The 57,671-nt window shown below is 58.5% G+C and carries 45 protein-coding genes and 2 pseudogenes (2 of these 47 running past the window's edge); 23 read left to right on the plus strand and 24 right to left on the minus strand.

Translation table 11 applies throughout. From position 1 onward, the window contains the following. Positions 1-1,612, plus strand: the 3' portion of a protein-coding gene (locus tag H6X51_RS01110; protein ID WP_185265668.1) for an AAA family ATPase. It extends 1,067 nt beyond the left edge of the window; the window shows 1,612 of its 2,679 coding nt (coding positions 1,068-2,679); the start codon falls outside the window, past its left edge; its stop codon occupies positions 1,610-1,612. A gap of 384 nt (positions 1,613-1,996) precedes the next feature. Further along, a complete protein-coding gene (locus tag H6X51_RS01115; RefSeq protein ID WP_185265669.1) occupies positions 1,997-2,983 on the plus strand; it encodes a diaminopimelate dehydrogenase in 987 nt (328 codons plus the stop codon). Between the two features lie 353 nt (positions 2,984-3,336). On the opposite strand, the gene H6X51_RS01120 is transcribed toward H6X51_RS01115, so the two are convergent. Beyond that, positions 3,337-4,512, minus strand: a complete 1,176-nt coding sequence (locus H6X51_RS01120; RefSeq protein WP_185265670.1) for an NnrS family protein — start codon at positions 4,510-4,512, stop codon at positions 3,337-3,339. A 90-nt stretch (positions 4,513-4,602) separates the two neighbouring features. On the opposite strand from H6X51_RS01120, the gene H6X51_RS01125 reads away from it, so the two are divergent. Next, positions 4,603-5,037 carry a hypothetical protein gene (locus H6X51_RS01125; protein ID WP_185265671.1) on the plus strand — a complete coding sequence of 145 codons (435 nt, stop codon included), beginning with the start codon at positions 4,603-4,605 and terminating at the stop codon, positions 5,035-5,037. On the opposite strand, the gene H6X51_RS01130 is transcribed toward H6X51_RS01125, so the two are convergent. After that, positions 5,032-5,586, minus strand: coding sequence for a hemerythrin domain-containing protein (locus H6X51_RS01130; protein WP_185265672.1), 555 nt, complete (start codon positions 5,584-5,586; stop codon positions 5,032-5,034). The genes H6X51_RS01125 and H6X51_RS01130 overlap by 6 nt on opposite strands. 157 nt (positions 5,587-5,743) lie before the next feature. On the opposite strand from H6X51_RS01130, the gene norR (H6X51_RS01135) reads away from it, so the two are divergent. The 3 genes from norR (H6X51_RS01135) to H6X51_RS01145 all read left to right on the plus strand — a co-directional run bounded on the left by norR (H6X51_RS01135) (position 5,744) and on the right by H6X51_RS01145 (position 11,063). After that, a complete protein-coding gene (gene norR, locus H6X51_RS01135) occupies positions 5,744-7,270 on the plus strand; it encodes a nitric oxide reductase transcriptional regulator NorR (protein ID WP_185265673.1) in 1,527 nt (508 codons plus the stop codon). A gap of 422 nt (positions 7,271-7,692) precedes the next feature. Next, positions 7,693-8,952 (plus strand): alpha/beta hydrolase, encoded by a 1,260-nt coding sequence (locus tag H6X51_RS01140; RefSeq protein ID WP_221627147.1) that lies wholly within the window; start codon positions 7,693-7,695, stop codon positions 8,950-8,952. A gap of 113 nt (positions 8,953-9,065) precedes the next feature. Further along, complete coding sequence (locus H6X51_RS01145) at positions 9,066-11,063, plus strand: peptidase U32 family protein (protein ID WP_185265675.1); 1,998 nt, start codon at positions 9,066-9,068, stop codon at positions 11,061-11,063. Between the two features lie 308 nt (positions 11,064-11,371). Here H6X51_RS01145 and H6X51_RS01150 read toward each other — a convergent pair. The 6 genes and pseudogenes from H6X51_RS01150 to H6X51_RS01175 form a co-directional block, all read right to left on the minus strand. Beyond that, positions 11,372-12,171, minus strand: a pseudogene (locus H6X51_RS01150) (CHAD domain-containing protein). Positions 12,172-12,234: 63 nt separating this feature from the next. Then, positions 12,235-12,498 (minus strand): DUF2789 domain-containing protein, encoded by a 264-nt coding sequence (locus tag H6X51_RS01155; RefSeq protein WP_185265676.1) that lies wholly within the window; start codon positions 12,496-12,498, stop codon positions 12,235-12,237. A 457-nt stretch (positions 12,499-12,955) separates the two neighbouring features. Continuing rightward, positions 12,956-14,845, minus strand: a complete 1,890-nt coding sequence (locus tag H6X51_RS01160) for a methyl-accepting chemotaxis protein (protein WP_185265677.1) — start codon at positions 14,843-14,845, stop codon at positions 12,956-12,958. Between the two features lie 351 nt (positions 14,846-15,196). Next, positions 15,197-15,763 (minus strand): anaerobic ribonucleoside-triphosphate reductase activating protein, encoded by a 567-nt coding sequence (locus H6X51_RS01165; RefSeq protein WP_328795599.1) that lies wholly within the window; start codon positions 15,761-15,763, stop codon positions 15,197-15,199. Between the two features lie 22 nt (positions 15,764-15,785). Then, entirely contained in the window at positions 15,786-15,959 is a 174-nt protein-coding gene (gene nrdD / locus H6X51_RS20205) for an anaerobic ribonucleoside-triphosphate reductase (RefSeq protein ID WP_185265679.1), read from the minus strand. Then, positions 15,956-17,665, minus strand: a pseudogene (locus H6X51_RS01175) (ribonucleoside triphosphate reductase); the annotation flags it as partial. The gene nrdD and the pseudogene H6X51_RS01175, both read right to left, overlap by 4 nt. Before the next feature lie 272 nt (positions 17,666-17,937). Here H6X51_RS01175 and H6X51_RS01180 point away from each other — a divergent pair. Next, positions 17,938-19,983, plus strand: coding sequence for a TonB-dependent receptor (locus tag H6X51_RS01180; protein WP_185265680.1), 2,046 nt, complete (start codon positions 17,938-17,940; stop codon positions 19,981-19,983). A 319-nt stretch (positions 19,984-20,302) separates the two neighbouring features. On the opposite strand, the gene norR (H6X51_RS01185) is transcribed toward H6X51_RS01180, so the two are convergent. After that, positions 20,303-21,850, minus strand: a complete 1,548-nt coding sequence (gene norR, locus H6X51_RS01185; RefSeq protein ID WP_185265681.1) for a nitric oxide reductase transcriptional regulator NorR — start codon at positions 21,848-21,850, stop codon at positions 20,303-20,305. A 157-nt stretch (positions 21,851-22,007) separates the two neighbouring features. Between norR (H6X51_RS01185) and hmpA the strand changes: the two genes are divergently transcribed. Next, positions 22,008-23,183 (plus strand): NO-inducible flavohemoprotein, encoded by a 1,176-nt coding sequence (gene hmpA / locus H6X51_RS01190; RefSeq protein WP_185265682.1) that lies wholly within the window; start codon positions 22,008-22,010, stop codon positions 23,181-23,183. 7 nt (positions 23,184-23,190) lie between these two features. On the opposite strand, the gene H6X51_RS01195 is transcribed toward hmpA, so the two are convergent. From H6X51_RS01195 to H6X51_RS01215, 5 genes are all read right to left on the minus strand, one after another. Beyond that, on the minus strand, positions 23,191-23,979 hold the full coding sequence (locus H6X51_RS01195) for an SDR family NAD(P)-dependent oxidoreductase (protein WP_185265683.1): 789 nt from the start codon (positions 23,977-23,979) through the stop codon (positions 23,191-23,193). A 63-nt stretch (positions 23,980-24,042) separates the two neighbouring features. Beyond that, positions 24,043-24,879, minus strand: a complete 837-nt coding sequence (gene surE, locus H6X51_RS01200) for a 5'/3'-nucleotidase SurE (protein ID WP_185265684.1) — start codon at positions 24,877-24,879, stop codon at positions 24,043-24,045. A gap of 269 nt (positions 24,880-25,148) precedes the next feature. Continuing rightward, the gene (locus H6X51_RS01205) at positions 25,149-26,198 is read right to left on the minus strand and encodes a phosphotransferase (protein ID WP_185265685.1); all 1,050 of its coding nucleotides are present in this window, start codon (positions 26,196-26,198) and stop codon (positions 25,149-25,151) included. 106 nt (positions 26,199-26,304) lie between these two features. Further along, positions 26,305-27,069: an SDR family NAD(P)-dependent oxidoreductase gene (locus H6X51_RS01210; protein WP_185265686.1), complete on the minus strand. Its 765-nt coding sequence runs from the start codon at positions 27,067-27,069 to the stop codon at positions 26,305-26,307. A 287-nt stretch (positions 27,070-27,356) separates the two neighbouring features. Then, positions 27,357-28,553 carry an acyl-CoA dehydrogenase family protein gene (locus H6X51_RS01215; RefSeq protein WP_221627149.1) on the minus strand — a complete coding sequence of 399 codons (1,197 nt, stop codon included), beginning with the start codon at positions 28,551-28,553 and terminating at the stop codon, positions 27,357-27,359. Between the two features lie 178 nt (positions 28,554-28,731). Here H6X51_RS01215 and H6X51_RS01220 point away from each other — a divergent pair, with 178 nt between their 5' ends. After that, a complete protein-coding gene (locus H6X51_RS01220) occupies positions 28,732-29,571 on the plus strand; it encodes a class I SAM-dependent methyltransferase (protein ID WP_221627150.1) in 840 nt (279 codons plus the stop codon). Between the two features lie 323 nt (positions 29,572-29,894). Here H6X51_RS01220 and H6X51_RS01225 read toward each other — a convergent pair whose 3' ends face one another. Next, positions 29,895-30,935 carry a helix-turn-helix domain-containing protein gene (locus tag H6X51_RS01225; RefSeq protein WP_185265687.1) on the minus strand — a complete coding sequence of 347 codons (1,041 nt, stop codon included), beginning with the start codon at positions 30,933-30,935 and terminating at the stop codon, positions 29,895-29,897. Between the two features lie 482 nt (positions 30,936-31,417). On the opposite strand from H6X51_RS01225, the gene H6X51_RS01230 reads away from it, so the two are divergent. The 4 genes from H6X51_RS01230 (at position 31,418) to H6X51_RS01245 (ending at position 36,560) form a co-directional block, all read left to right on the plus strand. Continuing rightward, positions 31,418-33,223 (plus strand): DUF1302 domain-containing protein, encoded by a 1,806-nt coding sequence (locus tag H6X51_RS01230; RefSeq protein WP_185265688.1) that lies wholly within the window; start codon positions 31,418-31,420, stop codon positions 33,221-33,223. Positions 33,224-33,250: 27 nt separating this feature from the next. Beyond that, the gene (locus H6X51_RS01235) at positions 33,251-34,615 is read left to right on the plus strand and encodes a DUF1329 domain-containing protein (RefSeq protein WP_185265725.1); all 1,365 of its coding nucleotides are present in this window, start codon (positions 33,251-33,253) and stop codon (positions 34,613-34,615) included. Between the two features lie 171 nt (positions 34,616-34,786). After that, positions 34,787-35,716: a ZIP family metal transporter gene (locus H6X51_RS01240; RefSeq protein ID WP_185265689.1), complete on the plus strand. Its 930-nt coding sequence runs from the start codon at positions 34,787-34,789 to the stop codon at positions 35,714-35,716. A gap of 505 nt (positions 35,717-36,221) precedes the next feature. After that, on the plus strand, positions 36,222-36,560 hold the full coding sequence (locus H6X51_RS01245; RefSeq protein WP_185265690.1) for a helix-turn-helix transcriptional regulator: 339 nt from the start codon (positions 36,222-36,224) through the stop codon (positions 36,558-36,560). A 131-nt stretch (positions 36,561-36,691) separates the two neighbouring features. On the opposite strand, the gene H6X51_RS01250 is transcribed toward H6X51_RS01245, so the two are convergent. The 9 genes from H6X51_RS01250 to H6X51_RS01290 all read right to left on the minus strand — a co-directional run bounded on the left by H6X51_RS01250 (position 36,692) and on the right by H6X51_RS01290 (position 45,512). Next, positions 36,692-37,102 carry a PA2817 family protein gene (locus tag H6X51_RS01250; protein WP_185265691.1) on the minus strand — a complete coding sequence of 137 codons (411 nt, stop codon included), beginning with the start codon at positions 37,100-37,102 and terminating at the stop codon, positions 36,692-36,694. 66 nt (positions 37,103-37,168) lie between these two features. Continuing rightward, positions 37,169-37,552, minus strand: coding sequence for a VanZ family protein (locus tag H6X51_RS01255; protein WP_185265692.1), 384 nt, complete (start codon positions 37,550-37,552; stop codon positions 37,169-37,171). 163 nt (positions 37,553-37,715) lie between these two features. Beyond that, positions 37,716-39,848, minus strand: a complete 2,133-nt coding sequence (locus tag H6X51_RS01260) for a YjbH domain-containing protein (protein ID WP_185265693.1) — start codon at positions 39,846-39,848, stop codon at positions 37,716-37,718. Next, positions 39,838-40,620 (minus strand): capsule biosynthesis GfcC family protein, encoded by a 783-nt coding sequence (locus H6X51_RS01265; RefSeq protein WP_185265694.1) that lies wholly within the window; start codon positions 40,618-40,620, stop codon positions 39,838-39,840. Before H6X51_RS01265 ends, H6X51_RS01260 begins: the two co-directional genes overlap by 11 nt. Continuing rightward, the gene (locus tag H6X51_RS01270) at positions 40,617-41,270 is read right to left on the minus strand and encodes a YjbF family lipoprotein (protein WP_185265695.1); all 654 of its coding nucleotides are present in this window, start codon (positions 41,268-41,270) and stop codon (positions 40,617-40,619) included. The genes H6X51_RS01265 and H6X51_RS01270 overlap by 4 nt, the downstream gene beginning before the upstream one ends. An 11-nt stretch (positions 41,271-41,281) precedes the next feature. Continuing rightward, positions 41,282-42,394 (minus strand): polysaccharide biosynthesis/export family protein, encoded by a 1,113-nt coding sequence (locus tag H6X51_RS01275; RefSeq protein WP_185265696.1) that lies wholly within the window; start codon positions 42,392-42,394, stop codon positions 41,282-41,284. An 86-nt stretch (positions 42,395-42,480) separates the two neighbouring features. Then, the gene (locus H6X51_RS01280; RefSeq protein WP_185265697.1) at positions 42,481-42,732 is read right to left on the minus strand and encodes a hypothetical protein; all 252 of its coding nucleotides are present in this window, start codon (positions 42,730-42,732) and stop codon (positions 42,481-42,483) included. A gap of 95 nt (positions 42,733-42,827) precedes the next feature. After that, complete coding sequence (locus tag H6X51_RS01285) at positions 42,828-45,047, minus strand: polysaccharide biosynthesis tyrosine autokinase (RefSeq protein WP_185265698.1); 2,220 nt, start codon at positions 45,045-45,047, stop codon at positions 42,828-42,830. A 27-nt stretch (positions 45,048-45,074) separates the two neighbouring features. Further along, positions 45,075-45,512, minus strand: coding sequence for a low molecular weight protein-tyrosine-phosphatase (locus H6X51_RS01290; RefSeq protein WP_185265699.1), 438 nt, complete (start codon positions 45,510-45,512; stop codon positions 45,075-45,077). Between the two features lie 242 nt (positions 45,513-45,754). Here H6X51_RS01290 and H6X51_RS01295 point away from each other — a divergent pair, with 242 nt between their 5' ends. The 10 genes from H6X51_RS01295 to H6X51_RS01340 all read left to right on the plus strand — a co-directional run. Further along, positions 45,755-47,155 carry an MBL fold metallo-hydrolase RNA specificity domain-containing protein gene (locus tag H6X51_RS01295; protein ID WP_185265700.1) on the plus strand — a complete coding sequence of 467 codons (1,401 nt, stop codon included), beginning with the start codon at positions 45,755-45,757 and terminating at the stop codon, positions 47,153-47,155. Positions 47,156-47,389: 234 nt separating this feature from the next. After that, the gene (gene rfaH, locus H6X51_RS01300; protein ID WP_185265726.1) at positions 47,390-47,875 is read left to right on the plus strand and encodes a transcription/translation regulatory transformer protein RfaH; all 486 of its coding nucleotides are present in this window, start codon (positions 47,390-47,392) and stop codon (positions 47,873-47,875) included. A gap of 292 nt (positions 47,876-48,167) precedes the next feature. Then, positions 48,168-49,997, plus strand: coding sequence for a glutamine--fructose-6-phosphate transaminase (isomerizing) (gene glmS, locus H6X51_RS01305; RefSeq protein WP_185265701.1), 1,830 nt, complete (start codon positions 48,168-48,170; stop codon positions 49,995-49,997). A gap of 535 nt (positions 49,998-50,532) precedes the next feature. Next, positions 50,533-51,828, plus strand: a complete 1,296-nt coding sequence (locus tag H6X51_RS01310) for a lipopolysaccharide biosynthesis protein (protein WP_185265702.1) — start codon at positions 50,533-50,535, stop codon at positions 51,826-51,828. Positions 51,829-51,977: 149 nt separating this feature from the next. Then, positions 51,978-52,943, plus strand: a complete 966-nt coding sequence (locus H6X51_RS01315) for an ATP-grasp fold amidoligase family protein (protein WP_185265703.1) — start codon at positions 51,978-51,980, stop codon at positions 52,941-52,943. Beyond that, positions 52,897-54,204: a UDP-N-acetylglucosamine 1-carboxyvinyltransferase gene (locus H6X51_RS01320; protein ID WP_221627151.1), complete on the plus strand. Its 1,308-nt coding sequence runs from the start codon at positions 52,897-52,899 to the stop codon at positions 54,202-54,204. The genes H6X51_RS01315 and H6X51_RS01320 overlap by 47 nt, the downstream gene beginning before the upstream one ends. Continuing rightward, positions 54,197-55,189, plus strand: coding sequence for a UDP-N-acetylmuramate dehydrogenase (gene murB, locus H6X51_RS01325; protein WP_185265704.1), 993 nt, complete (start codon positions 54,197-54,199; stop codon positions 55,187-55,189). The genes H6X51_RS01320 and murB overlap by 8 nt, the downstream gene beginning before the upstream one ends. Further along, positions 55,189-56,082, plus strand: coding sequence for a glycosyltransferase family 2 protein (locus tag H6X51_RS01330; protein WP_185265705.1), 894 nt, complete (start codon positions 55,189-55,191; stop codon positions 56,080-56,082). The genes murB and H6X51_RS01330 overlap by 1 nt, the downstream gene beginning before the upstream one ends. 215 nt (positions 56,083-56,297) lie before the next feature. Then, the gene (locus H6X51_RS01335) at positions 56,298-57,605 is read left to right on the plus strand and encodes a hypothetical protein (RefSeq protein ID WP_185265706.1); all 1,308 of its coding nucleotides are present in this window, start codon (positions 56,298-56,300) and stop codon (positions 57,603-57,605) included. Then, on the plus strand, positions 57,602-57,671 hold part of the coding region annotated (locus tag H6X51_RS01340) for a glycosyltransferase family 4 protein (protein ID WP_185265707.1) (this coding region is incomplete at its 3' end). The annotated region continues 1,087 nt past the right edge of the window; 70 of 1,157 annotated nt are visible. The genes H6X51_RS01335 and H6X51_RS01340, both read left to right, overlap by 4 nt.

The following is a 57,671-nucleotide window of genomic DNA, read 5'->3' on the forward strand; positions in this document are numbered from 1 at the left end:
GCTTGAGCGGGAGCGGCAGCAACTGCTGAAACAGCAGCAGCAACTGCAGCTCAGCCTGGGACAGGCGCGTCAGTTGCAGAACGAACTGGTCGCCCAGCAGCAGGCATTGGCCGCCGTCCGCATCGACGACAGACAGCTGGCGCAGCTGGAGCAGGTGCACAACCAGCTGCGGGAGCTGGATATTCGCCAGCAGAGCAGCGCCACCCGGTTGCGTTATGAACTGCTGCCCGGCCAGCAGATCAACCTGGACCAGCAGCAGCTCAGCGGCAGCGATGACCTGCTGCTGCTGCAGGAAACCCAACTGGATATCGCCGGTCTCGGCAAACTGATCATCACCCCCGGCGGCCAGGACCTGGCCAGACTGGCCCGCGACAGCGAACGCGCCCGGGAGCAATGGCAGGCCCTGTGCGAGGAACTGGGCGTCAGTTCGCTGGACCAGGCGCGGCAACAGCTGCAGCAGGCCAAGGCGCAGAGCGCCGCCATCCAGGCCAACCGCAAGCTGCTGCTCAGCCACGCGCCGGCCGGTATCGAGGTGCTGGAGCAGGAACTGGCCGGTGCGGCTGCGCGCCTGGCCGAGCTGGACCAGGCGCTGGCCGGTCTGGAGCCGCAGTTGGGACAGGCGCCGGTCGATACCGCGGCGGTCGACACCGCGGTGGTGGGCACTGAGGCCGTTGATACAGCCTCGGTTGAGCGAGCATTGCAGCAGGCTGCCGAGAAACTACAGCAGAGCGAAGCCGCCAGCAGCCGTCACAACGAGCAGCTTATCGGCCTGCGCCAGAGCCTGGCCAGCGCCGAGGAAGAGTGCCGCCTGCTGCAGGCACGCCTGGATGATCCGCAGCGCCAGCAGCAACAGCACAAGCTCAACGACAACCTGCTGACCCTGCGCGCGGAAGAGGCGCGGCTGCAGCAACGCAGCGACCAGCGTGCCGCACGTATCGCCAGTGCCAGGCCGGATATCCTCGAACAGGACATCCAGCGCTACCGCAGCAGCGCCGCCCAGCTGGAGCACGGCTTCAACCAGCGCCGCGACGAACTGATCGCCCTGCAGGCGCGGTTGCAGGGGGAGGGCGCTGACGGGCTGGAGGAGCAACGCGCCTCGCTGGCCACCGAACTGGAAAGCGAGCAACGCCGCTACCGCCAGCTCGACCGTCGTGCCCGGGCGTTGACGCTGCTGCACGAACTGCTCAGCGAGAAACGCCAACAGCTGACCCGACGCTTGCAGGCACCGCTGCAGAAACACCTGGATCACTACCTGCAACTGCTGTTTCCCCAGGCGACTCTGGAGGTCGACGAGAACCTGATGCCCGGCCGGTTACTACGCCAGGGCCAGGACGCCGGCGAATTCGATGCCCTGAGTTTCGGAGCCCGGGAGCAGATGGGACTGATCAGCCGGCTGGCCTATGCCGACCTGCTGCGCGAGGCGGGCCGCCCGACCCTGATCATCCTCGACGATGCCCTGGTGCACAGCGATCAACCGCGGCTGGGGCAGATGAAACGCATCCTGTTCGACGCTGCCCAGCGGCACCAGGTGCTGCTGTTCAGTTGTCATCCGGACAAATGGCGGGACATGGGTGTGCCGGTGCGGGAGCTGGAGAGCCTGAAGGTGCAGTGATTCACAAACTCCGCGCTTTACGGGTTGTCGAGCCCCTGCTCGACGACGGCGGATCACCAGCAACACCAATGCTATCTGCCAGCCCGCAGGCGTAGCGCCCGAACGCGGACCGGGGCGCTACACCCCCAGGGGAGGCGCAGCCCGGGTGTCGGGTTGTTGAGCACCTCGGGCCGCGATCGGCTCGACGACAGCGGACCGCCAGTAACACCAATGCCGCATGCCAACCCACGGGCGTAGCGCCTGAACGCGGACCGGGGGGGTACATCCCTATTGAGGGCGCCGGCGCAGTCCCTGTTCGATAAAGCTGCATAACAGCCTGTATAATTTCACCTTTTCCGCCGCTCAACGGCGGCTATGGCACACAGACAAGGTACAGGTTTTCATATGCACCCGAGAATCAAGATTGGCATCGCAGGCTACGGCAACCTGGGCAGAGGCGTGGAAATGGCCATCGCCCAGAGCCCGGACATGGAGCTGGTCGGGGTCTTCACCCGGCGCAACCCGGCCGATGTGCAACTGCTCGACAGCAGCGTTGCAGTTCATCCCCAGGCCGATATCGAACAGTTCCGTGACCAGATCGACGTGCTGATCCTCTGTGGTGGCTCGAAGAACGACCTGCCGGAGCAGGCCCCGGCCCTGGCGGCGCTGTTCAATACTGTCGACAGCTTCGACACTCATGCGACCATTCCCGAATACCACGAAGCGGTGGACCGCGCGGCCAGACCGGCTGGCAAGACCGCACTGATCTCGGTCGGATGGGACCCGGGGCTGTTTTCGCTCAACCGCCTGTACGGCGAAGCCATCCTGCCGGTCGGCAGCACCTACACCTTCTGGGGCAAGGGTCTGAGCCAGGGGCATTCCGATGCTGTGCGCCGTGTGCCGGGCGTCAAGGCCGGGGTGCAGTACACCATTCCGGCGGACGCTGCCATCGAGCGGGTACGCAATGGTGAGCTGCCGGAGCTGAGCACCCGGGAAAAGCACAAGCGCGAATGCTACGTGGTGCTGGCCGAAGGTGCCGACGCGGCAGAGGTGGAGCAGAGTATCGTCAGCATGCCGCACTACTTCGCCGAGTACGACACCAGCGTGACCTTCATCAGCGAGGAAGAACTCAAGCGCGACCATGCTGCGATGCCCCACGGCGGTATTGTCATGCGCAGCGGCACCTCCGCTGCCGGCACCACCCAGGTGGTGGAGTACACCCTCAAACTGGGCAGCAACCCCGAATTCACCGCCGCTGTGCTGGTGGCCTATGCACGTGCGACATATCGCCTGAATCGCAGTGGTGTGGTCGGTGCGCAGACCGTGCTGGATGTGGCACCCGGATTGCTGTCGCCGAAGTCGCCGGCGGATTTGCGTAGGGAGTTGTTGTAGGGCTGGGTGTTTTGTCTGGCGGGGAGCTGGTTACATGTGCTTCCTGCTTCCTGCTTCCTGCTTCCTGCTTTCCCCCCTCTCCCCCGGCCCCTCTCCCGCGAGGGGCGAGGGGTGACTCGCGCTTGGCATACCGTGTGCTTCCTGCTCGAACCGGTGCTGGGCTGCGCCTTGAGTGTTGACTTACCTTCAGTGTAAACATTTTGGTTGCGACTCACTCACTCTGCGCGCTTTGTAGTGGTATCGGCAACAACCGCATTACTGCAGAACAAACTCGCAACCTCAGACGCGAGTCACCCCTCGCCCCTTGCGGGAGAGGGGCCGGGGGAGAGGGGGAGCCAACCCCAACCCAACCCTCACCCCTGCCGCCCGTCCGGTCTCGGCGCCAGCAGGATCGGTGCGTAATGCCACACGAACAACCCGAACGCCACCGCCCAGCACAAGCTGGCCAGCCAGAAGCCGGTCAGTGGCATGGGAATAGTCAGCCATACGCGCAGCGGTACCGCCAGGTTGATCAGGATGAACGCCACACTCATGGCCGCGGCCGGTTGCAGAGGGCGGCCGGTGTGGCCCAGGCTGACGCGGGAGATCATGGCCAGGATCATGCCGCTCATGCCGCCGATAACCAGCAGGTGGATGGCCTGGCTAAAGCCGAGTAGCCAGCCGCCGTGCCACAGTGCCATGGCGATCATCGCCAGCGCCAGCCAGGCGTAGGACAGATGCAGGGACCAGAGCAGCGGTACGGTCCAGATGCGCGGGTGGTGCCAGCGCAGCAGGCGTACGATATGCCCCAGGCCCAGCAGCAGATAGATAGGTGCCTGCCATAGCGACGGTCGCAGGCCGATACCGCTGAGCATCAGCAGGGCGACGAAGATGCTGCCGGCCATGAGCAGGTTGTCCAGGCGGGGTATTGCCTGCACCTGTTCGTTCAGGCCCAGGCCGCGCTGGGTAAAGAATGGAATCACCCGACCGCCGATCAACCCCATCAGTCCGGCGATCAACCACAGTGCGGCGACCGCGCCATGGCGCTGCAGGGCGAAATCATCCTGGGCCAGGCCGAGCAGGGCCAGCAGGTTGCACAGGGTCAGGAGCAGCAGCATGACCACGATCGGATAGTTGCGTGCCTGGCGGGCCAGCCATAGCGAGCGACCGATGGCCAGGGCTACCAGCGGCAGGAACAGCAGGTCGACCGGAAACAACAGCCAGAGCGGGGCGTTGAACAGCCACAGCAGGCGCCCGGCCAACCACAGTGCAGCCAGCAGCAGCACCGGCATGCCGGTCAGGGCCGGCACGCCGGTCCAGGCCTGGATGGCGGTCAGCAGGAAGCCGGCGACGATGGCGATACCGAAGCCGAAGATCATTTCATGCCGATGCCAGGTCAGCCAGCCACCGGCCGGAGTCAGGTCGACATGGCCGAACAGCGCGGCAATCCACAGCGGCACGGCAAGCACGGCGAACAGGCTGCCTGCCAGGAACATCGGGCGAAAGCCCAGGGCAAACAGCACGGGTAAGGCGGTACGACGGTCCTGCATGAAAATCTCCTGATTGCTTGATATGCTTTTTGCGCTGGCCGCTCGGGCAAACTGCCCGGTTGGCATCCTGTTGAACGACTGGAAAACCCCATGACCTATCTACTGATCAAGACACTGCATCTGCTCGCTGCCATGGCCTTCGTCGGCACGTTGTTCTTCCAGGTGCTGATTCTGGCACCCGCCGGACGACGCCTGGATGCCTCGGTACGCGGTCCGGTCAGCCAGGCTCTCGGTCAGCAGGCGCGGCGGGTCATCCATGTGGTTGCCATCGTCCTCTATGGTGCCGGCCTGACCCTGGCCTGGCCGTACCGCAGCCTGCTGGCCAATCCGCTGTCCAGTCACTTCGCCACCCTGCTCAGCCTGAAGATCCTGCTGGCGCTGCTGATCATAGGTCATTACGCGGCGCTGATCTTCCTGCGTCGCAGCCAGCGCATCACCGAGCGTGGCATGCATCTGCTGAATGTCAGCCTGCTGGTGCATGCAGTGCTGCTGGTGATCTGCGCCAAGAGCATGTTCGTCCTATAGCAGCTCCCCGGCCGCCGGGCCAACGAACAGCACCTCGTTCTCCAGCTGGATGTGCCGGGTCAGGTCCCGGCAGAACTCGTCCAGCCCGCGATACAGCGTCTGCCAGGTATTGCAGGCATGCAAAGGCGCGGTTATCCGGTTGGTCAGCGCATACAGCTGGTCCAGCGCCTGGCCGTGCTGGTCGTGCTCGAAGCGCATCACGCTGATCGGCCCGCGTGACAGGTTGTGCTCGCCGCGCAGCAGCATCGGGAAAAGAATCTGCTCCTCCTTGGCCATATGGCTTTCCAGTGCCTGATGCATATCCGAGAGGTGATCGGCCAAGCCGTTCGGGCATTGCGGGTGGTCGCCATGCACCTGTTCGACGCGGCGGGCCAGGCGGATCAGCTCCGGCAACTGCTCGCGGTGGCGCTGGTGGTAGCACGTCAGGATATGCTGGATCAGCTCATCGGCCGGTGCATCCTGCCAGTCGTCTATCCGGGTATCGACCGCTGCTGGTACGGCGTTGGGCGGATGTGGCTGGAGGGTGGAATCGGAAAGGGGACGAGACATGTTGGTAGGCTCCAATGAATGGCTGGATACTGCCCTTGATCTAAAGCAACCTGTGTGCCATGCATAACTAATTGAAACTTAAAGAGAATAAATTTAATTGGTTGTTTGTACCCGATTGCGTTATGGTTCTCTCAACCACGCGAGGGTATATCCAACCATGATTGAAGACTTTCTCCTGCCGGACCTGGTGGCTGAACTGCCGGCAGCCATTCGTTTGCAGCGTCTGGTGCAGGTGCTGCGCGAGAGTTTTGGCTGTGGCGCCGTGGTGCTGCTGCAGCGTGAGGATGACTGCCTGCGCCCGGTAGCGGCGGTCGGACTGGTACAGGACGCGCTGGGGCGGCGCTTCGATATAGCTCGCCAACCACGTCTGGCGGCCCTGTTGTCGCGGCGCGAGATCACCTGGTTCGAATCCGACAGCCCTTTACCCGACCCCTACGACGGCCTGCTCGATGAAACCCCCGGCGAACCGCTGCCGGTGCATGATTGCATGGGTGTGAGCCTGTATGTGCAAGGCGACCTGTGGGGCGCCCTGACCCTGGATGCGTTGAATGCCGGCACCTTCGACGAGCGTGCCCGGCAGAAGCTGCAGCGCCTGTTGCCGCTGGTCGAGGCGCTGCTGCGGGTGACCCGGTTGGAGCAGGAGAACCGTGCCCTGCGCATGGTCCGTGCCGATGACCACCGCGCGCTGCCCGGTCTGCAGCAGCACGGCATCGTCGGCCACAGCCCGGCGGTGACGCGCCTGCTGGACGAGCTGGCGGTGGTGGCCGATTCGGACCTGACTGTGCTGATCACCGGCGAAACCGGGGTCGGCAAGGAGCTGTTCGCCCATTGGCTGCACCGGCACTCGCCGCGTGCCGACAAGCCGCTGGTGCAGGTCAACTGCGCGGCGCTGCCTGAATCGCTGGCCGAGAGCGAGCTGTTCGGACACGTCAAGGGCGCCTTCTCCGGGGCCAGCAGCGACCGGGCAGGGCGCTTCGACGCAGCCAATGGTGGCACGCTGTTTCTCGACGAAGTGGGTGAATTGCCGCTGCATGTGCAGGCCAAGCTGCTGCGCACCCTGCAAAATGGCGAAATCCAACGCCTGGGCGCCGACCAGCCGCTGCGGGTGGATGTGCGCATCATCGCCGCGACCAACCGCAACCTGGCCGACTCGGTAGCCAAGGGCGACTTCCGCGCCGACCTCTACCATCGCCTGTCGGTCTATCCGGTGCCGGTACCGCCGCTGCGCGAGCGCGGTAACGATGCGTTGCTGCTGGCCGGGCACTTCCTGGAACTCAATCGCGCCCGTCTCGGGGTGCGCAGCCTGCGGCTGTCGCCGGACGCCGAACAGGCCCTGCTCAACTATGACTGGCCAGGCAACGTGCGCGAGCTGGAACACGTCATCAGCCGCGCGGCGATCAAGGCCCTGGGACGCAATGGCTCGCGTCAGGCGATGCTGTCGCTGGACGCTTCGCTGCTGGACATCCCGATTGGTGGCACCAGCGCCCCGACCGGAATGGACACAGCGGCCGCACCCGATGCCGAGGATATCCAGCCACTGCGCCTGAGTGTCGAGGCCTGCCAGCGCGAGCAGATCCGCCAGGCGCTGGCTGCCGTCGATGACAACTGGAGCGCGGCCGCCCGGCTGCTGGAGCTGGATGCGAGCAACCTGCACAAGCTGGCGCGGCGGTTGGGGCTGAAATAACCGTTCTGGAAAGCCCATGCCGGTATGGCCTTCCGCCTCAGGCCACAGCGGCGCGGGCTGCCCTCCAAGCCCGCAATCCGAGGCCATTGCAAGCCTTGGGTCACCCATTTGGGTGGTGCCTTTGTAGGGTGATATCAGCGTAGTTTATGTGGCGGCAGATCATATGCCGTCTCGACTATGCTCATGAATGCGCTGGGCCGCTCGCGCCCAGGTAGCTATTACAAAAACAATGGAGGTTTACCTTGCGCATCACACCTTTCCCCCTGGCCGTGTTACCCCTTACCTTGAGTGCCTTGCTGATATCCGGTTGTCTCGGTGGTGGAGGCGGTGGAAGCAGTAGTAGCGGTGATCCTGATGAAACTGCTCCGCCCGAGATGACCCGTGAACATGACGAGCGCGTTTTCGCCCCGCGAGAGGCTCCGGTGGCTGCCCGCCCCGGTAGTAGTACTTATGTTGGCACATACCCGGGATTGCAGGGTGAGGCGGTCTATGTCGTCGAAGTCCCCGACGGTTGGGATGGCGATGGGTTGATCATGTACACTCATGGTTATCGCGGCACAGGTCCGGATCTTCCGCCATCGGTACCGGGGACCCCATGGCGCGATGCGGCACTGGCGGCAGGATACGCCTGGGCATCGTCTTCCTATTCGGCCAATTACTACGATGTACGAGCCGGTATCGAAGACACCAACAAGCTGGCGCTGAATTTCATCGACTATCTTGAGGCAGACCATAGTGTACGGCTTGCCGAGCCTGATCATTACCTGATCTCCGGTGAATCTCTGGGTGGTCATGTCGCCGCTGCGGCGGTGGACCGCGAGAACATGGAAAGGACCTTGAACAAGGTGCCCTATGCGGGCGCGATGCCGCTATGTCAGGCGGAGCAGAATCAGTTCCAGTGGCTGGGCGACTATCCGCGGGTGCTGATGGAACTGAGCGGTTATGGCGATGCGGACTACACGGACTTCCAGGATCTGCTACCGCAGATGCTCGGAGCCTTGTTCAATTTCAACGGTACCTCTCCGAACTGGAGCTCGCCACGCGGTGTGAACGGCGAGCGGCTGGTAGGTATCGCCCGCAATCTCACCGGTGGCGAGCGTCCGGTCTTCGACGAAGGCTTTGCGGTTGATGTATGGCAGGGTGCGGTGCTGAGTACCGGCGGCTCCGAAGGTAATATCACCGGCATTCTTGCCCGTAATGGCTATGGTAACGAGAATCAGGTTTACCGCTGGACCAGCGGCTCGGAGCCGACCGAGGACGAGCTGGCTTTCAATGAACAGATCGCGCGAGTCAGCGCTGATGAGGATGCCAATCTCCCGCGGGAAGATGGGGTGCGCTGGATTCCGCTGGTCGCGGGCGACTTCGGCGTGCCGGTGCTGACCTTGCATACTCTGGGTGACTTCTATGTGCCGTTCCGGCATCAGCAGCTGTATCGCGAAGGGGCCGAGGAGCATGGTAACGAGGAACTCTTGGTACAGCGCGCTATCCGGGCAACCGGTCACTGTGGATTCTCCGACGAGGAAATTACCCGGGCGATGAACGACTGGCTGGACTGGGTGAATGGCGGTAGCGCACCGGCCGGCGATGAGGTGCTTGATCCTGCCGTGGTGGCCGATGCGAATTACGGTTGTACCTTCACCACCCCTCAACGGGGGGACGTGCCTGCCTGCGGGGCAAACTGAGCTGAACCAGCCGTGGCGAGGGATCGCCACGGCTGGCCGCACATCACCTGATCGTGCAGCATTCTGCGGTAACAGCTACAATCTGCCGTTTTTCCACTCCGGCGGTCCTGTCCATGCCCCTACCCAAGCACCATCTCGAACTGCTCAGCCCGGCCCGGGATGTCACCATCGCCCGCGAGGCCATCCTGCATGGCGCCGATGCGGTGTATATCGGCGGCCCGAGTTTCGGTGCTCGGCACAATGCCGAAAACAGCGTTGCCGATATCGCCGAGCTGGTGCGTTTTGCCCGGCTGTTCCATGTGCGCATCTTCGTCACGCTCAATACCATCCTGCATGACGACGAGCTGGAGCCGGCACGCCAACTGATCCACCAGCTGTACGACGCCGGTGTGGATGCGCTGATCGTGCAGGACATGGGCATCATGGAGCTGGATATCCCGCCGATCGAGATCCATGCCAGCACTCAATGCGATATCCGCACGCTGGACAAGGCCGCCTTTCTCGACCGTGCCGGTTTCTCGCAGCTGGTGCTGGCCCGCGAGTTGAACCTGCAGCAGATCAGCGCCATCCACCAGCAGGTCGACTCAACCATCGAGTTCTTTATCCATGGCGCCCTGTGCGTGGCCTTTTCCGGGCAGTGCAATATCTCCCACGCGCAGACCGGACGCAGTGCCAACCGCGGCGACTGCTCCCAGGCCTGTCGCCTGCCCTATACGCTCAAGGATGAACATGGCGGCGTGGTCGCCTATGAAAAGCACCTGCTGTCGATGAAGGACAACAACCAGAGTGCCAACCTGCGCGCTCTGGTCGATGCCGGCGTGCGTTCGTTCAAGATCGAGGGGCGTTACAAGGATGTCGGCTATGTGAAGAACATCACCGCCTATTATCGCCAGCGCCTGGATGAGATTCTCGAGCAGCGCCCCGACCTGGCCCGCGCCTCCAGCGGCCGTACCGCGCATTTCTTCGTGCCCGACCCGGACAAGACCTTCCATCGCGGCAGCACCGATTATTTCGTCACCGACCGCAAGATTGATATTGGTGCCTTCGACTCGCCGACCTTCACCGGCTTGGTGGTCGGCGAGCTGCAGCAGGTGCGCAAGAATGACCTGCTGGCGGTGACCCATGAGCCTCTGTCCAACGGCGACGGGCTGAACGTGCTGGTCAAACGCGAGGTGGTGGGCTTCCGCGCCAACGTCGCGCAGCAACTGAGCCAGTTCGAGGAGGACGGCCAGCCGCGCTGGCAATACCGCATCGAGCCCAACGAGATGCCCGAGCAACTGCGCCGGGCGCGACTGCCGCAGACGCTGAGTCGCAACCTGGATCACAACTGGCAGCAAGCCTTGCAGAAAGTCTCGGCGGAGCGGCGCATCGGTTTGCGCTGGCAGGTCGAGCTGTCCGCCGACAGCCTCAAGTTGACTGCCTCCAGCGAAGAAGGGATTCGCGCCAGCAGTGAGCTGGCCGGGCCATTCGAGTCGGCCAAACAGCCGGAGAAGGCACTGGATCAGCTACGCGATCTGCTTGGTCAGCTGGGCACCACCAGCTATCACGCCGAACAGGCGGAGATCCTCGGCGACTTCGTGCCCTTCGTGCCCAACTCGCAGCTCAAGGCCCTGCGCCGTGACGTCATCGATCAGCTCAGCCAGGCACGTATCGCGGCTTTCCCGCATGGCCACCGCAAACCGGTCAGCGAGCCGCCGCCGGTGTACCCGCAGTCGCACCTGACCTTCCTGGCCAACGTCTACAATCACAAGGCGCGCGCCTTCTACCAGCGCTACGGAGTGGAGTTGATCGATGCGGCCTACGAGGCGCATGAGGAAACCGGGGAAGTGCCGGTGATGATCACCAAGCACTGCCTGCGTTTCTCCTTCAACCTGTGCCCGAAACAGGCCAAGGGAGTGACCGGTGTACGTACCAAGGTCGCGCCCATGCAACTGGTGCATGGCGATGAGGTGCTGACGCTGAAGTTCGACTGCAAACCCTGCGAGATGCATGTGATCGGCAAGATCAAGGGCAATATCCTCAACCTGCCGCAGCCGGGTAGTGGGCGCAATATCGTTGGCTCTATCACACCGGAAGATTTGCTCAAGACCATCCGCCGCGCACCGCACTGATTGATCTGGCGCCAGAGTGCCCCTGCGCTACGCCTGGCGGACTTCAGGGAAAACGCTGGCGTTGCTGGCAGTCCGCTGTCGTCGAGCGGGGGCTCGACAACCCGACACCCGCACGGTGTACCCCTGGGGGTGTAGCGCGCCTGCGCTACGCCTGGCGGACTTGCAGGGAAATGCTGGCGTTGCTGGCAATCCGCTGTCGCCGAGTCGATCGCGGCCCGAGGCGCTCGACAACCCGAGGTCTGTGCCCTGTGATGGGGTGTAGCGCCCCGGTCCGCGTTCGGGCGCTGCGCCTTGCGGACCAGACGGAATCACTGGCGTTTCTTAGCTTTTTTCCCGGAGCGCTTCTTCTTGTGGTTCGGCAATACCTTCGCCAGCTTGCGCAGCAGCGTTTCGGCTTCCGCCAGTTCCTGCTCTGCTGCCTCCTCCCATGCCGGCTCTAGCACCTGCAGATCGCTTTCCTGCTGGCTCCTGAGCAGCCACTGGTAATGGTCATGCCAGGCGCCCAGTGCGGCCTGGGCTTTTTTCAGTGATTTGGTGGCCTTGCTGGACAGTGGGGACAACGACGGGAAGGCATCGGTGAGATAGCGGGTGCGTTTGACCAGGATGCGCAGGCGGTGGCGGTCGAAGTCGGCATCATCCAGCGCTTTGTGCAGCTTGCCAACCTGCCTGTCGAGAGCCTTGCGGATGGTGCGCTTGAGCTTGCGCGAGTCCCCGCCCAGTCCGGATGCCTGGAAGGCCGCCGGCCATTGTTGCAGTTGGTTGAACAGCCGGGTCAGTTGCGGCGCCTCGACGATCTGCCGGTGCTGTACCTCCAGCTGGGGCAGGCGGGCCTGGGCCAGCGCATGTTCGCCGCGCTGGTGCAGTTCGGCGATCAGTACTTCCAGGTCCCGGGTCGGGGTGGTCAGCCGACCCACCTCGGTCGCCGCTTCGCGCAGGGCTTGGTTTTCCGGCAGTGAGCGGAGCGGGCGATCAGGCTGCGGATGCGCCTTACCGCAATGCGCAGGTCATGCAGTGCCTCATCGTCGGCTTCAACTGCCAGACGCTCGTGGGCTTTCAGCAATGCCGTTTCGAGGCTGCGAATCTCTGTTACGTAGCTGTCCAGGAACATGGCTCATCCAGCCCGGTTGTGAAATGAACCCGGTTGAGGCTAGCAGAGATTGAGCGAAGCGCGTCAGGACGCGCCCTCACTCCTGGCCTTGACCGCATCCTCATGCAGCGACTCGCTCAACTGGTCGACCACCAGCGCCCAAGTGGCATCGGCCTTGAGCTGTTCGCTCAGGAACTGGCGCTGGCCGTCGTTCCAGTAGGGTGCGTCGGTGAGAGCCATGTCGGCGGGCAGTTGGTGGGTCTTGATGAACTCGGCGATGGCCGGCTCGCTGGCGTCCAGGCCCAGTTGCAGGAACAGGTTGGTCATTCTCACTTCGGTATCGTTCATGTCTACTCCCCTTGATAGGTCTTGATATCTAACCTATCTCGTTGGCCGGGGAAAGCAAGTTGCCTGTTGCTTATCAGGCGCCGGATTGCCGGCAATGTCGGCGTTTTTCTTCAAGCCCGTCAAGCGTAGCGCCCGAACGCGGACCGGGGCGCTACACCCCCAGGGGTGCACCGTACGGGTGTCGGGTTGTCGAGCACCTCGGGCCGCGATTGGACCGGGTCACGTTGACCGGGCTGCGATCAGCTCGACGACAGCGGCCAGTATCTTCAGGGCCGCTCGGCAGACTCGGCAAGGCGTAGCGCAGGGGCGCTACACCCCCAGGGGGGCGTCGTGCGAGTGTCGGGTTGTCGAGCCCCTGCTCGACGACGGCCAGCATCTTCAGGGCTGCCCGGCAGGCTTGGCAAGGCGTAGCGCGGGGCACTACACCCCCAGAGGACTCCCGCCCGAGCACGCAGGCTCAGATACGGAAGCTGTCCACCAACTGCTTGAGCCGGGTGGTCTGGCGGTCGAGTTCGGAGCAGGCCTGCAGGGTCGATTGCAGGTTGTCCACGCCCTGTTGGTTCAGGGTGTTGATCTCGGTGATGTCGACATTCAGCGACTCGATGACGTTGGTCTGCTCCTCGGTGGCGGCGGCCACCGACTGGTTCATGGCATCGATCTCGCCGATTCGCCCGGTCACGCTGACCAGACGCTCGCCGGCCTGGTTGGCGATGCTCACGCTGTGTTCGCTTTCCTGCTGGCTCTCGGTCATGGCGTTGACCGAGTCACCGGCGTCGACCTGCAGCTCGGCGATCATCTGGTGGATTTCCTCGGCCGACACCTGGGTGCGGTGGGCCAGGTTGCGCACCTCGTCGGCCACCACGGCGAAGCCACGCCCGGCCTCACCGGCGCGGGCCGCTTCGATGGCGGCGTTCAGCGCCAGCAGGTTGGTCTGTTCGGAAATGCCGCGAATAACCTCGAGAATGTGGTTGATGTTGACGGTTTTCTGGCTCAGCGCCTCGATGCGTACGCAGGAATCGCTGATCTTTTCTGAAAGCTGCTGCATGGCGCGGATATTCTGCTCGACCACCTCGCGCCCGCCGTCTGCCTGTTGCCGCGCGTCGCTGGCCTGATGCGAGGCATGCGCGGCGTTGCTGGCGATTTCCTGGGCGGCGGCGCCCAGTTCGTTGATCGCTGCGGCGACGCTGTTGGTGCGCAGCGCCTGTTCATCGGAATTGGCCATGGACGAGTTCGAAGCGCTCAGTACCTGGGCGGCCACCGCATTGACCTGGGCCGTGGCCGAGGACACTTCGCTGATCGACGCATGGATACGCTCGACGAAGCGGTTGAAAGCACTGGCCAGCTCGCCGAACTCATCCCGGGAATCGACCGCCAGCCGGCGGGTCAGATCGCCTTCGCCCTCGGCTATGTTGGCCATGGCTTGGCCCATCGCGGTGAGCGGGCGCATCAGTACCCGGATCAGCAGGCCGAGCAGGAGGATGATGAACACCACCGACACCAGCACCGCCACCAAGGCGGAAGCGCGAAACTCCGACAGCGCCGAGTAGGCCTCGTTGCGGTCCACCAGGACGCCGATATGCCAATCGACCGACGGCAGACCGCGCACCGGTACGAAGGTCAGGATGCGCTCGACGCCGTCCAGCGTCACGTCCTGCAGGTCGCGCGAGATGCTCAGGTTGTCGTTGGGGTACAGCTCGGCGAGGGTTTTCATCACCACGCGCTGGTCGGGGTGAACCAGTATCTTGCCGTTGCCATTGACCAGGAAGGCATAGCCCATACCGTCGAAGTCCTGGGCGTTGATCATGTCCACCAGCGTCTGCAGGCTCAGGTCGCCGCCGGCCACGCCAATGGTCTGGCCGCTGCGCTGGACCGGCAGGGTAGCGGTGATCACCAGTTGGTTGGTGCCGGTATCCACATAGGGTTCGGTCAGGGTGGTGCCGTTGGCGGCAATCGCCGCCTGGTACCAGGGGCGCGGGCGTGGGTCGAAATCGTCCGGCAGCGGCTGCTCGGGGCGGACGATGAACTCACCGTCGCTACGACCGAAGAAGCTGTTGGTGAAGGTCGAGCGCAGCGCCGGTTGCGCCATCAGGGCGCCGATCGTGGGGGTGTCGTCCTGGCGGGCGACGGTCTGGGCGGTGTTTTCCAGCAGCAACAGGCGTCCGGCAATCCAGCTCTGGATATATTGACTGGTGGTGTCGCCGACATCGCCGAGGTAGTTGGTCAGGTTGGTGCGGATGAAGTTGCGCTGCAGGTAGTCGTTGTACAGCGTGAACATGGAGAAGGTCGCCACCACGACCAGCGAGGCGGCGAGCAGTATCTTGTGGCTGAACTTCAGATGATTGAGCATGGGCGATCCCGGGGCCGGTTCAACTGGCCTCTCTATGACTTTGCAAGGTTTACTCCATATCGGCAGGTAAGCGGCAGACTTGAGCGGTGGGGGCGCGGGCTGGGGGTGTAGCCCCGGGCCGCGCCTGGCGGAGTTGAGGGAAGCGCCGGCGTGGCTGGCAGTCCACTGTCGTCGAGCGGGGGCTCGACAACCCGACATCCGCACGGTGTGCCCCTGGGGGTGTAGCGCCCCTGCGCTACGCCTGGCGTAGTTGAGGGGAAACGCTGGTGTGGCGGCAGTTAGCTGTCGTCGAGCTGATCGCAGCCCGGCCCGATTGCGGCCTGAGGCGCTAGACAACTCGGGGTGGAGGCTTTAGCCGTGCAAACGCCCCTGCTGTATCACCACCGAACTCGCGCCCATCGCCAGCAGCCGCTGGCGCACCCACTGTGCATCGCTGTCATCCAGCCAGTCGGGGTGGGCGGTGATGCGGAACTGGTGGGGCACGCCGCTGGCCAGTACCAGTTCGGCGCTGTGCCAGGCGGCTTCGCCGCTGTCGCGGGTGCGGGTGATCAGATGGTAATCAGCTTGCCTGGCCTTCACGTCGAGGCCGATCCAGTCGATCAGTGGCAGCAGCCTTTCCAGCTTGCGCGGGTAGATGCCGGCGCTGTGCAGGCCGATCTTGAAGCCCATGTCCCGTACCTGTTCGATGGCCTGCGGCAACGCGGCCTGGAAGGTCGGCTCGCCGCCGGAAAACACCACCGCATCGAGCAGCCCGCGGCGGTTGTCGAGGAACTCGATTATCTGGCTCCAGGGTATCTCGCTGTCACCGCGTGCCGGCAGCAGATCGGGGTTGTGGCAGTACACACAGCGCCATGCGCAACCCTGGGTAAAGACCACCGCGGCGAGTTCGCCGGGGTAGTCGATGCTGGTGAGGGGCACCAGGCCCCCCACCCGGAGCGTATCAGCAGCCATTGCTGGCTGTGGCCTGCGGCTGGAAGAACTGCCGCTCTTGGTGCTCCGACTGCTTGCCGGGGTTCCAGGAGGACACTGGGCGGTGGTAGCCCATGACCCGGGTCCAGACCTCGCAACGTACGCGTTCATGGTCATGCAGAGTGGTGATGGCTTGCTTGTTCATGCTGTTTCTCCTTGGGTTTTGGCTTTTTGCTGCAGGATGTCCGCATCACACTTGGGGCAGAACTCGTGTTCGCCACTCAGATAACCGTGGTGCGGGCAGATGGAAAAGGTCGGGGTAATGGTCAGGTAGGGCAGCCGGTAGTTAGCCAGCGCCCGTTGTACCAGCCGTCGGCAGGCATCAGCACTGGCTAGCGGCTCGGCCATGTACAGGTGCAGCACGGTACCGCCGGTGTACTTCTGCTGCAACGGCTCCTGGCGCTGCAGTGCCTCGAACGGATCGCTGGTGAAACCGACCGGCAGTTGCGACGAGTTGGTGTAATAGGGCTTGTCCGCCGTGCCGGCCTGCAGGATGTCGGGGAAGCGCTTGCGATCCTCCTTGGCGAAGCGGTAGGTGGTGCCCTCGGCCGGTGTGGCTTCGAGGTTGTACATGTGCCCGGTCTGCTCCTGGAATTCGGTCATGCGCCCGCGCACATGGTCCAGCAGGCGGATGGCCATGGCATGACCCTCCGGATCGGTGATGTCCCGCGCGTTGTCGGTGAAGTTGCGGATCATCTCGTTGATGCCGTTGACGCCCAGGGTGGAGAAGTGGTTTCTCAGGGTGCCCAGGTAGCGCCTGGTATAGGGGAACAGCCCGGCATCCATATGCCGCTGGATCACCTCGCGCTTGAGTTCGAGGCTGTCACGGCCCAGTTCCAGCAACCGATCCAGCGCCTGCAGCAGGCCTACCTCATCACCCTTGTGCAGATAGCCCAGGCGCGCGCAGTTGACCGTCACCACGCCCAGCGATCCGGTCTGTTCCGCCGAGCCGAACAGCCCATTGCCGCGCTTGAGCAGCTCGCGCAGGTCCAGTTGCAGGCGGCAGCACATGGAGCGCACCATGTTCGGCTGCAGCTCCGAGTTGAGGAAGTTCTGAAAGTAGGGCAGGCCGTACTTCGCGGTCATGGCGAACAGTCGCTCGGCATTCTCGCTGTGCCAGGGGAAGTCGTGGGTGATGTTGTAGGTCGGGATCGGGAAGGTGAACACCCGCCCCTTGGCGTCGCCCTGGCTCATCACCTCGATATAGGCACGGTTGATCATGTCCATCTCCTCCTGCAGCTCGCCGTAGCAGAAGGGCATCTCCTCACCGCCGATCACCGGCACCTGCTCGCGCAGGTCCTCCGGGCAGACCCAGTCGAAGGTCAGGTTGGTGAAGGGCGTCTGGGTACCCCAGCGCGATGGGACGTTGAGGTTGTAGATCAGCTCCTGCATGTACTGGCGCACCTGCCGGTAGTCGAGCCGATCCTTGCGCACGAAGGGCGCCATGTAGGTATCGAAGGAGCTGAACGCCTGGGCGCCGGCCCATTCGTTCTGCAGGGTGCCGAGGAAGTTGACGATCTGCCCTACAGCGCTGGACATATGCCTGGGCGGCGCCGACTCGATCTGCCCGGGAATGCCATTGAGTCCCTCGTTGAGCAGCGTGCGCAGCGACCAGCCGGCGCAGTAGCCGCTGAGCATGTCCAGGTCGTGGATATGGATATCGCCGTCGCGGTGGGCCTGGCCGATCTCAATCGGGTACACATGGCTGAGCCAGTAGTTGGCGATGATCTTGCCGGCACTGTTGAGAATCAGCCCACCCAGGGAGTAGCCCTGGTTGGCATTGGCATTGACCCGCCAGTCCTGGCGGTTCAGGTATTCATCGATGGTGCTGGCGACGTCCAGGTAGGTGCGGCCGGCCATACCGAAGGAAGTGGAAGCTGACATGCATTGCCTCTGCGGGTTGGGTGTTTTTTGCTTGGTGACACAATATGTTGTATGTGTCGGTGTTGTGCGCACTATATGTGCCTGACCCTCGGTCATCTTTGACGAAGATCAAATCTGCTGATTTCTCCCGCGCCGACCGCTGACTTGATATTTGTCAAGTAATAATCATTCTCATAAGGCGCATACTTGCTCCCGTTCATATCGCCGGCTGTTCGCCGATAGTCTTCAGGGAGTCACCCATGCCTTTTCAACCCAAACTCCTGGCTCTGGCCTGCCTGGCCCTGGGCAGTTGTGCCGCCTGGGCCGAGCAGCTGGAGCTGCAACCCACCGTTGTTACCGCCAAGGGCTATGCAGCCGGTGCCCAGGACACGCCCCAGGCCATCGAGCTGTTGCAACCGCAGCCGGTCAGTGCCGAAGCCCTCGGCAGTCTGTTCCGTGGCGAGCCGGGGTTGGCGGTGCACAGCGATGGTGCCTGGGGGCAGAATCCAGTACTGCGTGGCCTGAAGAAGGAAAGCGTGGTGCTGATGGTCGATGGGGTGCGGGTCAACTCTGCGCAACCCCAGGGCGCGCTGGCCTCCTTCAGTGACCTGGGCCTGGTGGAGCGGGTAGAAGTGGTCAAGGGGCCGGGCTCGGTGCTGTACGGCAGCGGCGCCATGGGCGGGGTGGTCAACGTGCTGACACCTCAGGCGAAATTCACTGACCAGCGCCGGCAGGGCGGCCGCTTCGGCGTCAGTGCCGGCAGCGTCGACGATGCTCTCAGCGGCGCCCTGATACTGGAGGACTCCGGTCCGACCCATGGCCTGTTGGTCGGTGCTGCAGGCAGCAACGTGGATGATTACAAAAGTCCCGAGGGTACCGAGCAGGATACCGGTTACCGTTCCAACAGCCTGCTGCTCAAGTATAAGCAGAAGATCGCCGACGACTATGTGCTGCGCCTGAACCTGCAGCGCCATGATGACCGCGACGTCTGGTATCCCGGCTCGCGCAAGACCGCGCCGGCGGCCCAGGCTCACCTGGGCGAGATCACCATGCACTCGCCGAAGCAGACCCGCGAGCTGTACTCCCTGGGGCTGGATGCGCCCTTGGGCTCGGGCACGCTGATGACCGAGGTCTATCGTCAGGAGGTCTACCGCGAGATCCGTGCCTGGTCATCCAACCTGCGCCGCAACTATGTGGAGAACGACGTCGATTTCACCACCCACGGCCTGCGCAGCAGCTGGCTAGCGGCGATCGGTGACAACCACCAGTTGACCCTGGGGGCTGAAGGCTGGCGCATGACAGCTGATCCGGAGCGCTACATGTCGCCATCACCGACCGGCGTGCGTCAGCTGAACAACCCGTTCGAGAATGGCGAGATGACCTCACTCGGGGTCTTCGTGCAGGATGATTTCAGCATCGGCCAGACCCGCATCACCGCCGGGCTGCGTTATGACCGGGTCAGCGGCGATGCCAGCCAGAAGGGCACCGGCCCGGCCGCCCAGACCAGCGGCCTGGGCAGCAGCGACAACAACCTGTCCTGGTCGCTGGGGGTGGTGCAGCCATTGACCGACACGCTCAACGCCTACGCCAATATCGGCCAGGCCTACCGCTCGCCGGACATGCGCGAACGTTTCGAGGATGCCGCCCGCGGCGACGGCTACTATCACATCGGCAACCCGAAACTGGATCCGGAACGCTCCACCAGTCTGGAGATCGGTCTCAAGGGCCGGGACGGCGCGCTCGCCTATCAGTTGGCGGCGTTCCATACTCGTATCGATGACTATATCGCCGGTCGGGTGATCGATGGCCAGGTGCAGCAGGGGCTGCCGGTCAAGCGCACCGAGAATGTCGACGAGGTCGAGATCTACGGTGTGGAGGGCGACCTGGACCTGCCGGTGGGCGCCTTGCTGCTGGATACCGGCTTCACCTGGCTGCGCGGCGAGAACAAACAGTACGACGAACCCCTGTACCAGATGCCCGGCCACGAACTGCGCCTGGGCATCGGCCAGCCCGCCGAGCTGGGCCTGTCCTGGCGCCTGGGCGTGCGTGCTGTGGCCGAACAGGACCGCGTCGCCACCCGTTTCTCCGGCGGCAGCGAAGATGCCACCCCCGGCTACGCCGTAGTGGACGCGCGCCTGGGCTGGGGCTTCGGCGCCCTGGCCGGCCTGCAAACCGCCCGCGTGGATCTGCGCCTGAACAACCTGCTGGACAAGGACTACCATGAGCACCTGGCCGATGGTGTCAGCGGCTGGGAACTGTCTGCGCCGGGGCGGGGGGCGGTGTTGGCGGTGAGTGGGAGTTTCTGAGCCGGGGCGCGGCAACCCATTGTGAGAGGGTTAATGTGGCAGGTAGCCCGCTGTCGTCGAGCGGGCGCTCGACAACCCGACCCCCGCACTGTGCTCCTCCTGGGGGTGTAGCGCGCCTGCGCTACGCCTTGCGGTGCTGGCCGGAGATGTTGGTGTGGCAGGTAGCCCGCTGTCGTCGAGCGGGCGCTCGACAACCCGATACCCACACGGTGCACTCCCTGGGGGTGTAGCGCCCCCGCGCTACGCCTGCGGTGCTGGCCGGAGATGTCGGTGTTGCAGGTTGCTCGCTGTCGTCGCGCGGGGGCGCGATAACCCTGGGTCAAATCCCCAGCCGCTTCACCAGGCGGGAAAAGTTACCGCGGTCCACGCCCAGCTCCTGGGCGGCGCGGCTCTGGTTGTTGTCGTTGCGTTCCAGCGCCTGGCGGATCAGTTGTACCTGGAACCGCTCGGTGGCTTCGCGTAGCGTCTGGCCGATAGTTGGCTGGGGCAGGTCGAGGCTGCCTGACTCCACTACCGAGGCGGCAACATCCACCGGCGAGCCTCCCAGGTCCAGTAACTCCGCGGTCAGGGTCAGCAGGCGCCGGCCGCCATCCTGTCCTGCTTGAGCCTTGAGCACCGCTCGGCTGATCAGGTGTTCCAGTTCGCGCACATTGCCCGGCCAGGGGTAGGCCAGCAGCGCCTCGCGGGCGCTGGTATCCAGTCGCAGGCCGCGCAGGCCGATACGACGGCGGTTCTGTTCGAGAAAGTGCCCGGCCAGCAGCAACACATCCTTGTGCCGCTCGCGCAGACTGGGCACGGCAATCGGGTAGACACCCAGGCGATGATAGAGGTCGGCGCGGAAGCGCCCCTCGGCCACTTCACGGTGCAGATCCCGGTTGCTCGCGGCGATGATGCGCACATCCACCTGATGATGACTGTCACTGCCCAGGCGCTGCACCTCACCGCTCTGCAGCGCGCGCAGCAGCTTGGGTTGCACGGTCAGCGGCAGTTCGCCGACCTCATCGAGGAACAGCGTGCCGCCATGGGCCAGCTCGAACTTGCCGACACGGCTCTGCACCGCCCCGGAAAACGCCCCGCGGGTATGACCGAACAGCTCGCTCTCCACCAGGTTCTCCGGCAGCGCCGCGCAGTTCAGATAGATCAGCGGCGCACGGGCGCGGTTGGACAACGCATGCACGCGCCGCGCCACCAGCTCCTTGCCGACCCCGGTCTCGCCGGTGATCAGTACCGCCAGGTCGGAGCGGGCGACCATGTCGATTTCCTGCTGTAATCGCGCCATGGCCCGGCTGCGGCCGATCAGTTCCTGCTGCCCGTCGGCCACCAGTGCCTGGGTCATCGCCTGGTGATGTTCGGTGCGGCTCTGCAACTGGTTGGTCAGCTCGGTAATGCGGATCACCGCCTCGCTCAGCCGAGCCAGATAGCGCAACTGGCCGGGGTCGATCCGGTCGAAGGCGTTGGCGTTGAGCGCGTCCAGGGTCAGCACGCCCCAGGGCATGCCCTGCAGATACAGGGCGATGCCGAGACAGTCATGCACATGCAGGTCGCCCTCGACCGCATGCAACAGGCCGTCGTAGGGATCGGGCAGCGGTGAGTCGGCGGCAAAGCGCACCGGTTCGTGACTGAGCAGGATCTTCGCCAGGCGCGGGTGGTCATCCACCACGAAATGCCGGCCCAGGGTATCGGTACTCAGGCCATCCACCGCCAGCGGGATCAGCTCGGTGCCGCGCAACTGCAGCAGCGCCGTGGCATCGCAGGGCAGCATCTGGCGTACGGTGGCCAGCAACTGGGCGAAGCGTTCGGCAGGTGCCATGTCGCGGGCCAGGTCGGTGATCACGGCCAGCAGCGGGTAGGCGTCGTTTGCTGTCATATATACAACTTGATTGTTGTTTCTACATCGAAGGTGATGTTGTTATTTATACACAAGCAGCGCTGAAGTCCAGTAAAGGCGCGATTTTTTGTCTCTGGCACGATACATGCTCTGGACTCCCGCTTGATCCGAAGCAATGTCCAACAAGAGAGAGTCCATGCTATCCCAACAGAGTAAAGACATCATCGCCGCCACCCTGCCGGTGGTTCGCGAGCACGCCGCCACCATCACCGAAGTCTTCTACCCGCTGATGTTCGAGCGTTACCCGGCGGTCAAGGCGTACTTCAACGAAGCGCACCAGCGCCAGGGCACCCAGCCCCAGGCCCTGGCCAATGCCGTGGTCGCCTATGCGGCGAACCTGGAGCGCCTGGAGGTGCTGGGTGATGCGGTATCGCTGATCGTGCAGAAGCACGTGTCACTGAATATTCAGCCGGAACACTACCCGATTGTCGGCGAGTGCCTGCTGGCCGCGATCCGCGAAGTGCTCGGCGCCGCCAGCGATGAGGTGCTGGCCGCCTGGGGCGAGGCCTATGGTCAACTGGCGGATATCCTGATTGCCGCCGAGGAACAGCGCTACCAGCAGAACGAGCAGAAGACCGGCGGCTGGCGCGGCGAGCGCAGCTTCACCGTGCAGCGCAAGGAGCAGGAAAGCGAGGTGATCACCTCCTTCTACCTGGTGCCCAGCGATGGCGGCGCGCTGGCGGAGTTCATGCCCGGCCAGTTCACCTGCGTCGTGGTGGATATCGACGGGCGTAGCCTGCGTCGCAACTATTCGCTGTCTGACCGTCCGGGTCAGGGGCACTACCGCATCAGCGTCAAACGTGAGGCAGAAGGGGAGGTGTCCAACTTCCTGCACGACCGGGTCCAGGTCGGCGATGAGCTGCGCCTGACCGCGCCCAGCGGTAACTTCGTGCTGAACCAGCAACAACGGCCGCTGGTGCTGCTCACCGGTGGCGTCGGCATCACACCGGCCATCAGCATGCTGCAGCCGGCGCTGGAGAGCGGCCGGCAGGTGCACTTCCTGCACGGCGCGTTGAACAGCCGCACCCACGCCTTCCGCGAGCATGTCGATGCCCTGGCGCAGCAGCATGACAACCTCAAGGTGGGCTATGTCTACAGCGATCCGCTGGAAGGCGACCAGGCCCATGACACCGGCTTCTTCGACCAGCAGAAGCTCAGCGCCATGCTGCCCGACAGCCAGGATGTGGATGTCTACTTCCTCGGACCCAAGCCCTTCATGCAGAGCTGCCAGAAGCTGCTGAACGAGCTGGGTATCCCGGCGGAGAACCAGCGCTATGAGTTCTTCGGGCCGTTGGAGGAGTTGTCGGCCTGAATGCTGTTTAGAACTTCATGCCCGGCAGGTTCAGTGAGGCGGTGTTGCCGCCATCCACGGCCAGTGCCTGACCGGTGACGTAGCTGGCGTCGTCACTGGCGAGGAAGGCGATGGCGCCGGCGATTTCTTCGGGGCGGCCATAGCGGCGCAGTTCGCAGCGTGAACCCAGCTTGCCTTCCTTGTCGTTGGCCCGGGCATAGTCGAATACCCGCTGGGTCATGCCGGTCTCGATCAGGCCGGGGCACACGGCGTTGACGCGGATGTTCCACTGGCCAAGATCGCAGGCTGCGGTCATGGTGAAGTTGATTACCCCGGCCTTGGAAGCGCTGTAGGCGTTGCCCCCGGCACCGGAACGGATACCGGCGACCGAGGCGGTGTTGATTATCGCACCGCCGTTCTGTTCGCGCATCTGACGGGAGGCATACTTGGTGAACAGCATCACGCCGAACAGGTTGACCTGGATGATCTGCTGCCAGGTTTCCAGACTCTGGTCAGTGGCGATGCTGTAATCGCCACCGGCGATGCCGGCGTTGTTACACAGCACGTCCAGTCGGCCGAAGTGGCCTACGGTATCCGCCACGCATTGCTCGACGGCGGCTTCATCGCTCACATCCAGCTCCCGGTGCAGTACCTCGGTGCCGGCCGGCAGCTCGGCGAGCGTCTGGGACAGCCCCTCCGCATTGCGATCCACCAGCATCAGCCGGGCACCTTCGCTGGCCAGGCGTTTGGCGGTGGCACGACCAATACCGCTGCCGGCACCGGTGATCAGAACAATCCTGTTATCGAAGCGTTGCATTGCAATCTCCTGTGGTGGCTGCGACCGGCTCGGCAGCGCAGCTGTTCTCGGTAAAAGACAGGTTCAGTGGCTGATGCTGGGGTCGTCGAATGAGGAGTCATCCCCGCTGGCAGTATCAATACCCAGTTGGTCGGCCAACTGTTCGGTATCTATCTGCCAGCTGTCGGCTATGCCGCGCTCGAAGCGTACCGGTGACAGGGCGATGAAACCGTCACGCAGGGCGCCCACGTCGGTCTCGCGACCGATGATGCGCTCGGTCTGGCGCTGGAAACCGAGCCAGTAATAGGGCACGTTGCGGGTATCCTCCCGGCGCTCGATCTTGACCCCGCCGATGCTGCCCCGTTGCGGCCGGCAGATGGCTATCCCGCGAACCTGTTCCGGCGTGCGGGCCGGGAAGTTGATGTTCATGGCGCAGTCCTCCGGCCAGCCGGTAGCCAGCAGTTGGCGTATCAGTGGTGCGCCATACTGCCGGGCGGTTTCCCAGTGTACGGGACTGCTTGAATGGAAGGCCTGGCTCAGGGCAATCGAGGGCACGCCTAACAGGGTACCGGTCAGCGCGCCGCCGATAGTGCCGGAGTAGGCGACCGAGTCGCTGATATTGGCACCCCGGTTGACGCCGGACAGGATCAGGTCCGGTTTGAACTGCAGCAGTTCGGCTACGCCGAGCAGCACGCAGTCGCTGGGTGTGCCGCTGACGCTGAAGCGCCGCTCCTCGAACTGGTGAACCCGCAGCGGGTGGTGGATCGAGATGGACATGGACACGCCACTCTGGTCCAGATCAGGCGAGACGATCCACACTTCCTCGGCGATCTGTGCGGCAATTTCCTCCATGACCTCGAGACCGGGCCCGCGCCAGCCGTCATCGTTGGTGAGCAGAACGCGTTTTATGGGTTTGGACATGAAGATACCTTTTGATTTTATTGGGGGTGAGATGGTGCCCCCTCTCCCCCGGCCCCCGCTCCGCGCCCCGGCCCTTCGCAGAGCTCAGGGCGCTCAAGCGGGCGAAGCAGTGCTTCGCTTTTCCCGCTTTCGCCCCGCGAGGGGAGAGGGGTGACTCGCGCTTGAGGCTTTGTGTTGTCCTGGGGCGCTGTACAAGGGGTGGTTTAGTGGGCCGTCGATGCTGCCGGCTGGCTTAGGTATGAGCTGCTGCTCGAATCTCCCCGCAAGACTCACTTACCCTGCGCAATCTCCCACCCGGTATCGGCCAGCAAGCTGGCACGTTTGCCGACTTCCAGCGCATCGGCGTTGCTGGCGTTGCCCTGCAGTGCGCGGTGGTACACGCCCTGGACGATCGCGGCCAGGCGGAACAGGGAGAAGGCGAGGAAGAAGTTCCAGTTGGGGATTTCCGTGCGGCCGGTGTACTCGCAGTACCAGTCCAGCACCTGCTGTTCTTCCGGCACGTTGTAGTCCTTGAGGTTCAGGCCCTTGAGGCCGCGCATCCCTTCAAAACCGGTGTCCTGATGATAGGGCAGGCAGCAGTAGGCCAGGTCCGACAGCGGGTGGCCCAGGGTGGCCAGTTCCCAGTCGAGGATGGCAACCACTTCCGGGCGTTCGGGGTGCAGGATCAGGTTGCCGATACGGAAGTCACCGTGGGCGATGGTGGTGAAGTCGTCCTGCGGCGCGTTTTCCGGCAGCCAGGCCATCAGCGCATCCATGGACGGCATGTCACCGGTGCGGCTGGCCTCGAACTGGCCGCTCCAGCGCTTGATCTGGCGCTGAACGTAGCCTTCGTGCTTGCCGTAGTTCTCCAGCCCGACCGCCTTCCAGTCGACATTGTGCAGCTTGGCCATGGTCTCGATCATCGAGCGATGGATCGGCATGCGCTGTTCGATGTCGACCTTCTCCAGCAACGGATGGGAATGCACCCGGCCTTCAACGTGATCCATGATGTAGAACGGCGTACCGATCACCTCGGGGTCTTCGCACAGCAGGCGGGCGGTGGGCACCGGCACGTTGGTATCACCCAGCGCACTGATCACCTGGTACTCGCGCTCGACCATGTGCGCCGACGGCAGCAGCTTGCCCGGCGGCTTCTTGCGCAGTACATAGCGTTTTTCGCCAATGGTCAGCAGGAAGGTCGGGTTGGACTGCCCACCCTGGAACTGTTGAATGTTCATGCCGTGCTCAACGCCCGGAATGCGTCCTTTCAGGTAGGCGGCCAGTTTCGCTTCATCAAAACGGTGGGCCGACAGCACATCGATCAGGGTGGCTTCGCTCATGTAGAAGATCCCGTGGTATCTGGTTTCATGGTTGTTGTTGGACTGTCAAAGCCTGCCACCGTGGCGGTAAATATGCCAGCGGCGCAGGCCTTTCACCGAAAACGACTCAGGTAATGGTATCGCCACCGTCGGCGACAATGGTCTGGCCGGTGACATAGGCGCCGGCCGAGGAGGCCAGGAACAGCGCCACGCCAGCGATATCCACCGGCTCGCCAACCCGGCGCAGCGGCAGGGACTGCTCGACGCGGGTCAGGCGGTCCGGGTCGTCCAGCAGCGCCTGGGCGAAATCGGTGCGGATCAGGCCCGGGGCAATGGCGTTGACGCGGATGTTCTGCGGGCCATATTCCAGTGCCAGGTTGCGTGCCAGCCCGGCCTCGGCGGCCTTGGACATGCCGTATACGCCGATGTTGGCGCTGGCGCGGATACCGGCGATGCTCGACAGCAGCACGATGGAACCACCACCCAGACGGGTCATCTGCGGGATCACCATGTTGCACAGCCAGAAGGTGCCCTTGACGTTGGTCGCCATGATCTTGTCGAAGGCCTCGTCGCTGACCTCGGCGGTCGGACCGTAGACCGGGTTGGTGGCCGCGTTGCACACCAGGATATCGATCTTGCCCCAGGTGTTGATGGTGGTATCGACCAGGTTCTGCAGCTGTGCCTTGTCGCCCACGTGGCAGGGAATCGGCAGCGCCTCCAAGCCCTGGGCCTGCAGCTCGCCGGCGACCTTTTCACAGGCATCGGCCTTGCGGCTGGAAATGACCACACGGGCGCCGGCCTTGGCGAATTCTTCAGCGATGGAACGACCGATACCCTTGGTCGATCCAGTAATGACGGCGACCTTGCCGGTCAGATCAAAAAGCGTGCTCATGGGCAGCTCCTGTCAATAAAAAGTTGAATCCACTTGCTCGAGACTTCCCCGTAATCCTCAGCACAGGGAGCCCGCCATCCTTCGTCTCTTCCCCCGTCATCCTTCGCGAAGGCGAAGGATCCACCGGCCACTCCGAGTCAACCGGCACCCTGGATCCTCGGCCTTCGCCGAGGATGACGAGCGTAGAAAGCCGAGAATGACGGTAGGGAAAGGCGCCAATACACTATCAGTGGGAGCGGCGCCTCGCCGCGATGGCGCCCAGAGGGCGCCAGGGTTCCCGTCAGCAATTACAGATACTGCCCCATCTCCAGCTTGGCAATGGCATTCAGGTGCACTTCATCCGGACCATCGGCCAGGCGCAGGGTGCGGGCCTTGGCGTAGGAGGAGGCGAGGAAGCTGTCCTGGCACACGCCCTTGGCACCATGGATCTGGATGGCACGGTCGATCACGTTGCACAGCATGGTCGGCGCCACAGCCTTGATCATGGCGATCTGCTGGCGGGCGACCTTGTTGCCGTACTTGTCCATGCTGCGGGCAGCATGCAGGGTCAGCAGGCGAGCCTGGTCGATCTCGCAACGCGAACGGGCGATCATTTCCGGCACGCTGCCCAGCTTGTACATCGGCTTGCCGAAGGCAACACGCTCGGCGGCGCGGCGGCACATGGCTTCCAGCGCACGCTCGGCCTGACCGATGGCGCGCATGCAGTGGTGGATACGGCCTGGCCCGAGGCGGCCCTGGGCGATCTCGAAGCCGCGGCCCTCACCCAGCAGGATGTTGGAAACCGGCACCCGCACGTTCTCATAGCGGATCTCGGCATGGCCATGCGGCGCGTGGTCGTAGCCGAATACGTGCAGGTCACGCACCACGGTCACGCCGGGGGCGTCCAGCGGCACCAGGATCATGCTCTGCTGCAGGTGCTTGGGTGCATTCGGGTCGGTCTTGCCCATGACGATAGCGATCTTGCAATGCTCGTTCATGGCTCCGGAGGACCACCACTTGGTGCCATTGATCACGTACTCGTCGCCTTCGCGACGGATTTCACACTCGATGTTGGTGGCGTCGGAAGAGGCCACATCCGGCTCGGTCATGGAGAAGCAGGAGCGGATCTCGCCAGCCAGCAGCGGCTTGAGCCACTTCTCCTTGTGCTCCTCGCTACCGTAGCGCTCGATGGTTTCCATGTTGCCGGTATCCGGCGCGTTGCAGTTGAACACCTCGCCAGCGAAGGAAACGCGGCCCATGATCTCGCACAGGTGGGCGTACTCCTCGTTGGTCAGGCCAGCGCCGCGCTCCGACTCGGGCAGGAACAGATTCCACAGGCCCTGGCTGCGCGCCTTCTGCTTCAGCTCCTCGAGAATGGCCGGGTGGCCCCACTTGTTCTGCTGCACCTGCTCGTAGAACAGAGCCTCGTTGGGGTAGATGTGCTCGTCCATGAAGGTTTCGAGCTGTTGCTTCAGTTCCTGAATGCGCGGGCTGAGATCGAACATAATGGGTCCTTGCAGAGTCGGAGTAAATTGAACCACAGTGTATGTAGTTGGCTGAGGCTGACCTTATAGAGGGACAGGCACCTGGAAAAGCATGTCCTGCAGTTGGAATGGAGGTGCATAAGCAAGTCTGATAGGCCTGTCGCCTGCGTATCCGGAACCCGAGACCATGGAGTTTATGATGTTGAAGAGTATGATTGGCGGCGCTTTGCTGCTCGTTGCCGGCCTGGTGAATGCACAGGAAACGGTGAGCCCGCCAAAACTGGAACCGGAGCAGCAGGAACTGATCAAGAAGGCCGTAGGCAGTCATGTGCGGTCAATCAGCAACGTCATGCGCGATGCGGCAAGAAACCCCGAGCAGACGCTGGCATTCTTCGCTGTCGAACCGCAGCACACCGTCGTCGAGATCTGGCCGGGCGGTGGCTGGTACACGGAAATCCTCGCGCCGTTGTTGCGTGAGGACGGTAAATACATCGCTGCGCATTTTGATCCGGACAGCTCCGTCGACTACTTCCGCAAATCCCTTGATGCCTATAAGGAAAAACTGGAGAAGTCACCCGATATCTATGACCGGGTCGAACTGACCGTCCTGAATTTCGACCCGCAGACCCCGATCGCCCCACCGGAGTCGGCGGACCGGGTGCTGACCTTCCGCAATGTGCATAACTGGCTGTCGCAGGGCAGGGACGAGGCGGCAGTGGTGTTCGCCAAGATGCACGCCGCGCTCAAGCCCGGCGGCATGCTCGGGCTGGTCGAGCACCGGGCGCGTATCGGCACCGACCTGGAAACCATGGTGCGCACCGGTTATGTGACCGAAGAGCTGATCGTTGAATTGGCTGAGGAGGCGGGGTTCGAGTTGCTGTCACGCAGCCCGGTCAACCAGAACCCACGGGATACCACCAATCATCCCGAGGGCGTGTGGACCTTGCCACCGACCTTGCGTCTGGGGGATGAGAATCGGGCGCAGTACCTGGCGATCGGGGAGAGTGATCGGATGACGTTGTTGTTTGTCAAAAAGTGAGTGGGGCTCCTGGCTCCCCCTCTCCCCAGCCCTCTCCCGCGAGGGGAGAGGGGGCAGTCGGTGCCGATGGAGAGAATGTATTTCTCCTGGTCGTACGTAGAACTCTGTAGTGCTCACGCGAGCAAAACCGTGTTTAGCTTTTTCGCTTTCGTCCGTGCGAGGAAAGGGAGCTGATCGTGCGATGAATATGACTATATTTCCCCTGGTCTTTCTCTGAAAAACTCATAAACAACTTCATGTTGTCAGGAACAAGGAAAACAGCCAGCCGGCACTGACAAGCCCCCTCTCCCCTCGCGGGAGAGGGCTGGGGAGAGGGGGAGCCATCATTCCCCCCGCCCAGCACCCTCCACCACCTGCTGCCGAAAACTCGTCGGACTCATATTGGTCCAGCGCCGAAACGCCCGGGTAAAACTGCTCGGATCAAGAAACCCCAATTCATAAGCAATACTGGTCAGCGACAACTGCCCCTCGCCGATCATGCGTATCGCCGTCTCCCGGCGCACCTCATCCACCAATTGCTCATAGGACGTCTCCGCCTGGCTCAATTTACGCCGCAGATGGCGGGGGCTGATGTTCATTGGACAGGCGATGCGCTCCACCGAGATATCTCCCGAGCCCAACAGCAGTTGCACCCGCCGCTTCACCTGCTCCACCAGGTCATGCGATGGCAGGCTGGCGAGCATGTCCTGTAGGGTCTCGGTCAGGCGGGTGCATATAAAGGTATCGGCGGTCAGCAGTGGCCGGTCCAGTAATGACAGCGGCATGGCGATGGAGTAGGGCGCGCCGCAGATGATCTCATCGCACTCCAGCAAACGCCGGCACAGCTCCAGGTCAATGGATGGACGTTGCAGTGAGGCACGCTTGAACAAACCCTTGCCGGACGTATCCAGGCTACCCAGCACCTGGCCGAGAAAACCCATCAACGCCTCCACCTGCTGGGGGTGAGGTTGTCCGATAGGGGTCAGCAGCAACGACGCTTCGGCGGCTTCCCGGCGCAGTTCCAGCTTTACCTGGGTGCTGATGACCGGGAAGAAGCGGACCACCTGCTCGATGGCGGCAGCGACGGTGAGGCAGGCGCTGGCCGATAGTTTGAGCAGGCTGAATACGGTGGGAGAGCAGGTGCGCTGCAGGCGCAGTCCGAACAGATCATCGCCTGCAAGGCGAGCGGCTTCGCTCCAGACCAGGTTGCAATTGGCTTGTTCGATGAAAGGGTTGCCGGAAAGGTGGCTGTTGGTCAGGTTGTACGCAAGGCTGGATTGTGCCAATGCGACACCATAGTGCCCGAGTGCCCTGTCGATGATGGCGACCCAGTGGCCATGCTCGCGAATTCTCGTTTGCGGCTGCTCTCTCAGGCTTCCCAGCATACTGCTCCCTCAAAAAGCATGAAGGTATGACAGTTCAATCTTCTGTCTCACCGGTCTAGGCTATAATGACGTGACTCATCAGTCAAATGATCGAAATCAAGTTTCGCAAGGCGAAATAATGGGGCCGGTGGGGCCAAGAGCAACAGATCAGCCACCCGTTTGGGTGATAAAGAAAGGATGGAATGACCTTCACCATCGTGAGTCCTTGTCCTGTGGCAGGCTTTCCCGCGCCAACCTTCAATCCAGAGCACCTTTTTTATCAAACATCCGTTTGACTTGCAAACTCTCCTGGCGGCCTTTTGCCAGAGGTCAAGCTGACTTCAAATGACTGATGGGTCGGATTCGTTTGGTGAATGGCCGTCAAGGACAAATGATTTGGCCATTTGGGGCAGGTTGTTTTGATGGTGCTCATGACAGACTCGGCAATGTCCTGAACGTGTCTCTTGATACACAGGTTCATGTCACCCAAACGGAGCAGCACAATGACAAAAAAAATGCATGCTTGGTCGCTCGCGGCCTTGCCCCTGGCTATCGGACTGGCCAGTTTCTCAGGTTCTGCAAACGCAGTTAACTTCAATATCGGGGAAATCGAAGCGCAACTGGACTCGCAGCTGTCGATCGGTGCGAGCATGTCGACCGCAGGACGGGACAAGCGTCTGTACTTTCTGCGCAGTGAAGGTGGTGAGGCTGCTGCCCGTACTTCGGATGACGGCCGCCTGAACTACAAGAAAGGCGACGTGTTCTCCAAGATTTTCAAGGGTTCCCACGATCTGGAAATGCGCTACGGTAACTCCGGCGCGTTCATCCGTGGCAACTACTGGTACGACTTCGAAACCAAGGATGGCAGCCAGCGTTTCTATGACATCAGCGATTCCGGCCGCCACCCGCTGCAGAAAGGGTCAGGCATCCAACTGCTGGACGCCTTTGTCTACCACAACTATTCCATCGGTGATAACCCGGGTAACGTACGTCTGGGTCGTCAGGTTGTCAGCTGGGGTGAAGGTGTCTTCATCCAGAACGGCATCAACTCCATCAACCCGATCGATGCTTCCGCTTTCCGCCGCCCTGGCGCCGAGCTGAAGGAAGGTCTGCTGCCGGTTGAGATGCTGTACCTGTCCCAGGGCCTGACTGAAAACCTGAGCATGGAGGCTTTCTATCAGCTCAAGTGGCACGGCACTGTTGCGGATAACTGCGGTACTTTCTTCTCTACGGATACCGTAGGGCGCAACTGTGTTGATCGGTTGGTCTGGTATGGGGAAGACTACCCCCAAGGCGCACCTGTTGCAGCAACACCCTTTGGGACAGTGCCTTACATCGTGCGGGCGCGAAAAGATAGGGAAGCCAGTGATAGCGGCCAGTTTGGTGTCGCTTTCCGCTGGTTTGTGCCTGAGCTGAACAATACTGAGTTCGGCTTCTATGCGATGAACTACCATAGCCGCAACCCGCTGTACTCGAACGTCAAGGGCGGCGTTGCTCCTGGTGATCTGGTTACAGGCATAGATGGAGCAGTTGGCTCTGCTGGCTACTTCTTCGAGCATCCTGAAGATATTCGCCTGTATGGCATCAGTTTTGGTACTGACATCGGTGGTATGTCTGTTGCTGGTGAACTCAGCTTCCGCCCGAATATGCCACTTCAGATCAACACTGGCGACATGAGTCGTACAGCTTTGCCGGACCATGCTGGTATCAAGCCGGATGGTAACTTCGACAATACCTACCGTGAAGGCGTCTACGCTCCTGGTACAGAGATCCGGGGCTACGATCGCAAGAACTTCTGGCAGGCTTCCATGAGCGCTGTGCATTTCATTGACCGTGTCATGGGCGCCAGCCGGCTGTCCCTGATAGGGGAAGTGGGGGCCAACTATATCGGCGGTATCGGTTCCGGCAATGGCACCACCAAATATGGTCGTGACTCCCTGTTCGGCCAGAGCCCTGATGCCAACGGTGTGTGCTCGTCCGATACAGCAGCTAACCCGCACGGCAGCAGCTGGTGCGAAAACAACGGCTTCTTCACCGACTTCTCCTGGGGCTACCGCCTGCGTGCGTCCCTGGACTACAGCAACGTGATTGCCGGTATCAACCTCAGCCCGAACATCGCCTGGTCGCATGACGTTGAGGGCTACAGCCCCAACTTCAACGAAAACGCCAAGTCGGTCAGTCTCGGTCTGAACGCCGATTACGCCAACAAGTACAACGCCAGCATCAGCTACACCAACTTCTTCGATGGCAAGTACAACACACTGGTTGACCGCGACTTCGCCGCCGTCAGCTTCGGCGTAAGCTTCTAAGCAGGTTTTGGAGAGAACACTATGCGTATGCAAAAAACAGTATTCGGTGCATGTGGTCTTGCCCTCAGCATGATCGCCACCAGTGTTATGGCACAAAGCCTGACCCAGGCCGAGATCGATCAGCTGGGCACCACCCTGACTCCGGTTGGCGCTGAAAAAGCCGCCAACGCTGCAGGCACCATCCCCGAGTGGACCGGTGGTCTGGCGGTGGACGCTGGCAAAAAGCTGGAGCGCAACTTCAGCGAAAACCCCTATGCAGGTGAGCAGGCGGAATTCGTCATCACCGCGCAGAACTACCAGGAGCACAAGGACAACCTGACCCCTGGCCAGGTAGCCATGTTCGAGCGTTATCCTGAGACCTTCCGCATGCCGGTGTACAAGAGCCACCGCAGCGTCAGCCTGCCGCAGTCGGTCTATGACCAGGTCAAGCAGACCGCAGGCAAGGCCGAGCTGCTGAACGGTGGTGACGGTATCGACAACTTCACCCACGGCAGTTTCGCCTTCCCGATTCCCAAGGTCGGTGGCGAAGTGGTGTGGAATCACCTGACCCGCTATCGCAAGAACATCCAGCGCTCCTACGTGCAGGCGATGCCGCAGACCAACGGCTCCTACACGCTGATCAAGTTCCAGGAAGACGTGGCCTATCCGCAGTTCATGCCTGACGTGGATCTGGAAAAGGCAGCCAACGTCCTGGTCTACTTCAAACAGCGCGTCAACGCCCCGGCACGTCTGGCTGGTAACGTACTGCTGGTTCACGACACCCTGGATCAGCTGAAGGAACCGCGCATGGCGTGGGTATACAACGCTGGTCAGCGCCGCGTACGCCGTGCTCCACAGGTAGCCTACGACGGCCCAGGTACCGCGTCTGACGGTATGCGTACCACTGACAACTTCTCCATGTTCAGTGGCGCGCCGGACCGCTACAACTGGAAGCTGGTCGGCAAGAAGGAAATCTATGTTCCCTACAACGCCTACAAGCTGTCCGATCCGAACCTGAAGTACAGCGATATCCTGAAAGCCGGTCACATCAACCCGGAACACACTCGCTTTGAGCTGCACCGCGTGTGGGAAGTGGAAGGTACCGTGAAGGATGGTCAGCGTCACATCTACGCCCAGCGTAACTTCTTCTTCGACGAAGACTCCTGGATGCTGAACCTGGCTGATCACTACGACGGCCGTGGCACCCTCTGGCGCGTAGCGGAAGGCCACATTGCGCATAACTACACAGAGCAGCTGCCTGGCTATGCCACCGAGACCCTGTACGACCTGCTGGCAGGCCGCTACATTGCTCTGGGCATGTACAACGAAGAGTCCTCCGCACCGACGTTCGGCATGACGCCTTCGTACAACGAATTCACCCCGGCAGCCCTGCGCTCCTCGGGTGTTCGTTAACAGCTGATCACCCCCGGTGATTGAAGAAGGGAGCCTGCTTGCAGGCTCCCTTTTTTTTCGCCCCTCCATAGCCATCCTCAATCGCCTTATTGAAATGAATCAAGGGCCCGGTTTTCCTGTCAACTGATAGACTCATATCATCTCCCTTGGCGAAGCGACAAAGCAGCTATCATGGAAAAGACTCCCTCACTGGCAACCGAACTGCGCGCCGCCTGGATCAGTCAGGCGCAGCGCAGCCCCTATATCTCCGTCGGGCTGGGCGGCTCGGTGCTGATCATCCTGTTGTTGATCATCATCAGCGGCTTCAGCGCCCTGACCGGTGACAACGCGATAAACGTGCGCCTTGCCTTGCTCGGCGGCACCGCCGGCTTTGCCGCCACCGCCCTGGGCGCCTTCATGGCGCTGGTGCTGAGGGACGTCTCCACGCGTCGGCAGGACAGCATGCTGGGCTTCGCCGCCGGCATGATGCTCGCCGCAGCCGCCTTTTCGCTAATTCTCCCCGGCATCGATGCGGCACAGGAGATTCTGGGCAACAACATGGCAGCGGCCGCGACCGTGGTTGTCGGTCTGGGACTGGGCGTGGTGCTAATGCTCGGGCTTGACCAATTCACCCCGCACGAACATGAAATCATCGGCCACCAGGGCCCCAGCTTCGAGCGGATCAGCCGCGTCTGGCTGTTCGTCCTGGCAATCACCCTGCACAACATTCCCGAAGGCATGGCGATCGGTGTGGGGTTTGCGGCGGGTGATATGGCGGTCGGCATACCGCTGGCCACTGCCATCTCCATCCAGGATATCCCCGAAGGGCTGGCCGTAGCCCTGGCGCTGCGTACCACAGGGTTATCCGCCTGGCGGGCGGCACTGGTAGCGGCGGCCACCGGGCTGATGGAGCCGCTGGGGGCACTGGTCGGCATCGGAATGTCCAGCGCCTTCGCCATTGCCTATCCGGTGAGCATGGGACTGGCGGCGGGCGCGATGATTTTCGTGGTATCCCACGAAGTCATCCCCGAAACCCACCGCAACGGCCACCAGACGCCGGCGACGATTGGTTTGATGGTGGGATTTGGGGTGATGATGTTTCTGGATACGGCGTTTGGGTGAGGTGGGGTGTGTAGGGTTTCCCCCTCTCCCCAGCCCCCCTCCGGGCCCCGGCCCTTCGCAGAGCTCAGGGCGCTCAAGCGGGCGAAGCAGTGCTTCGCTTTTTCCGCTCTCGCCCCGCGAGGGGAGAGGGAGCTTGTTAGTGCCTGCGGGGTATTTTTCCTTATTCCTGACAATATTAAGTTATTGATGATGTCCAGATGTCAGCAATGACCGTTTATAGAAGCCTCAGGACGAAACAGTAGCCCCCAGCCTGCACGGCCAGCTCCCTCTCCCCTCGCGGGAGAGGGCTGGGGAGAGGGGGAACAACCCGCACCCATCACCTAGCAGGCCGACTCATCAACAACCGCCGAGCCTGCTCCCAATTAAACTCCTCACTCCGCGCCTCAGCCTGAATACGGCGTTTGGGTGAGTGAGTACTTCACTTCTCTTGAAAGTCAGACATTCATGTTCTATAAATAGGGCGTTAATCTATTTTATGTCCTATTAATGGGTCGCGGATACACTTATGGCAAAACCTGTTACACGTACATATTCTCGCTATAGTCGGGATGCTGCGCGGCTTCTTGGGTTAATGATACGCAACGGGCGGATTGAACGTGAGTTGACCATAGCTGAATTGGCAGAGCGTGCAGGTGTGTCGCGCGGCTTGGTTCATCGCGCTGAACAGGGTGATATGGGGTGTGCGATAGGTGCAGTTTTTGAGCTTGCAGCTCTCGTTGGTGTTTCCCTTTTTGAAACAGATCAATCCGTAACAGCCATGCACATTGCAAACGCGGAAAAAACCCTCTCTCTGTTGCCTCGCAGTGTTCATCCTTCCCGAAAAGAGGTAAAGGATGACTTCTAGAATAGAACGGCTGCCAGCGAGGCCTATGTCTGGATCTGGTGACGGAGCCAGTTGTTGCTGGTCTTTTGAGCCGGGACGGCGGCCATATCACGGTTGACGTAACCAGTACGACTCTTTGAGCCGGTGCCTATCTACCCAGCAGGCCGACTCATCAACAACTGCCGAGCCTGTTCCCAATCGAACTCCTCCCCACGCGCCTCAGCCTCGGCCTGATGCTCATCCAGCAGCTGATACTGGGCAATCTCCTCATCCGGCATGTAATGCAGGCAATCACCCCCAAAGTACCAGAGCAGATCACGCGGGATCATATGGGCTACCTGCGGATAACGGCTGATCACCTGGCAGATAATCTCTTGGCCAGCATACAGTGCATCCTGCTCACCCGCCTCCAGCTGAGCTATCAGCTCCTCAAAGCGTTCCAGGAACAGGATGCTGCTTTCCTCAGGCATCTGGGTCATCAATACCGCCTGCGCCCGCAGGGTATCGAAAAGGCTTTTCAGTAGGGCCAGGTGGTAGCGGTGGTAGGGCAGATTGGTATTCATGGCGGGCTCCCGGGGTAATCAGGCCGGCAGTCTAGCAGAGCTGGGAGGAATGTTGGAATTTGCAGCTCAAGCTCGACGCACAGCCCTGCACTGCCACACCAGAATCACCAACAACCCAGCCACAACACCAACGCTATTGGCGTAGATATCATGAATATCCGCCGAGCGGGTAGGGTGGAAGGATTGCACGAACTCCACCGCGACCCCCACGGCAAACATCAGCACGCCGCGTAACCACCAGCGCCAGCGGGGGAAGGCCATGTAGCTCAGCAGGGTGCAGACGAACAGCCCGCCAGCATGGTAGAGCGAATCCACCATGCTGAACTTGAATGGCGTGGGCGGTGGGCCGGGGCGCATGCCGAGGTACATGCCCAGAAACAGAACCGAGAAGAACAGGATTCTGTAGAGCGGTCGGTAGCGGGCCCAGTGGCGGCCGATGATCAGGCGCATGGGGGCAGAGTATCCTGTCGTCGAGCAGGCGCTCGACAACCCCAGGTAGAGTACCTCGTAACACCCCTGGGGGTGTAGCGCCCCTGCGCTACGCCTACGGACGCTGAGCAACGCAGTCGTCGAGCAGGCGCTCGACAACCCGTTATCTGATGAGCGCAGGGCATCACTCTACCATGCGCCCGAACCCATCATTGAACCACTCGATATCCCGCGCCCCGGTCATGTTATACAGGCTGTACTGCCTGCTCAGCCGCGCGCCGCCGTCCCGGGTTGTCGGGTTCCAGGCGATGGTGCCGCTGGAAGTGGACGACTTGGCGAAGAAGGCATCGAACGGGAAGGTAAAGTAGATACCCTTGTCGAAGCTACCCTCACCGAACTCTTCCGACGAGACATTGGTCTTGGTCGCCCAGGCACCGACGATCACACCACTGGAAAAGCGTCGCGACAGGTCCAGCGTGGCGCCATAGTCGCCAGCCAGGTACCGACCGGCACTACCCTTGGCCAGAATGTCCCAGAACTTTGTCTGCGAATAACCAGTGATATGCCCGGTCCAGGTCGAATAATCGCGGAAGTCGAAGTCCTGACGGAAGCCGCGCTGTTTCACCCAGTTGGCATCCACACCAATCGCCCAGCCAGCATCGAATGGACGATAGAGCACCTCGCCACCCACACCGCCGAACATGCTTTCCAGCAGACCGCCATACGCCATGGCATACACATCGCGATCCAGGCGCTTGGTCCAGGTGTATTGCAGGTTCTCCAGCACTACGTCCGAGGTCACCAGGTACTCACGGATATAGGTCCGTACCCTAGGCATGTTGCTCGAGCCGCGATGTTCGAACTTGTCGAAGTTGTTAATCAGGTTCGCACCCAGCGTACCGCGTACCCAGTTGTTGCGGTTGAAGCGGTACTCGGCGTTGGCGCGTGCCAGGAACTGATAGAGGATGAACCCATCCGGGCCACCCATGTTCTGCTTGTAGCCCAGCGACAGACCCCAATCGAACTTGTCCAGTTCGGGGGTATGCACCACATCCTTGCTGACCACGCTGGGGGTAGCATTGACGATACCGCGGCGCAGGCCTTGGACGTCAGTGCTATTGTCTTCGTAGTCACGCAGGCTCTGCGGCTTGATGCTGGTTTCGCTGACGGCCATGCCCCGTGGCTTGTTGACCAGGGTATACCAGTCGTAGCTGCCTTCGCCCAGGCTGTTGTCCAGGATGCGCGAGGCGCGGGTCACCCCTTCGGCCTCGTCACGGAAGGTCCGCTGCTCGCCGGTGATGATGACTTCCCGGTCCTTGATGGCGATCTCTTCCACCTCGAAGCCGGCGTTGTCCTTCAGGCGGCTGCTGACATCGACCCAATCCACGTTCTGGCCGGCCACGCCCGCAGGCAAGGGCTGGCGAGCCTCTGGCTCCGGATCAAGAAACTTCTGCGGTCCGCGCCCGGTCTTGAGGTTGGTCTGGAAGGTAATGCCGATCATGGCGGTATTACCGCGCTCCCAGCCGGCACTGATATCTATGCCGTTGCGGACTTGAAATACCGCGCCCAGGTTGATACGCGAATCCGCCGCATCAAAGCTTGGATCACCCGGCTCGGAACGATAGTCGTTGCCGTCGAACTCCACCTTCAGGCGCAGCCGGTCCCAGGGTGTCTGGTACTCCACGCCGCCGAAAAAGGCAGCGGGGCCACTGAAATAGGTGCTGGTATTGAAGTTACCGCCGCGATCACCTTCAGCACGGCCAGCACGCTCCTTGTCACGCAGGCCGCCAAAGGGATTGCTGATATCACCCCGGTTGCCATGGTAACCCCAGGCGATACCCAGGCTCAGATCCAGATCCCAGAAGCGCTTGTTGGCAACGAAATATTCACTGGAGAACAGACCAGTACCCGCCGCGTCGATAAAGCCCACGGCCAACTGTGGCATCCAGTAGGACTCCTGCCAGAGCCGGAACTTGGCATCCATGGCCTTATCCTTCAGGCTCTGGTCACCACTGAATGCCTCGGAGGAGCTATAGCGCCGGTTATTCAGCGTGGTATAGCGCAGCGTGCCTTCCATCCACGGCAATGGCTGCACCGAAATACTGTAGCGGCTGTAGGGCGAAACCCGGTTGGCATTGAAGCTGAAATTGCCATCCTCGGCAAAGCGGGCCGTAGGGGTTTGCAGCAGGCCCACGCCACCAAAATCACTCTGGGTGGTGCGGTAACGGTCGGCGTAGGCATTGCACGGCAAAATGGCCAGGGCGAGCAGGGCAGGAGCGAAGAATGCCGCCTGCCGGCCAGCGAACTTACTCGGCATGCAGGCCTCCCAGCTGATACTGAGTCGCCAGGAAGTTGGCAATATCATCATTCAAATCGGCGGTGTCCGGTGAAATATCGCTGGGGTTCAACGGCACGTAGAGAATCCCCCCAACCGCGACGTGACCCTGCTGCTGGTTCCAATGGGCCATGCCGATACGCTCCGCCGCACCGTCCGGCTGGATGATATACAGATAGTTGCGATCAGCTGCCGGGTGGGCAGGGCACTGGCGTAGATAGTCCTTGATGCCCAGGGCGGCATCGAAGCTCAGCACGCAGTCGCTGGCCACCGCACCCATCACCCGCACAGAAGTGGGACGTGTCGGGTAAAGCAACTTGTCACCGGCCTCGAGCAGGTGGTTATTGCTCTTGACCAGCAGCTGGAAGGGGTTGAGCTCGGCCTTGACCCGGCCGGTAACCGGCAGCGGCTCGACAAAGGCCTCCAGCCGTTCGATCAGCTCGCGTAATTGCGGGTCGTTCTGCGTCTGGGCATACATCTTGTTGATGCGCAGGTCGAACAGTACCCCGGCCTTGAGGCGCTGTTGGGGTTCGATAGCGCTCTGGCGCAGCAGGGCAGCGCCCAGCGGCCAGGCACTGGCGCGCACCTGGCCGGCTACAGCAGCATCGCGCAGGCGGGCGCCTGGCTGCCATTGATAATCGCCGGGCTTGAGCACCGCCCCGCCAATGGAAACCGTCTGCGCATGCGCGGCAGACATACCCAGGCCGATCAGCAGGGCGCCCGTTGCAACCAGCCGGTTCAACAGAGAGCTCATGGTTGGCCTCCCGCAGTCTTCACCAGCGTCAGATGCAGGGGTGGCAGATCGGGCGCGAGATATTGGGTACTGCGCCGTACCAGGCCGGTGTCAGGCTCAACCCAGTAATGATTGGTAGCCTTGAACCCTAGCTCCGGCATGCGGATGGCTTCGTCGATACGCAGCAACTGGTGGCTTGCGCCCATGAACTCGACCTTCTCCAGGCGACCGCGCTTATAGCGGGCATGCTGATGCAGACCGGTGCGGTACAAGGCCGGGTAATCAACGAGGCGAGTGACCTGAAGGCCATCGGCCACGGTATGCAGCCCGGCCACGAAGGGGTCGGCAGCTGCCAGTGGCGTGATGATATCGGTAGGCATACCGGCAGTCTGGGTGACGCGGCCATAGTGCGTGAGCACCATCTCGGTCACGCCATGCCATTCCACCACACCAGTGGCACCGCCGCTGCTGACCATCATGGCTTCAGCAACACCCAGTTGGGCCAGTAGCACAGGTGCGTCGATGGCATTGACGCGTTCCACCGTTATGGGAGACTCCGGTCCGGTAATGGCCAGCCGCATGGTTTGCAATGCATCACCGGTCAGGGAGTTACAACCGGTCACGCCAACCATGGCCATGCCCAGTACGACCGTAGTAAAGATGTTCTTCACCGAAGACTACCTCAATTGTTGCGGTCGTTTACGTCGTCTTCGATTTGAAGCGTGGTTCTGAAGATATTTGCAGTGGGGAACAGTTGACTTATAAAACGGTTCCAGCGTGTGATGCCGGCAGCCCCAACGAATACTACATCCTGAGGCTGCATTTCGAAATGGTTAGCGAGAATGAACGCTGATGGTGATTGAGCATTCAGCTGAAAAACAACGGCTTTTTCTGTGTCCAGATTCTCTATGCCGCGAATGACATATACCTCTTTTCCACTGGAGGTCGTTGGTGAGGGGCCACCTACAGTTGCTAACACCTCGCTAAGAGTCATACGGCTTGTGCGATAAGCTAGTGAGCCTTGCCGACCAACTTCGCCCATGACGAAGACTTTGCGTGCATCATTCAGCCCCATATGTACCTTGTCGCCGGGTTTGAGATAAACATCACCGATGAGGCTGGAGCTGCTTGTCAGGCGGTCATAATCAAGTCTGTATGTCTTATCGTCACGAATCAATAACAGGTTGGAGAGATCTGCGCGTTGAGTGTCGATGCTTGCTCGGCCAATGGCTTGCAGCAGAGTCAGCCGCTGAGCGTTGACTGGTATTACGTCAGCATTTTCAAAGGCGCCACTGAAATAGATCTTCTGGCTGTTGTATTCGATGACGTTGACATCAACCTGAGGTTGCTCGATGTAACGAGCTAGGCGCGTAGCGATGATTTCGCGCAGCTCCTCAAGGGTCTTACCGGCAACATGCACGTTGCCAATAAAAGGATAAAACAACGTACCGTCATCACGAACAACCCGAGCGTTGGCGCTGGAAGGCTGCTGCTGGCCTCCTGGGATGGTGAGTTCCGGGTGATCCCAAACAGTGATAAATAGTGCATCGTTGGCGCCGATCCGATAATTTTCTGGTGAATAATCAAGGAGCTCCTGGGGGACTTCTACGTCACCTTTGACAGCTTGGTCCTGCGCAATCAGCTTGGGAGTAATCTGGACTATTTCCACCATGCTGTTCTCGGCGGAGTCCTGGCTGATCAGCCGATCGGTATCCATATGCATGCCGGGGGAGAACATGCAGGCTTGGAGGAGAAGGGTAGAGGCGCCCAGAGCGACAAGCGGAAATCGGATCATGATTGGTGTTCTTCTGTGGAGTCCAGGTAAAAAAAAGCCACCCAAAACGAGGTTTCAGGTGGCTTCGTTCAGCCGCTACTAACTGGTCAGTTGGTAGTGGTGGAAGTACTGGTGCTGGTGGAAGTGCCGCCGCCGCCGCTGTCGGATGCCGCTGCTGCTGCCAGACCTACGGCAGCAACGCCCAGAGCTACGCCGCCGTAGCTGCCCAGAGTGCCCTCAGCGCCAGTTGGTGTGGTGGCTGCGGTACCGGCTGCTGCGTCGGTGTCCTGCTGTGCGAAAGTCATACCGGAGGCGAGCAGAAGACCACTGGCCACCAGAGCGATTGTTTGTTTTTTCATGTCTCGACTCCTCAAGATTGTGTTTACCGGATTATACCGACTTGATTACCCATGGGAACCCTTGTAAGCATAATGGTTCCGTATTGCAAATCTATTTATTTGGCATCCGACTTGTATTCATACTGATAATAGCCGTAATTGCCATAGCCGTAGGCGGAAGCCTTCTTCTGCACCGCGTTGAAGATCGCGCCCTTGATCTCGATACCATTGTGACGGAAACGCTGCACGGTCAGTTCCACTTCCTTGACCGGGTTCAGGCCGAAACGGGTCACGATCAGGTTGGTGCCCGCCAGGCGACCGACCAGGGCGGCATCGGTCACGGCCAGGATCGGCGGCGTGTCGATGATGATCAGGTCATACATATTGCTCAGCTGATCCAGTAGGGTCTGGAAGTTTGCATGCATCAGCAGTTCCGACGGATTCGGCGGAATCTGCCCGCGGCTGATAAAATGCAGCCCCTCGACTTCGCTTTTGTGTACCACGTCAGCCAAGGTGTGGGTGTTGGCCAGCAGAGCGGACAGGCCCGGCTCAGGCTCACGACCAACCAGCTTGTGCAGGTAACCCTTGCGCATATCGCCGTCAATCAGCATGACTTTCTGTCCGGACTGGGCAATGATGGCTGCGAGGTTGACCGAAACGAAGGACTTGCCCACCCCCGGACTGGGGCCAGAGATCATCAGCACATTGTTCTTGGCTTCCATCATGGCGAAATGCAGGCTGGTGCGCAGGCTGCGCAGGGCCTCGATGGACAGGTCCGCCGGATTGGTGGCCGCCAGCAGGTTCGAGCCTTGTACGTGACTGCTTTTACCTTTGAAACTGCGCTCCATCACTTCCTGGTCCTTGCTGAAAGGAACAGAGGCATAGACCGGGAGACCCAACTGTTCAATCAGCTCCGGATTTTCGATGCCACGGTTCAGAGCATGACGCAGCAGGGCAATGGCAACTCCCAGCATCCCGCCCAGCAAGGTAGCCAGTACCACAATAAGGGCTTTCCTAGGCTTGACCGGTGCGCCGGTATCCACTGCAGCGTCATCAATGATGCGCACATTGCCTACAGTGCCGGCTCGCATGACGTCCAGCTCCTGGGACTTGTTCAGCATCTGAGTGTAGATTTCCGTGCTGACCTGCACATCACGAGTCAAGCGCAGCAACTCCTGCTGGGTTTCCGGCAGGCCGCCGACTTCCTTCAACATTTGATTGCGGCGGCTTTCCAGTTGGCTCATCTGGCTCATCAAGGCCTGGTAACTGGGGTGGTCTTGGGTGAAGCGACGTTGCAGTGCTTCACGCTTGAGGGTCAGCTCGGAAATTGCAGCCTCAATCTCGACTATCTGACTGAGCAAAGACTGGGTTTCAATGCTGATATCCACCGAGCCGGCGCTGGCCTGGTAGGCGTTCAGCGCGTTCTCGGCCTTTTCCAGATCCCGGCGTACCTGGGGCAGTTGCTCGGTCAGGAATTCCAAGCTTTGCTGTGCCTCGGCCGATTTGCGTTCCACATTCTGACGTACATACAGGCGGCTGACTTCATTCAGTATATCTTTTGCATAATTGGGCCGAGTGTCTTCTAGGACTATGGACAGGATGCCGGAGTCCTTAGCATTTTCGCTGGCACCGATAGCGCGCTGGAAGTGCAAAATAGTCGTCAGTCTGGCTCGTTTGACTAAGTTGAAGTCTGTCCCTGGACGTGCGACAAGGGTTGCCACCTGCATCTTGAATCCATTTGTCGCTACCGCTTCGCCAACCTTCCCTGTCAGCAGCTCATTACCGTCACCATCGGAAAGAGTGTAGGCACCATTCTCTCCGGTGGTCAGGACTAGCAGTTTACCCTGATAGGCTGAGGGCACTTCCAGTTGGAAAACGTCCAACTGCTCGCCGCCCCAGGCATAGCTGCCAAAGCCGAGAAGGGCGGAAGCCACAGGCTGATCCGGCGTAGGCTGGAAGCGCCGATGCATAAAGGAACCAATCACCGGGAATAGTTTGGGCTCGGCCACGATAGTCAGCTTGAGGTTGTCAACCGCCTGGCCGATCACTTGGCGAGACTTTAGCAGCTCGATTTCCGTTACTGCGGCTGAAGTGGTGGCGAATAGCTCGCTATTACCCAGCAGGCTGCCAACACCGGAAGACTTTTCCTCGACCTGGATTATGGCATTGGCCTGATAGACAGGAGTGCTCAGCATGGCATAGGCAATGCCTACGACCGCGAAAAAAGCCGTGCAGGCAATGATGACGGTCTTGTTATCCAGCAGCGCGCCCAGTAGCGCCAGAAGGTCAATTTCATCACTAGTTTTCGGTGGCGCGGCGGCGGGCGTGTTCTGCATCAGGTGCTCTCTATAACGGAAATGACATCACTTGAGGTAAGGCAGCCAGGCATCGGCCGACTCATCAAGAAGCTTGAGTACGTGTTCAAAAGCGGGTCGCTGCTGGCGGTAAGGGTCCGGCACCTCCCGGTTATCGGACCACTTGCCGAACAGAAAAGTTTTACCGCGAGCATCAGGTGCCATGGCATGGATGGATTGCAGATGTTTCTGCTCCATGGCAAGGACCAGGTCCGCCTCACGCAGCATCTCCGGCGTGAGCTGGCGGGCCTGGTGATCAGGCAGGGAATGGCCCAGGGTTTCCAGCACCTCGGCTGCTGTTGCATCCAGCGGCTTGCCGACAAGGGCGCCCAGCCCAGCCGAGCTGACTTGAATACCCCTTTCCGCCAGCTTCGCCTTGAGTAGCGCCTCACCGGTCGGGCTGCGGCAGATATTGCCCACACAAACAACCAAAATAGATTTAAACATGCAGTTCCGTAGCGTCCATCGTAGGCAGGCTATCTGGTCAAGGGCGCAACTTTAGATACAACGCCCTGCAAGGTCAAGAAAACGACTGATTTCTGTATGTCACGGTGATATTGAAATGGCATGCGTCAAAACTTCATATATATAGTTGAAAGCGCTTGCAGAAGTGTGTCACAGATCACAGTAATCTTCTGTATTTCGGCGAAACTACAGCACCCAGGATCATACGGCAAAAGGACCGCCCCATGACCTACCCGAAAGTCGAGCATCACGGCGCCACCAACGGCGTAACTGGCTCCTGCCATCAACTGCATCTCACCTCCGATATCAGTATCCTGATCGACTGTGGCTTGTTCCAGGGCGCTGAAGCCTCCGGTCGCGGTGCCCAGGCTAACGACCTGAGCATCGAATTCTCTCTTGCTGGCATCCAAGCCCTGGTGCTTACCCATGTGCATATCGATCATGTGGGCCGGCTACCATGGTTGATTGCCGCAGGCTTCGACGGCCCGGTGTACTGCACCGAACCATCGGCCCTGCTGCTACCCACCGTGCTGGAAGACGCCTTCATGGTCGGCATCCAGCGCAATGCGCAACTGGCAGAACGCTTTATCAATCGGGTCGAGCCCCTGCTGCATGGCAAGCCATACCGCGAATGGACGACAGTCATCGAGCGTAAAGACCTCGTTTGCCGCATTCGGTTCCAGCGGGCCGGGCATATTCTCGGTTCGGCCTGGGTGGAGTGCGACGTACGGTATCCGCAGGAAAAGCGCAGCCGACGCATTATCTTTTCGGGTGACCTGGGTGCGCCGCATGCCCCCTTGCTGCCCCCGCCAGATATCCCGTACAGGGCTGACGTGGTGGTGCTGGAAAGCACCTATGGGGATCGCCTGCATGAAGACCGGCGCACCCGGCGCCAGCGCTTTCAAACGGCACTGGAGCAAGCCTTGTCCGATGGAGGCACGGTGTTGATACCAGCATTCAGCATCGGCCGCACCCAGGAACTGCTCTATGAGCTGGAGGAAATCATCACCAGCCAGCAGGGCGACTGGAAGGAAATGCCCATCATCCTCGATGCGCCGCTGGCAACGCGCTTTACCGCGCTGTATCGACAGCTCAAACCCTATTGGGCGAAGGAGGCCCTGGCCAAGATTGCCCAGGGACGCAAACCGCTGGGCTTTGAACAGTTGCTGACGGTCAGTACCCATGCCCAGCATCAGGCTATGGTCAATCGCCTGGCCCATACCCGACAACCCGCCATCGTCATCACCGGCAACGGCATGTGCAGTGCAGGGCGGATAATCAACTACCTCAAGGCGATGATCGAAGATCCCAGGCACAACATTATCTTCACTGGCTATCAGGCGCAGGGCACGCCTGGCAAGGCTATTCAGCAGTTCGGACCAGCAGGCGGCTATGTGGACTTGGAAGGGGAACGGTTCGATATTCGGGCGGGCATCACTACCTTAGGAGGCTACTCAGCCCACGCCGACCAGGCGGGGCTGGTGCGTTTTATCACCCGTATGCGTCATTGGCCTGAGCAGGTGCGCCTGGTACATGGAGAGAGCAAGGCCAAGGCAAGCCTGGCGCGAGCGCTGTTGGCGGAAGCGCAGAGAAATAAACGTATGTTTGAAGTCGTTATTCCCTGAGGGTTTGTGTATATAGCGAAAAGTCGATTGCAAAATACCGAAAAATAGGTAGGTATTTGAGGCGCCGCTGTAGTTATGATAATTGTTCTTATCTTTGGGCATTAAGACTTGTAAGCAAAGGTAAAGCCTCGGTAAGATCGCACCCCTTGTGGACGGACCATGCGGCATGTTGAACATGCCTTTTCCAATGAGCCGCCCAAGTGACAGAAAGGAATAGCTGTGTCTAACGACTCTATGATGGCGCAATGGTATCTTATTCAGTGCAAGCCAAGACAAGAAGTCCGTGCTGAAGAGAACTTGCGCAACCAGCATTTCCCCTGTTACTGCCCCCTGCATTCTGTCGAAAAGGTGCATAAGGGAAAAAGGACTGTCACACAACAGCCATTATTCCCTGGTTATCTTTTCATCAATCTGTGCAAGCTGACCGATAGCTGGCACAGCATCCGCTCCACTCGGGGCGTGCAGCGTCTGGTCACTTTCGCCAACGAGCCGCTCGCGGTTCCCGATGAAATTATCGAAGATCTGCAATCGCGACTGGCAAGTATTGGCGATAAGCCACTATTTGAAGTGGGGACTCAAGTGACCATTACGGAAGGGCCATTCAAGGACCTGGATGCCATTTTCTGCAAGGCCGATGGCGAGGAACGCGCCATCATTCTGCTTAACCTGCTACATCGCCAACAGCATATACGTGTACCTTTGAAAGCACTGAAAACCTGATTCGAACATTTTGAAACAACCGCTGTCTCATTAGCGCCGCGACGCCAACGTCTCGGCGTCAAAAATTTGATTCCCGAGTGTCCTCAAGAAAAAGACAGTAAATCTTGGGGCGGTAGCGTGCCAAAACCACGAAGGAGTAAAGCGGGAGCCGCTTGGCGAAAGGCAAAAAGCCCCCGATAGAAAACCAGCGGGATGCACGAACGCTCCCTCTCCCCTCGCGGGAGAGGGCTGGGGAGAGGGGGCACCCCCCCCCCCAGCCCCACAGCCCGACCAGAACCAACAGGTAACCCATATGTGCGGAATAGTAGGCGCAGTCGCCAAACGCAACATAACCCCCATCCTTATAGAAGGCCTACGCCGCCTCGAATACCGCGGTTATGACTCCGCCGGCGTAGCGGTCCTGGCCAGCGGCAACGGCATCAAGCGCACCCGAGCAGTTGGCAAGGTAATAGAGCTGGAGAACGCCCTGGCAGCCGAGCCCGTCCACGGCCACCTGGGCATCGCTCACACCCGCTGGGCCACTCATGGCAAGCCCGCAGAACGCAACGCCCATCCGCACATCTCCGAACGCCTGGCCATCGTGCACAATGGCATCATTGAGAACCACGGCGCCTTGCGTAAAAAACTGATCGAACTGGGCTACAATTTCACCTCGGAAACCGACACCGAAGTAGTTGCCCACCTGCTGGCACATCATTACGCCCAAAAGAAAAATCTGCTCTGTGCTTTCCGCTCCACCTTGGCAGAATTGCACGGTGCATACGCCCTCGGCGTGATTCACCAGGACGAACCCAACACCCTCTACTGTGCCCGCATGGGGAGCCCGCTGGTAATAGGCGAGGGTAGCGAGGAGCGCTTTATTGCCTCCGACCCACTAGCCCTGCTGCAGGTAACAGACCAGTTCATCTATCTGGAAGAGGGCGACCACGCCCGCCTGACTCTGGAAAGCCGCGAAATCTGGAACCGCCAGAACCAATCAGTGGAATATCCAGTGCTGCGTTATGAGCATGCGGCGCACAGCCTGGACAAAGGCGAATACCGCCACTATATGCTCAAGGAAATTTACGAGCAGCCCGCCGCCATCGCCAATACCCTGGACGGCACCCTGGCGGAAGACCACGTACTGACCGCCATCCTCGGCCCTGAAGCCGAAACCCGCCTGACGGATATCCAGAACATCCATATCGTCGCCTGTGGCACCAGCTACCACGCAGGTTTGGTGGCGCGCTACTGGATCGAGGAGCAGGCCGGTTTGCCATGTCAGGTGGAAGTGGCCAGCGAATATCGATACCGCCAGGTAGCTGTACCCGCCAATACCCTCCTTATTACCATCTCCCAATCAGGCGAGACTGCGGATACCTTGGCAGCTCTGCGTTATTCGAAAGAGCAGGGCTATCTCGCCAGCTTGGCCATTTGCAACGTGGCCGGTAGCTCATTGGTGCGCGAAGCCGACTGGCGTCTGCTTACCCAGGCCGGACCGGAAATCGGTGTGGCCTCAACCAAGGCCTTCACTACCCAATTGGTATCATTACTATGGTTGACCACCGCCCTGGCTCAGGTCAATGGCCGCGCGCCTGAGTTGATCAGCGCCAATGTAAGGGCACTGCGTGGTCTGCCTGCTCTGGTGGAGCAAGCCCTGCAACTCAATGGTGAAATTGAAGAACTGTCCGCTACTTTTGCCAACAAGCAGCATGCGCTATTCCTTGGTCGGGGGCCTCATTATCCCATCGCGATGGAAGGAGCGCTCAAGCTTAAGGAAATTTCCTATATCCATGCCGAAGCCTATGCTGCAGGCGAACTCAAGCACGGACCATTGGCGTTGGTTGATGAAGACATGCCTATCGTCAGTGTAGCCCCCAGCGACAGCCTGCTGGAGAAGCTCAAATCCAACCTGCAGGAAGTCCGCGCCCGTGGCGGCCAGTTGATCAATTTTGCATGCGAAAGGGCAGATCTGGATAATGGCGAAGGCATAACCCACATCAAACTGCCCTGGGTATATGAAAGCGTATCGCCCATCATCTACACCTTGCCACTGCAATTACTTAGCTACCATGTGGCGCTGGTAAAAGGTACTGACGTAGACAAGCCCAGGAATCTGGCCAAATCGGTTACGGTGGAATAACGTATATCGATGAGTTGAAAGACCAGATTGAAAAAGTACAGAGTAAACAAGATCTACTTCATGAGTACCCCAAAGGACAGACTCTACTAGCGCGGTACCGATGAAGTAATAGAAATATTGCAAGTATGCCTGATACGGGTAGACGACTAGCCACTGTTCCAAAAAGACCACTCGCTCACTATTACTGATGGTCCGCTTAAGGGGCTGGAAGCAATATCCGGCAAGTCGGACGGTGAAGAAAGAGCAGTCATCCTGCAACGCCAACACAGATGAAATAGCCCCAAGCGTCGAGCCTCTGAGGGCGTCGGGCTGAAACATAACCAAAACCTGCGGTTACATAATTGCCAGAGGCTAGAACGTCGGCGTTAAAATCAGTCAGCTAACGCCCTCAAGAACTAAAGTGAGGCCTGATACCCCCTTGTCCTTAAGCCGAAGATGGAAATCGAAGAAGGCATGGCGCAGCTTGTAGGTTGCTAAAAACCATTACAAAGTGTTGTGCGGGTTTACCAAATAGTCGAAGGGGTGAGTTAAGTAGATGTTTAAAAGAATGTTCAAAGGTGACGCCGGTAACGTGTTTAAGGGTATGTTGACCCTCTTGGTGGGGGCAAGCTTTGCACGGGTAGTAGGCTTGCTAAGCATCCCGATATTGACAAGGATCTACTCCCCAGAAGATTTTGGCGTGCTGGCACTATATGCCGCGTTTATCGTCGTACTGGTTCCGGTCATGACCTTGCGCTATGTTCAGGCGATTCCTCTGCCGAAAACAGATATCATGGCGTTTAATCTGTTTTCGGTCTGCTTAAAACTCATAGGCTTTTTTTCAATCGTTCTTATCTTAGTGTTGGCTGTATGGGCTGAGCCTATTTTAGGTTGGTTTGACATGGGAGCTTTGTTGCCATGGTGGTGGCTGATTGTTATAGGCGTAATAGGCGCAGCCTTGTACGAGTTGTTTAGCTTATGGGCGACCCGTAAGAAAGACTATAAGGTCATTGCGAAGACACAGTTTTCACAGTCGCTAATTGGCAATATCGCTAAAATAGGGTTCGGTCTGTTAGAGCTAAAGCCATTTGGGTTGATTGCCGGTCAGTTTTTAAGCCAAAGTGCAGGTATTACCGGCTTTATCAAGGCTGCAAGCCAAGATTTCAAGACCTATCTTCCGGGGATAAAAAAAAGCAAAGAAAGACTCGTTGTGAAATATTATCAAGATTTTGTCTGGTATCGCCTTCCGTCGCAGTTCTTAATGGTTCTTTCGGTGCAAGCGCCAGTCATGATGATAGCGGTTTTGTATACCTCCGAGCAAGTTGGGCAGTTTGGCTTGGCTAAAATGGCTTTGATGGTGCCAGCTGGGTTGATAGGCGCGGCTATCTCTAACGCGTATTATGCTGAGGTTGCGTCAATAGGGAAGAGGGATTATGGGAAAATAAAAAAAATAACTTGGGCGGTTCAGAAGAAGGTGCTTGTTATTGCTGCAGCGCCTCTTTTAATTTTTTCGGTTTTCTCGCCGGCATTGTTTTCCTTGATCTTTGGAGATGAGTGGGTTGTTGCGGGCCAGTATGCACGCGTCCTAACTCCCTATATAATTTTAATGCTTGTTTCTACGCCGTTAGTGCAAGTCTTAAATATTGTTGGTTCTCAACGAGTGTTTTTGGTTATTAATGTCGCGCGCGTACTGATGCTTGGGGCCCTCTTTGGGCTAGCTAAAGTATTCGAGATGACTGCGTTTGAGTTTGTTGTTTGGTTTTCCTTTGTTTCAGTTGGTTATTCGGTTTTCCAGATGGCTATGGTTGTGCTCTATGTTAATCGGGCTGCTCAGGCCGTGCAGGATATGTGAGGTTTGATGATGAGTAAGTATTACAAGTATTTAAGTTGTATCCTTGGGCAATAACTGCATTATGGGTGCTAATGTAGTGGCAACCAAATATGTTCCGGGTGGGGCAGTATGTGTGGGTGTTCCTGGCAAAGTCATTGAAAGGAAGTGAAATGGGTTATATTGATAAGCTTGCTAAACTAAAAGAGATTTTATATAGATATCGATATTCTCGAGCCAGGAAGCGTATTTTACAGGAGGAGGTGTCGGACTATAAAAGCTTCTTTAAGAGGGAGCTGGATAGGAGGTTTGAGTATACGAGGATAAAGGGTAGGGCTCTGCTTGGTTATGATGTGAATCTTGATAATCCTAAGACATTTAATGAGAAGCTTATACATAGAAGACTTTTCTCTCGAGACAGTGTTTGGCCCATAGTGACTGATAAAATATTGGCTCGTACTTGGGTTGCGCCTATGGCGAATGAAGCACAGCTTAAATTAATCCCCGCCGTCAGTTTTTATGATATTGATAGTTTTGATTTCTCTGGTTTGGAACTGCCTGTTGTTGTGAAGGCCAATTGGGCGTCTGGGCTAAATATATTTATCAGAGATTTAGCGGACATTTCGATAATAAAGGAAAGGTTAAAAATTTGGCGAGATTCTCCGTATAAAATGGAGTCTTTAATATGGGCGGCTCACGAAATCAAACGAGGTTTTTTGGTAGAAAAAATGCTGGTTGAAGAAGATGGCAAGGTTCCGGCTGATTATAAGTTCTTCGTTTTTCATGGGAAAGTATCTATGATACAGGTTGATCTAGATAGGTTCTCTGGACACACCCGAGGAGCCTTTTCGAGGAGTGGGGATAGGCTTCCTTACAACTTTTCCGCTTATAAAGCGGCGCCTGAAGAAGCATCTATACCGAAAGCCACTCTTGATAAGCTGATTCCAGTAGCAGAAAAAATAGGAGCTAAGTTTGATTTTGCAAGAGTTGACTTGTATCTCCATGGAGGGGATGTGTTTTTTGGCGAAATAACACAAACTCCAAGCGCAGGGTTTGGGCGTTTTAGCGATAAATGCTTTGATGAGTACTTGGGTGGACTTTGGCAATATACTGCTTCAACAGAGGTTAAAAATGTTTGATGAAATGAGAGAAACACTCCGTCTCAGCGGGCCGCAAAAGCTGTCAGGTGAAGTAAATTTGGCTGGAGCAAAAAATTCCGCGCTCCGCTTGCTGGCTGCCAGTATATTGACAAGTGATCAAATTATACTAAAAAACTACCCCTCCCAATTGTCAGATGCGCAAATACATGTTGATATGCTTCACGCTCTTGGGAAAAAGACGGTTTTGTTATCTGGTGATGAAATATGTATAACTGAGTCGGAGGGGTTAAAAACACAGCTCCAATGGGAGGGGCGCTCGATTCGAAATACTCTTCTTATTCTAGGAGCGCTTACAGCTCGTTATGGTCAAGGAAGTGTTCCTTTGCCTGGCGGTTGCAAGCTGGGAGAGAGAAAGTATGATTTGCACGTGATGCTGTTGGAAAGAATGGGAGCGAAGGTATGGGAAGAAGGGGACTACCTGTATGCTGAGGCTACTGATGGATTGATTGGAGCTGACATTTATCTGCCACTGCGATCTACAGGCGCAACTGAAAATGCTATTTTGGCTGGAACTCTTGCTAAAGGCATTTCACGTATTTGGAATCCGCATATTCGTCCTGAGATTTTGGATCTTATTGCGCTATTAAAAAGCATGGGCGCAAAAATACAAGTTTTTGGGCAGGAGCATATTGAGATTACTGGAGTAGAAGGGCTGCATGGTGCGGAACATCAGGTTATTGCAGACAATATGGAAGCAATCACTTGGTTGGCCGCTGCTTCAATCACTAACGGTGATATTGAAATCAATGCATTTCCATACAGGGATCTCGAGGTAGTACTAGCTCATTTGCGCTCGGCAGGGGCGCGGCTGTATCAAGGAGATGATTCGCTGATTGTATGTGGTGGCGATTGTTACCCAATAGAGATTAGCACAGGACCGCATCCAGGCATTAACTCTGACGTACAGCCCATTCTTGCTGCATGGGCGGCGCGGGCGCGGGGAGAGTCTAAAATTATCGATCTGCGCTTTCCCGGTCGCTATGCTTATGCTGAAGAAATGGCACGTATGGGGGTTAAGTATGAGGTCGTCGGCGACATGTTAAAGATACAAGGTAAGGGTGGAGGGTTACATGGTGCAGAGGTGCGCGCGTTGGATTTAAGAGCTGGTGCAGCGCTGGCTCTTTGTGGTCTTATGGCAGAAGGAGAGACGATTATCCATGATGCTTGGCAAATAAGTCGTGGATATGTGAACTTTGCTGAGAAGCTAAAATCACTAGGTGCGATTGTATCTTATGAATAGTGTGCCTCATCAAACTCTACCAAAACATGTCATTGCAAGAGAGCTAAAACAGCTTCTTGTTGGACGTGTTGATATAGATGTCCCTTTAGATAAAATTAGTCGATGGCGAATTGGCGGTATCGCAGATATCATCGTCCAGCCACGCTCTATCGAAGACGTTGCTACGCTACGACGATGGTTGCACGAAAGAGAGATGCACCACGTCCTGATCGGCGAGACAAGTAATTTACTATTTTCTGATAAAGGTGTTCGCTCAATTTGCATAAAGATGGGAAGCCTGTTTTCAGAGATAGATATTCAAGACAATATAGTCACCGCTGAAGCAGGTGTTTGGGTGCCTAAACTGGCCCGAGCGGCAATGAAATCAGGGCTTACAGGGTTGGAACATACCTGTGGCATCCCTGGTACTTTTGGAGGTTTAATTTACATGAATGGAGGAAGCCTTCGACAAGGTGTTGGTAGTGTCGTTACCACAGTTACAAGTATCGATAGTCGTGGGGAGATTGTTAAGCGAACGTTCGATAAGTGTGATTTTTCTTATAGATCATCAATATATCAAAAAGAAGATGAGATTGTTGTTTCAGCTTCCATGGGCTTGAGTAAAGCTAGTGGGGGTGTGCAAGAAGTTAGGGCGGCTATGTTAGAAATATTGTCTTCTCGACGTAAAAAATTTCCAAGAAAAGAGCCGAACTGCGGCTCTGTATTTATAAGCAATCCTTTAATGTATGAAAAATATGGCGCGCCGGGAAAAGTAATAGAGGACTCAGGGTATAAGGGATTAGAAGTGGGGCGAGCTAAGGTTTCAGATTTGCACGCAAACTTTATAGTTAATCTAGGCGGGGCAAAGGCTGTTGATGTCATGCGTATAATTAAAAAGGTGAGGAGCGGAGTAGAAAATACTACTGGCTACCGTATGGATATTGAAGCTCGATATGTTGACAGCGTGAATGGGATTATACCCTTAGAGAAAGCGATAGAAACATGATGTATAAGAATGATGAGTGTGTAATGGTTTCTATTGTATGTGCATGGTTTAATCGAAGTAAGTACATAAGGAGTTCGATTGACAGTCTGCTGGAACAGAACTTCAGCTCATTCGAGATAATAGTTGTAAATGATGGTAGCTCTGATCCGAATGTGAGAGCTGTTCTTGATTCTTATAGCGATGTACGTATGAAGGTTATTCATCAAGAGAATGCGGGCTTTACAGCGGCTATCACTACCGGAATTAACGCTGCTCGAGGGAGGTATGTCGCAATTCATGGCGCAGGAGATAAGGCAGAAAAAAATAAAATAAGAAAGCAATTTGAGTATCTAGAAGCAAATGGAAAAGTGGTGGCTCTTGGTTGTTCTCATTATCTATGTAGGGATTCAGGAGAGCGATTTAGCTCGGACTATGATGTTGTTGAAGATCTTACAAAAGATATACTAAAAAAAAGAGTGCCATTTACGCACGGAACGGTCATGTATCGTACGAGTGCACTTAGAGATGCTGGTGGATACGATCAGCGGTTTAAGTATAGTCAGGACTGGGAGTTGTACTGGAGAATTATCGAGTTGGGGGCTATACATGCTCTGAAAGAGCGCTTATATGATAAACATGTTTTTGAAGATGGCGCATCTCATTCGCCCAAAAAGAAATTTGTCCAATATGAATACTCAAATAAAGCAAGAGAAAAAGCACAGCGCGAGATCCATTGGCTCAAAAGAAATAGGTTTTTTCTGTATATTGGTATCGCAATTTCCATGTTAAAAGCTTCTCTTGAGAGAAAAGATTTCAAGCTCGCAAGACTGTGGCTGCTAGAAATGTTCTATATCTGCGTGGGGAATACTCATAGAAGAGTTGATAGAGAGCTATTTTGGGTTTGTAAAAAATAATTTACTTTTATGTTTTTAATGCTGAGTTCTAGATTAAAATTTGTCTGTTTTATTGGTGAATAGCCTGTTGTATTGTTCACCCTTCTTGAAGGGGTGAAGACGCTATTTATTATATGAATTCTGGGTCGCGCTACTGATTGGTTGTCTCTCTTGTATCGGAGTGGTAGATGTGCATGTGAGTATGTTTTTGCTGACAAGTTTCTGGGGTGGGCTATATGCATAGTGTTACGGGAGATTCGATTGATCGCCGTTTGTTTTTTCTTGTTTTACTGTTTGCTTTTTTCTTTCCTGTCTTTCAGAAGCAGTTAGGGACCGCAGGAGCAATGTTGGTAAACGGTGGGATTATTGCATTGATTTCGCTGTTTTTTCTTGGCAGAGGAAGGCTGGCTCTATATTTTTCTGATAATAAAGAGAAAGAAGTATATTTATCAATAGCGCTGGTTTTTGTTTTTTTCGCGTTACATATTCCTCTATCCATGGCAGTTGGTGCTGTTTGGGGCGGTGTTAATATTTCTGAAAGAGATTTTTTCGAACTTCATCGGCCGATTTTATACTTTCTAGTTTTTACAATGGCTTTTTTCACTTTCAAGAATGGCTATTCTCTGGCCGGTTTTGAGCGGTTGTTGATCTTTGTCTTTTGGATTCTTGTTGCTCTCGGAGTTAATCATTATTATGGGTTTTTTGATGATATTAGTCAGCTTTATACCAAGCAGATAAATATACGTACGCGTCGGGTATCAACGCCGTTTGTAAATCCGTATGACTATGCTTTTGTGATGAGTTTTTTTATATTTTATTTTTTTCTGAAGACTATATTTTTAAGCCCGAGATATCTAGTTCTTTCGGGTGTCGCGATAGTGATGTTTGTTCTTCCTCAGTCTCGCTCAGTAGTTGTCGGGTTCTTGATCGGTTTCTTCTTGATTTTGCCATTATCGCTTTTGTTCTTTAATTTCGATGCTCTAAGGTTGAGAGTGAAAAAAGGTGTTTTGTATTTCTTTTTGCTTTTTTTTGTTATTTTGTTTTCCTTGCTCGCTATGTTGCCTTTTTTGATTGAAAACTTTGCTTATTTGACAGGGCAGTTTGTTCGAGTGCTGGAAGGTGAGGGGGTGGGAAGTTCTGCAAATATTAGAATTAACCAATTTTTATTTGCTTTGGATAAGGCGCTAACAAATCCATTGATACTGTTTTTTGGAAATGGCCCGGCAAAGGATGAGATGGAGTATGTTGAGTCAATTTACAATTATCAATTTTATCGATATGGGCTTATTGGTTTGGTTCTATACTTTTTGTATCCTATCTCTATATCCTGTTGTTATTGCTTGAGGTTACTGAAGGTTACTCCTGTGACAAGTAGTTTTTATTCTTTATATTTTGCGATTTTTGTGTGGCTGCTGACGGTTCCGTTGATGAGTATCGGGAATAACTTCACCGAACAAATTAGGTTGTCTTTTTTCTATTATGCTATATTGGCACTTGTTGCTTCAGCCTATTTAATAAGTCGGCGGGGAAGAGAAGTGCAATGAATATAAGTTATGTTTTAATGCAGTTCCCTGTTCCAAGTGAAACTTTTGCAGGCGTTGATATCAAGG

Source organism: Halopseudomonas xiamenensis (assembly GCF_014219065.1).
Lineage (GTDB): Bacteria > Pseudomonadota > Gammaproteobacteria > Pseudomonadales > Pseudomonadaceae > Halopseudomonas > Halopseudomonas xiamenensis.

Excerpts from the sequence above, each read along its gene's own strand:
- H6X51_RS01335 (WP_185265706.1), top strand. The coding sequence starts at position 56,298 with ATGCATAGTGTTACGGGAGATTCGATTGATCGCCGTTTGTTTTTTCTT.
- H6X51_RS01310 (WP_185265702.1), top strand. The coding sequence starts at position 50,533 with ATGTTTAAAAGAATGTTCAAAGGTGACGCCGGTAACGTGTTTAAGGGT.
- H6X51_RS01260 (WP_185265693.1), bottom strand. The coding sequence starts at position 39,848 with ATGCCGAGTAAGTTCGCTGGCCGGCAGGCGGCATTCTTCGCTCCTGCC.
- murB (WP_185265704.1), top strand. The coding sequence starts at position 54,197 with ATGAATAGTGTGCCTCATCAAACTCTACCAAAACATGTCATTGCAAGA.
- rfaH (WP_185265726.1), top strand. The coding sequence starts at position 47,390 with ATGATGGCGCAATGGTATCTTATTCAGTGCAAGCCAAGACAAGAAGTC.
- H6X51_RS01250 (WP_185265691.1), bottom strand. The coding sequence starts at position 37,102 with ATGAATACCAATCTGCCCTACCACCGCTACCACCTGGCCCTACTGAAA.
- H6X51_RS01145 (WP_185265675.1), top strand. The coding sequence starts at position 9,066 with ATGCCCCTACCCAAGCACCATCTCGAACTGCTCAGCCCGGCCCGGGAT.
- H6X51_RS01205 (WP_185265685.1), bottom strand. The coding sequence starts at position 26,198 with ATGAGCGAAGCCACCCTGATCGATGTGCTGTCGGCCCACCGTTTTGAT.
- H6X51_RS01265 (WP_185265694.1), bottom strand. The coding sequence starts at position 40,620 with ATGAGCTCTCTGTTGAACCGGCTGGTTGCAACGGGCGCCCTGCTGATC.
- H6X51_RS01285 (WP_185265698.1), bottom strand. The coding sequence starts at position 45,047 with ATGCAGAACACGCCCGCCGCCGCGCCACCGAAAACTAGTGATGAAATT.
- H6X51_RS01255 (WP_185265692.1), bottom strand. The coding sequence starts at position 37,552 with ATGCGCCTGATCATCGGCCGCCACTGGGCCCGCTACCGACCGCTCTAC.
- H6X51_RS01215 (WP_221627149.1), bottom strand. The coding sequence starts at position 28,553 with ATGTTCGATCTCAGCCCGCGCATTCAGGAACTGAAGCAACAGCTCGAA.
- H6X51_RS01160 (WP_185265677.1), bottom strand. The coding sequence starts at position 14,845 with ATGCTCAATCATCTGAAGTTCAGCCACAAGATACTGCTCGCCGCCTCG.
- H6X51_RS01235 (WP_185265725.1), top strand. The coding sequence starts at position 33,251 with ATGCAAAAAACAGTATTCGGTGCATGTGGTCTTGCCCTCAGCATGATC.
- H6X51_RS01290 (WP_185265699.1), bottom strand. The coding sequence starts at position 45,512 with ATGTTTAAATCTATTTTGGTTGTTTGTGTGGGCAATATCTGCCGCAGC.
- glmS (WP_185265701.1), top strand. The coding sequence starts at position 48,168 with ATGTGCGGAATAGTAGGCGCAGTCGCCAAACGCAACATAACCCCCATC.
- H6X51_RS01220 (WP_221627150.1), top strand. The coding sequence starts at position 28,732 with ATGTTGAAGAGTATGATTGGCGGCGCTTTGCTGCTCGTTGCCGGCCTG.
- nrdD (WP_185265679.1), bottom strand. The coding sequence starts at position 15,959 with ATGAACAAGCAAGCCATCACCACTCTGCATGACCATGAACGCGTACGT.
- H6X51_RS01275 (WP_185265696.1), bottom strand. The coding sequence starts at position 42,394 with ATGATCCGATTTCCGCTTGTCGCTCTGGGCGCCTCTACCCTTCTCCTC.
- H6X51_RS01210 (WP_185265686.1), bottom strand. The coding sequence starts at position 27,069 with ATGAGCACGCTTTTTGATCTGACCGGCAAGGTCGCCGTCATTACTGGA.
- H6X51_RS01195 (WP_185265683.1), bottom strand. The coding sequence starts at position 23,979 with ATGCAACGCTTCGATAACAGGATTGTTCTGATCACCGGTGCCGGCAGC.
- H6X51_RS01245 (WP_185265690.1), top strand. The coding sequence starts at position 36,222 with ATGGCAAAACCTGTTACACGTACATATTCTCGCTATAGTCGGGATGCT.
- H6X51_RS01155 (WP_185265676.1), bottom strand. The coding sequence starts at position 12,498 with ATGAACGATACCGAAGTGAGAATGACCAACCTGTTCCTGCAACTGGGC.
- H6X51_RS01130 (WP_185265672.1), bottom strand. The coding sequence starts at position 5,586 with ATGTCTCGTCCCCTTTCCGATTCCACCCTCCAGCCACATCCGCCCAAC.
- H6X51_RS01240 (WP_185265689.1), top strand. The coding sequence starts at position 34,787 with ATGGAAAAGACTCCCTCACTGGCAACCGAACTGCGCGCCGCCTGGATC.
- surE (WP_185265684.1), bottom strand. The coding sequence starts at position 24,879 with ATGTCCAAACCCATAAAACGCGTTCTGCTCACCAACGATGACGGCTGG.
- H6X51_RS01180 (WP_185265680.1), top strand. The coding sequence starts at position 17,938 with ATGCCTTTTCAACCCAAACTCCTGGCTCTGGCCTGCCTGGCCCTGGGC.
- norR (WP_185265681.1), bottom strand. The coding sequence starts at position 21,850 with ATGACAGCAAACGACGCCTACCCGCTGCTGGCCGTGATCACCGACCTG.
- H6X51_RS01230 (WP_185265688.1), top strand. The coding sequence starts at position 31,418 with ATGACAAAAAAAATGCATGCTTGGTCGCTCGCGGCCTTGCCCCTGGCT.
- H6X51_RS01330 (WP_185265705.1), top strand. The coding sequence starts at position 55,189 with ATGTATAAGAATGATGAGTGTGTAATGGTTTCTATTGTATGTGCATGG.
- norR (WP_185265673.1), top strand. The coding sequence starts at position 5,744 with ATGATTGAAGACTTTCTCCTGCCGGACCTGGTGGCTGAACTGCCGGCA.
- hmpA (WP_185265682.1), top strand. The coding sequence starts at position 22,008 with ATGCTATCCCAACAGAGTAAAGACATCATCGCCGCCACCCTGCCGGTG.
- H6X51_RS01115 (WP_185265669.1), top strand. The coding sequence starts at position 1,997 with ATGCACCCGAGAATCAAGATTGGCATCGCAGGCTACGGCAACCTGGGC.
- H6X51_RS01280 (WP_185265697.1), bottom strand. The coding sequence starts at position 42,732 with ATGAAAAAACAAACAATCGCTCTGGTGGCCAGTGGTCTTCTGCTCGCC.
- H6X51_RS01315 (WP_185265703.1), top strand. The coding sequence starts at position 51,978 with ATGGGTTATATTGATAAGCTTGCTAAACTAAAAGAGATTTTATATAGA.
- H6X51_RS01120 (WP_185265670.1), bottom strand. The coding sequence starts at position 4,512 with ATGCAGGACCGTCGTACCGCCTTACCCGTGCTGTTTGCCCTGGGCTTT.
- H6X51_RS01225 (WP_185265687.1), bottom strand. The coding sequence starts at position 30,935 with ATGCTGGGAAGCCTGAGAGAGCAGCCGCAAACGAGAATTCGCGAGCAT.
- H6X51_RS01125 (WP_185265671.1), top strand. The coding sequence starts at position 4,603 with ATGACCTATCTACTGATCAAGACACTGCATCTGCTCGCTGCCATGGCC.
- H6X51_RS01295 (WP_185265700.1), top strand. The coding sequence starts at position 45,755 with ATGACCTACCCGAAAGTCGAGCATCACGGCGCCACCAACGGCGTAACT.